52 protein-coding genes and 3 pseudogenes are annotated in these 56,521 nt (G+C 73.2%); 29 read left to right on the plus strand and 26 right to left on the minus strand.

Features of this window, described 5'->3' with window-relative positions; translation table 11 throughout:
* Nucleotides 1-37: 37 nt before the first annotated feature.
* Nucleotides 38-544 carry a transposase gene (locus AB0M03_RS12795; RefSeq protein WP_363491533.1) on the minus strand — a complete coding sequence of 169 codons (507 nt, stop codon included), beginning with the start codon at nt 542-544 and terminating at the stop codon, nt 38-40.
* A gap of 268 nt (nt 545-812) precedes the next feature.
* Nucleotides 813-1,022: a hypothetical protein gene (locus AB0M03_RS12800; RefSeq protein ID WP_363491415.1), complete on the minus strand. Its 210-nt coding sequence runs from the start codon at nt 1,020-1,022 to the stop codon at nt 813-815.
* 702 nt (nt 1,023-1,724) lie between these two features.
* Here AB0M03_RS12800 and AB0M03_RS12805 point away from each other — a divergent pair.
* Nucleotides 1,725-2,006 carry a MerR family transcriptional regulator gene (locus tag AB0M03_RS12805; protein ID WP_363491534.1) on the plus strand — a complete coding sequence of 94 codons (282 nt, stop codon included), beginning with the start codon at nt 1,725-1,727 and terminating at the stop codon, nt 2,004-2,006.
* A 450-nt stretch (nt 2,007-2,456) separates the two neighbouring features.
* Here the strand turns inward: AB0M03_RS12805 and AB0M03_RS12810 are convergent, their stop codons facing one another.
* The 3 genes from AB0M03_RS12810 to AB0M03_RS12820 all read right to left on the minus strand — a co-directional run bounded on the left by AB0M03_RS12810 (nt 2,457) and on the right by AB0M03_RS12820 (nt 7,246).
* Entirely contained in the window at nt 2,457-4,109 is a 1,653-nt protein-coding gene (locus AB0M03_RS12810; protein WP_363491416.1) for a lectin, read from the minus strand.
* Between the two features lie 137 nt (nt 4,110-4,246).
* Nucleotides 4,247-5,800 (minus strand): alpha-L-arabinofuranosidase B, encoded by a 1,554-nt coding sequence (locus AB0M03_RS12815; protein WP_363491417.1) that lies wholly within the window; start codon nt 5,798-5,800, stop codon nt 4,247-4,249.
* 96 nt (nt 5,801-5,896) lie between these two features.
* On the minus strand, nt 5,897-7,246 hold the full coding sequence (locus AB0M03_RS12820; protein ID WP_363491418.1) for a ricin-type beta-trefoil lectin domain protein: 1,350 nt from the start codon (nt 7,244-7,246) through the stop codon (nt 5,897-5,899).
* A 425-nt stretch (nt 7,247-7,671) separates the two neighbouring features.
* Here AB0M03_RS12820 and AB0M03_RS12825 point away from each other — a divergent pair, with 425 nt between their 5' ends.
* Nucleotides 7,672-9,021 (plus strand): PHB depolymerase family esterase, encoded by a 1,350-nt coding sequence (locus tag AB0M03_RS12825; RefSeq protein ID WP_363491419.1) that lies wholly within the window; start codon nt 7,672-7,674, stop codon nt 9,019-9,021.
* A gap of 105 nt (nt 9,022-9,126) precedes the next feature.
* Here the strand turns inward: AB0M03_RS12825 and AB0M03_RS12830 are convergent.
* Together AB0M03_RS12830 and AB0M03_RS12835 are read right to left on the minus strand one after the other, a co-directional pair.
* Nucleotides 9,127-9,520: pseudogene (locus tag AB0M03_RS12830) on the minus strand (endo-1,4-beta-xylanase).
* A 39-nt stretch (nt 9,521-9,559) separates the two neighbouring features.
* Entirely contained in the window at nt 9,560-9,748 is a 189-nt protein-coding gene (locus AB0M03_RS12835) for a hypothetical protein (protein ID WP_363491420.1), read from the minus strand.
* Between the two features lie 588 nt (nt 9,749-10,336).
* Here AB0M03_RS12835 and AB0M03_RS12840 point away from each other — a divergent pair.
* On the plus strand, nt 10,337-10,789 hold the full coding sequence (locus AB0M03_RS12840; protein ID WP_363491421.1) for a hypothetical protein: 453 nt from the start codon (nt 10,337-10,339) through the stop codon (nt 10,787-10,789).
* Between the two features lie 201 nt (nt 10,790-10,990).
* Here the strand turns inward: AB0M03_RS12840 and AB0M03_RS12845 are convergent, their stop codons facing one another.
* The 4 genes from AB0M03_RS12845 to AB0M03_RS12860 are packed head-to-tail and all read right to left on the minus strand — an operon-like array spanning nt 10,991 to nt 16,384.
* Nucleotides 10,991-12,235 (minus strand): MFS transporter, encoded by a 1,245-nt coding sequence (locus AB0M03_RS12845; protein ID WP_363491422.1) that lies wholly within the window; start codon nt 12,233-12,235, stop codon nt 10,991-10,993.
* Nucleotides 12,232-13,935 carry a condensation domain-containing protein gene (locus tag AB0M03_RS12850; RefSeq protein WP_363491423.1) on the minus strand — a complete coding sequence of 568 codons (1,704 nt, stop codon included), beginning with the start codon at nt 13,933-13,935 and terminating at the stop codon, nt 12,232-12,234. The genes AB0M03_RS12845 and AB0M03_RS12850 overlap by 4 nt, the downstream gene beginning before the upstream one ends.
* The gene (locus AB0M03_RS12855; protein ID WP_363491424.1) at nt 13,932-15,254 is read right to left on the minus strand and encodes a DUF6271 family protein; all 1,323 of its coding nucleotides are present in this window, start codon (nt 15,252-15,254) and stop codon (nt 13,932-13,934) included. The genes AB0M03_RS12850 and AB0M03_RS12855 overlap by 4 nt, the downstream gene beginning before the upstream one ends.
* Nucleotides 15,236-16,384: a phytanoyl-CoA dioxygenase family protein gene (locus AB0M03_RS12860; protein WP_363491425.1), complete on the minus strand. Its 1,149-nt coding sequence runs from the start codon at nt 16,382-16,384 to the stop codon at nt 15,236-15,238. Before AB0M03_RS12860 ends, AB0M03_RS12855 begins: the two co-directional genes overlap by 19 nt.
* A 271-nt stretch (nt 16,385-16,655) precedes the next feature.
* On the opposite strand from AB0M03_RS12860, the gene AB0M03_RS12865 reads away from it, so the two are divergent.
* The 3 genes from AB0M03_RS12865 to AB0M03_RS12875 are packed head-to-tail and all read left to right on the plus strand — an operon-like array spanning nt 16,656 to nt 18,411.
* On the plus strand, nt 16,656-17,513 hold the full coding sequence (locus tag AB0M03_RS12865; RefSeq protein WP_363491426.1) for a hypothetical protein: 858 nt from the start codon (nt 16,656-16,658) through the stop codon (nt 17,511-17,513).
* A gap of 47 nt (nt 17,514-17,560) precedes the next feature.
* Complete coding sequence (locus AB0M03_RS12870) at nt 17,561-17,791, plus strand: acyl carrier protein (RefSeq protein ID WP_363491427.1); 231 nt, start codon at nt 17,561-17,563, stop codon at nt 17,789-17,791.
* Entirely contained in the window at nt 17,788-18,411 is a 624-nt protein-coding gene (locus AB0M03_RS12875) for a 4'-phosphopantetheinyl transferase superfamily protein (protein ID WP_363491428.1), read from the plus strand. Before AB0M03_RS12870 ends, AB0M03_RS12875 begins: the two co-directional genes overlap by 4 nt.
* A gap of 159 nt (nt 18,412-18,570) precedes the next feature.
* Here AB0M03_RS12875 and AB0M03_RS12880 read toward each other — a convergent pair.
* A pseudogene (locus AB0M03_RS12880) lies at nt 18,571-18,992 on the minus strand (hypothetical protein); the annotation flags it as partial.
* Here AB0M03_RS12880 and AB0M03_RS12885 point away from each other — a divergent pair.
* From AB0M03_RS12885 to AB0M03_RS12900, 4 genes and pseudogenes are all read left to right on the plus strand, one after another.
* A pseudogene (locus AB0M03_RS12885) lies at nt 18,992-19,081 on the plus strand (IS5/IS1182 family transposase); the annotation flags it as partial. The pseudogenes AB0M03_RS12880 and AB0M03_RS12885 sit on opposite strands and share 1 nt — an antisense overlap.
* 136 nt (nt 19,082-19,217) lie before the next feature.
* Complete coding sequence (locus tag AB0M03_RS12890) at nt 19,218-20,579, plus strand: MFS transporter (protein WP_363491429.1); 1,362 nt, start codon at nt 19,218-19,220, stop codon at nt 20,577-20,579.
* 121 nt (nt 20,580-20,700) lie between these two features.
* Nucleotides 20,701-21,468, plus strand: a complete 768-nt coding sequence (locus tag AB0M03_RS12895; RefSeq protein WP_363491430.1) for a response regulator transcription factor — start codon at nt 20,701-20,703, stop codon at nt 21,466-21,468.
* The gene (locus tag AB0M03_RS12900) at nt 21,465-22,862 is read left to right on the plus strand and encodes a HAMP domain-containing sensor histidine kinase (protein ID WP_363491431.1); all 1,398 of its coding nucleotides are present in this window, start codon (nt 21,465-21,467) and stop codon (nt 22,860-22,862) included. Before AB0M03_RS12895 ends, AB0M03_RS12900 begins: the two co-directional genes overlap by 4 nt.
* Here the strand turns inward: AB0M03_RS12900 and AB0M03_RS12905 are convergent.
* Complete coding sequence (locus AB0M03_RS12905; RefSeq protein ID WP_363491432.1) at nt 22,853-23,842, minus strand: TAXI family TRAP transporter solute-binding subunit; 990 nt, start codon at nt 23,840-23,842, stop codon at nt 22,853-22,855. The genes AB0M03_RS12900 and AB0M03_RS12905 overlap by 10 nt on opposite strands.
* 450 nt (nt 23,843-24,292) lie before the next feature.
* Between AB0M03_RS12905 and AB0M03_RS12910 the strand changes: the two genes are divergently transcribed.
* Entirely contained in the window at nt 24,293-25,111 is an 819-nt protein-coding gene (locus AB0M03_RS12910; RefSeq protein ID WP_363491433.1) for a hypothetical protein, read from the plus strand.
* A gap of 115 nt (nt 25,112-25,226) precedes the next feature.
* On the opposite strand, the gene AB0M03_RS12915 is transcribed toward AB0M03_RS12910, so the two are convergent.
* From AB0M03_RS12915 to AB0M03_RS12945, 7 genes are all read right to left on the minus strand, one after another.
* Nucleotides 25,227-26,165, minus strand: a complete 939-nt coding sequence (locus tag AB0M03_RS12915) for an amino acid ABC transporter permease (RefSeq protein ID WP_363491434.1) — start codon at nt 26,163-26,165, stop codon at nt 25,227-25,229.
* A complete protein-coding gene (locus tag AB0M03_RS12920) occupies nt 26,162-26,827 on the minus strand; it encodes an amino acid ABC transporter permease (RefSeq protein ID WP_363491435.1) in 666 nt (221 codons plus the stop codon). Before AB0M03_RS12920 ends, AB0M03_RS12915 begins: the two co-directional genes overlap by 4 nt.
* Before the next feature lie 71 nt (nt 26,828-26,898).
* Nucleotides 26,899-27,738 carry a glutamate ABC transporter substrate-binding protein gene (locus tag AB0M03_RS12925; RefSeq protein WP_363491436.1) on the minus strand — a complete coding sequence of 280 codons (840 nt, stop codon included), beginning with the start codon at nt 27,736-27,738 and terminating at the stop codon, nt 26,899-26,901.
* A gap of 31 nt (nt 27,739-27,769) precedes the next feature.
* On the minus strand, nt 27,770-28,558 hold the full coding sequence (locus tag AB0M03_RS12930; RefSeq protein ID WP_363491437.1) for an amino acid ABC transporter ATP-binding protein: 789 nt from the start codon (nt 28,556-28,558) through the stop codon (nt 27,770-27,772).
* Between the two features lie 85 nt (nt 28,559-28,643).
* Nucleotides 28,644-28,988, minus strand: a complete 345-nt coding sequence (locus AB0M03_RS12935) for a hypothetical protein (RefSeq protein ID WP_363491438.1) — start codon at nt 28,986-28,988, stop codon at nt 28,644-28,646.
* Between the two features lie 13 nt (nt 28,989-29,001).
* Nucleotides 29,002-30,750 (minus strand): cytochrome c oxidase subunit I, encoded by a 1,749-nt coding sequence (gene ctaD / locus AB0M03_RS12940; RefSeq protein WP_363491439.1) that lies wholly within the window; start codon nt 30,748-30,750, stop codon nt 29,002-29,004.
* Nucleotides 30,751-30,907: 157 nt separating this feature from the next.
* Nucleotides 30,908-31,639 (minus strand): alpha/beta fold hydrolase, encoded by a 732-nt coding sequence (locus AB0M03_RS12945; RefSeq protein ID WP_363491440.1) that lies wholly within the window; start codon nt 31,637-31,639, stop codon nt 30,908-30,910.
* 222 nt (nt 31,640-31,861) lie between these two features.
* Here AB0M03_RS12945 and AB0M03_RS12950 point away from each other — a divergent pair, with 222 nt between their 5' ends.
* The 10 genes from AB0M03_RS12950 (at nt 31,862) to AB0M03_RS12995 (ending at nt 42,166) form a co-directional block, all read left to right on the plus strand.
* Nucleotides 31,862-32,734, plus strand: a complete 873-nt coding sequence (locus tag AB0M03_RS12950) for an S-methyl-5'-thioadenosine phosphorylase (protein WP_363491441.1) — start codon at nt 31,862-31,864, stop codon at nt 32,732-32,734.
* Nucleotides 32,735-32,957: 223 nt separating this feature from the next.
* Nucleotides 32,958-33,854, plus strand: coding sequence for a non-homologous end-joining DNA ligase (gene ligD / locus AB0M03_RS12955; protein WP_363491442.1), 897 nt, complete (start codon nt 32,958-32,960; stop codon nt 33,852-33,854).
* Between the two features lie 34 nt (nt 33,855-33,888).
* On the plus strand, nt 33,889-34,305 hold the full coding sequence (locus AB0M03_RS12960; protein ID WP_363491443.1) for a hypothetical protein: 417 nt from the start codon (nt 33,889-33,891) through the stop codon (nt 34,303-34,305).
* 329 nt (nt 34,306-34,634) lie between these two features.
* On the plus strand, nt 34,635-35,345 hold the full coding sequence (locus AB0M03_RS12965) for an SMI1/KNR4 family protein (protein WP_363491444.1): 711 nt from the start codon (nt 34,635-34,637) through the stop codon (nt 35,343-35,345).
* Complete coding sequence (locus tag AB0M03_RS12970) at nt 35,342-36,289, plus strand: ADP-ribosylglycohydrolase family protein (RefSeq protein WP_363491445.1); 948 nt, start codon at nt 35,342-35,344, stop codon at nt 36,287-36,289. The genes AB0M03_RS12965 and AB0M03_RS12970 overlap by 4 nt, the downstream gene beginning before the upstream one ends.
* Nucleotides 36,290-36,398: 109 nt before the next feature.
* A complete protein-coding gene (locus tag AB0M03_RS12975) occupies nt 36,399-37,139 on the plus strand; it encodes a response regulator transcription factor (RefSeq protein ID WP_363491446.1) in 741 nt (246 codons plus the stop codon).
* Between the two features lie 6 nt (nt 37,140-37,145).
* On the plus strand, nt 37,146-38,300 hold the full coding sequence (locus tag AB0M03_RS12980; protein ID WP_363491447.1) for a HAMP domain-containing sensor histidine kinase: 1,155 nt from the start codon (nt 37,146-37,148) through the stop codon (nt 38,298-38,300).
* A gap of 169 nt (nt 38,301-38,469) precedes the next feature.
* A complete protein-coding gene (locus tag AB0M03_RS12985; protein ID WP_363491448.1) occupies nt 38,470-39,522 on the plus strand; it encodes a lytic polysaccharide monooxygenase in 1,053 nt (350 codons plus the stop codon).
* Nucleotides 39,523-39,686: 164 nt separating this feature from the next.
* The gene (locus AB0M03_RS12990) at nt 39,687-41,156 is read left to right on the plus strand and encodes a phosphatase PAP2 family protein (RefSeq protein ID WP_363491449.1); all 1,470 of its coding nucleotides are present in this window, start codon (nt 39,687-39,689) and stop codon (nt 41,154-41,156) included.
* A gap of 221 nt (nt 41,157-41,377) precedes the next feature.
* On the plus strand, nt 41,378-42,166 hold the full coding sequence (locus AB0M03_RS12995; RefSeq protein WP_363491450.1) for a DNA-formamidopyrimidine glycosylase family protein: 789 nt from the start codon (nt 41,378-41,380) through the stop codon (nt 42,164-42,166).
* Between the two features lie 13 nt (nt 42,167-42,179).
* On the opposite strand, the gene AB0M03_RS13000 is transcribed toward AB0M03_RS12995, so the two are convergent.
* Together AB0M03_RS13000 and AB0M03_RS13005 are read right to left on the minus strand one after the other, a co-directional pair.
* Nucleotides 42,180-43,175 carry an RNA ligase family protein gene (locus AB0M03_RS13000; RefSeq protein ID WP_363491451.1) on the minus strand — a complete coding sequence of 332 codons (996 nt, stop codon included), beginning with the start codon at nt 43,173-43,175 and terminating at the stop codon, nt 42,180-42,182.
* A 107-nt stretch (nt 43,176-43,282) separates the two neighbouring features.
* Complete coding sequence (locus AB0M03_RS13005) at nt 43,283-43,912, minus strand: uridine kinase (protein ID WP_363491452.1); 630 nt, start codon at nt 43,910-43,912, stop codon at nt 43,283-43,285.
* A gap of 90 nt (nt 43,913-44,002) precedes the next feature.
* On the opposite strand from AB0M03_RS13005, the gene AB0M03_RS13010 reads away from it, so the two are divergent.
* The 5 genes from AB0M03_RS13010 to AB0M03_RS13030 all read left to right on the plus strand — a co-directional run bounded on the left by AB0M03_RS13010 (nt 44,003) and on the right by AB0M03_RS13030 (nt 48,162).
* The gene (locus tag AB0M03_RS13010) at nt 44,003-44,506 is read left to right on the plus strand and encodes an HD domain-containing protein (RefSeq protein ID WP_363491453.1); all 504 of its coding nucleotides are present in this window, start codon (nt 44,003-44,005) and stop codon (nt 44,504-44,506) included.
* 159 nt (nt 44,507-44,665) lie between these two features.
* Nucleotides 44,666-44,836: a hypothetical protein gene (locus tag AB0M03_RS13015; protein WP_363491454.1), complete on the plus strand. Its 171-nt coding sequence runs from the start codon at nt 44,666-44,668 to the stop codon at nt 44,834-44,836.
* Nucleotides 44,833-45,141: a dsRBD fold-containing protein gene (locus AB0M03_RS13020; protein ID WP_363491455.1), complete on the plus strand. Its 309-nt coding sequence runs from the start codon at nt 44,833-44,835 to the stop codon at nt 45,139-45,141. The genes AB0M03_RS13015 and AB0M03_RS13020 overlap by 4 nt, the downstream gene beginning before the upstream one ends.
* Before the next feature lie 179 nt (nt 45,142-45,320).
* Nucleotides 45,321-47,012: a serine/threonine-protein kinase gene (locus tag AB0M03_RS13025; protein WP_363491456.1), complete on the plus strand. Its 1,692-nt coding sequence runs from the start codon at nt 45,321-45,323 to the stop codon at nt 47,010-47,012.
* A gap of 10 nt (nt 47,013-47,022) precedes the next feature.
* Nucleotides 47,023-48,162, plus strand: a complete 1,140-nt coding sequence (locus tag AB0M03_RS13030) for a hypothetical protein (protein WP_363491457.1) — start codon at nt 47,023-47,025, stop codon at nt 48,160-48,162.
* Between the two features lie 183 nt (nt 48,163-48,345).
* Here AB0M03_RS13030 and dacB read toward each other — a convergent pair whose 3' ends face one another.
* From dacB to AB0M03_RS13045, 3 genes are all read right to left on the minus strand, one after another.
* Entirely contained in the window at nt 48,346-49,974 is a 1,629-nt protein-coding gene (dacB, locus tag AB0M03_RS13035; protein ID WP_363491458.1) for a D-alanyl-D-alanine carboxypeptidase/D-alanyl-D-alanine-endopeptidase, read from the minus strand.
* Nucleotides 49,975-50,195: 221 nt separating this feature from the next.
* Nucleotides 50,196-50,495, minus strand: coding sequence for a hypothetical protein (locus tag AB0M03_RS13040; RefSeq protein WP_363491459.1), 300 nt, complete (start codon nt 50,493-50,495; stop codon nt 50,196-50,198).
* 250 nt (nt 50,496-50,745) lie between these two features.
* Nucleotides 50,746-51,021 (minus strand): hypothetical protein, encoded by a 276-nt coding sequence (locus tag AB0M03_RS13045; protein WP_363491460.1) that lies wholly within the window; start codon nt 51,019-51,021, stop codon nt 50,746-50,748.
* Between the two features lie 181 nt (nt 51,022-51,202).
* Between AB0M03_RS13045 and AB0M03_RS13050 the strand changes: the two genes are divergently transcribed.
* The 3 genes from AB0M03_RS13050 to AB0M03_RS13060 are packed head-to-tail and all read left to right on the plus strand — an operon-like array spanning nt 51,203 to nt 55,096.
* Entirely contained in the window at nt 51,203-53,551 is a 2,349-nt protein-coding gene (locus tag AB0M03_RS13050) for an FHA domain-containing protein (RefSeq protein WP_363491461.1), read from the plus strand.
* Between the two features lie 7 nt (nt 53,552-53,558).
* Nucleotides 53,559-54,089, plus strand: a complete 531-nt coding sequence (locus tag AB0M03_RS13055; RefSeq protein WP_363491462.1) for a hypothetical protein — start codon at nt 53,559-53,561, stop codon at nt 54,087-54,089.
* The gene (locus AB0M03_RS13060) at nt 54,086-55,096 is read left to right on the plus strand and encodes a serine/threonine-protein kinase (RefSeq protein ID WP_363491463.1); all 1,011 of its coding nucleotides are present in this window, start codon (nt 54,086-54,088) and stop codon (nt 55,094-55,096) included. The genes AB0M03_RS13055 and AB0M03_RS13060 overlap by 4 nt, the downstream gene beginning before the upstream one ends.
* Nucleotides 55,097-55,132: 36 nt before the next feature.
* On the opposite strand, the gene AB0M03_RS13065 is transcribed toward AB0M03_RS13060, so the two are convergent.
* Nucleotides 55,133-56,422, minus strand: coding sequence for a streptophobe family protein (locus AB0M03_RS13065; protein WP_363491464.1), 1,290 nt, complete (start codon nt 56,420-56,422; stop codon nt 55,133-55,135).
* Nucleotides 56,423-56,521: the final 99 nt, after the last annotated feature.

The raw sequence follows: 56,521 nt of genomic DNA on the forward strand, positions 1-56,521 counted from the left end.
AAACCCCCGACGAGACCATCACGACAGCCCTTACCGCCTAGCCTGAAACCGGATCACCGAGTGGCCGTCGATACACCACTCCGGCGGACGTGACCCTGTTGAGCGTGGCAGCGACCGCCTCGATATCCCGCCAGAACTGGCGTTCCACTTCCCGCCGAAGCGTCGGCGCGCCCGGGGACTTCATCGGCGACCGCCCGGTCAACGCCGCCATCCACCCTGCTGGCCTGCCCATCAACACCTCCGAGGACGAGGTGTTGCAACGACCGGTTGAATCCACCGCTGCCCGACGCAGGATCTCCTTCTCCACCTGCCACTCGCGCTCGGCCCTGCGCAGGCGGGCGAGCTCGGCCCGCTCGTCGGCGCTCAGCGCCTGCCCGGTCGACGCCGGCTCGGCATCGGCGGCCCTCACCCAGTTCCGCAGGGTCCCGTGGCTGACCCCGATCTCCTTCGCGACGGCCGCGAACGTGCGCTGGCCCTCCGCGGCCCGGTACAGCGCGACGGCATCACGACGGAACTCGTCCGAGTACTTCGACGGACGTCCCACCTGGACTTCCCTTCCTCGATCGACAAGATCCAGTGTCAGGGTGTCCACGTCGCGGGGCAGAGCTCATGCCGACCGTCTGCACCGTCCCAGCCAGGAGGATGTCCGCTCGACCACCCACCGGCGGGGCAGCACCCGGAACCCTTGAACATCCGCCGTCCCCCCGGACCATCGCTGGCTGATCCGACCCGTGTGCCTGCCACCTTTGCCCAGCCGGGCCGGGACGGCCACGGCCGACAGGGACGAGTGACCTTCAACGTCCTGGCAGGGGTTACGTGCGACCGCGATTGATCGGGCGCGTGTTGTCGAGGGCGTCGCGCAGGGCGTACAGGTCGGTGATGGTGGCGTGTTCGGCGAAGCGGGCCGGCAGCCGACGGATGGTGTGGTCGTTGTTGTCGCGGACGGCCTCGGTGATCGCTTCGATCAGGGCCGTCTGCCCGTCCGAGGCCGTCTCCGGCGCTGCGGTCGCCAGGTCTTCCACTTCGCCCTCCTGCGCGGTGCTGCTTGTTCGCCGGCCGCGCTGGCGGCTCGGGGGTGCGGTCGTCGTGCGGTGGGAGATTACCTCTCGCGCGGCCGACTCAAAATCTATGCGCGCCGGAGTAGACATTCCTTGCGGGCGGGTCTAACGTTTTCCCGTAGACAGCAGTCGGCTGTACCGGCCAGACACGAACCGGCCGGGGTTGTTGCACAGAAGTTCGGTCCGGTGGTGGAGTTCCGAAGCCAGGCACGTGCAGGACGGCGACGGGACTGACTGCCGGACCGGGCGGCCCGCAGGTATCAGGGGCCGCCGAGCTGTTCGGTAGTACGCAGTTCAGCAGGTGCAGTACCAGCAGTACGAAAATGACATGCCAGGACAGAGGACGAACGGAGGGCGCAAGCGCCATCAGGATCGCCCGGCCACATGAACACGTGCCCGGGCGGACACCGCAGACCCCAACCCAAGGACGGTGGTTTCCGGTCACGCATAAGCGATCCCCGCACACCCCCTCTCCCGGGGCAGTGCGGAACCCAAGGACCGGCCCAGGCCGGTAGATGGTGTTGTTTCCCCTTCGGGGCCCCGGAGCCGATACGGCGCCGGGGCCCCTCGACGCGTTCCCCCGAGAACCAGACAGGTGCAGTGACTACGACGACCAGCCCCGACACACCCGACAAACTCGACGACGACGACTACCCCGCCTACACCATGGGCCGCGCCGCCGAGATGACCGGCACCACCCCCGGCTTCCTACGAGCCCTCGGCGAACACCGCCTGATCACGCCGCTACGCTCCGACGGCGGCCATCGCCGCTACTCCCGCTACCAACTGCGCATCGCCATGCGGGCCCGCGACCTCGTCGACCAGGGCACCCCCATCGAAGCCGCCTGCCGCATCATCATTCTCGAAGACCAACTCGAGGAAGCCCTGCGCGTCAACGAACAACTGCGCCGCTCCCAGCACGGCCAGGAACCGCCCGCGGACACCTGACCGGCCACTGCCGCCCTGCTGCGGCCCCGCTGGCGTCCCGCGGCGGCCCCGGTCCATCTCGTGCACGCATGGGCGCTCCCTGCACGGCGGCCCCGCCGCGGATGCGTATCCGGCTGCGAAATTCCCCATGGGGGCCGGTCGCGAAGTTCGGATCCGGCCGGGCCGGATCCGAACATGTGCCCTTCGGCCAGCGTGTTCCCGGGCCGGTGGTGCCGGGGGATGTCCGTGGTGTCGAATCGGCTGGTGGGAGAGGGCCCGGCCCGATGCGCCTTCGTGGGGGCGCACGCCTCCCGGAGGCCGCGCCGTGCCACAGGAGCGCATGGCCGGTGACTGCGGCGATGCGTTCGAAGTCCCGGTCCAGGTGCAGGAGGGGCAGTCCCCGCGGCTTGGCCTGCTGCGGCGGGACTGCCCTCTTCCGATCGGACGCCCCTGCGCGGGCAGGGCGGCGGGTCACGGGAGCGTGGTCCACCTCTGGTTGTTCTGGCCGTTGCAGGTCCACAGGATGACCGGGGTCCCGTTGACGGTTCCTGCGTGGTCGGCGTCCAGGCACAGCCCGGCGTGGACGTTGCGGATCGACCCGTCGGCTTGCGCGGTCCACTTCTGGTTGTTCTGGCCGTTGCAGGGCCAGATGACGACCCGCGTGCCGCCGGTGGTGCCCTGGTTGTAGGCGTCCAGACACCTGTCGCCGTAGACGCGGATCTCGCCTCCGGCCCACGTGGTCCACAGCTGGTTGGCGGCGGTGTGGCAGTCCCAGATCAGCGTCGCCGTCCCGGCCGTCGTGGAGGCGCGCTCCACGTCCAGGCAGCGGCCGGACCCGGTACCGCGCAGGCGTGCGGTGGTGGAGGCCAGCGGGCTGCCGCCGGTCATCTTGAACACGGCGACACCGTGCGCCGGGACGCTCGCCGAGATCTGGCCGGACGTGCTCGACGTGTCGCCGGTCCACAGGTCGGTGAGAGTGAATGACCCTCCGGTGAGGCCGACCTGTGCGGACGTGGCGGTGACGGTCGCGGTGCCGTTACCTCGGTTGAACAGGCCCACGGCGACCGAGCCGTCGGACAGGGGCTTGGCGAACACTTCGGTGTCGCCGTCGTCGCGCACCCGGCGCCCGCCCGCGCCGAGCGCGTCCTGGTTCACCGCCAGCAGACGGGGGTTGCGCAGAATCGCGCTCACGTCGCCGGACATGGTCCGGATGTCGTTGCCCGCGATGAGGGGTGCCGAGAGCAGCGACCACAGGGCGAAGTGGGAACGGGACTCGGTCAGGGACAGGCCGGGGCGGCCGACCACGAGCATGTCGGGGTCGTTCCAATGGCCGGGGCCCGACTGGGCGGCCAGCGGCGCGTCGATGTCGAGGACGTTGCCCACGCCCATCGGGTAGCTGTTGGTGTTGCCGTTCTGCCAGATGTCGAGCAGGTCCTCGGTCGTCCGCCACAGGTCGGCGACCTCACCCCAGTTGTACGAGGAGCCGGTGATGGCGTGCAGGCTGTTGGGGTTGATGCTGTAGACGATTGGGCGGCCGGTGGCGCGGAGGGCGTCGCGCATGAGGGTGAACTGTGCGACCTGCTGGTCCAGCGTGCCGCTGGAGGAGCACCAGTCGTACTTGAGGTAGTCCACACCCCACGACGCGAACGTGGTGGCGTCCTGGGCTTCGTGGCCCTTGCTGCCGGTGGAGCCCGAGTAGGTACCCACGGCCTGGGCGCACGTGCGCTCGTTGGGCGCCTGGTAGAGGCCGAACTTCAGGCCCTTGCTGTGGATGTAGTCCCCGAGCGCCTTCATTCCGCCGGGGAACTTGGTCGGGTTGGCCCGGAGGTTGCCCGCGCCGTCACGCTGCGGATCGAACCAGCAGTCGTCGACGACGACGTACCGGTAGCCGGCGTCCTTCATGCCCGAGGACACCATCGCGTCGGCGGCCTGGCGGACCTTCGACTCGTCGACACCGCACCCGAAGCTGTTCCAGCTGTTCCAGCCCAGCGGCGGGGTGGGCGCAGGGCTGCCCGGCGCGGCCTCGGCGGTCGTGGCGGTGGATGCGGTGACGCAGGCGGTGAGCATCAGTGCGGCGGCTGCGAGGAGACGCAGCCGCCGCCCGTGGAACCGTGGGGGGACCATGAAGGGTTCCTTCCTGGGAGGCGGATTCGACGTGGCAGGGAGCCGGGCCGATGCCCTCGGCCAGCTCCCTGCACCGGCCCGGCCACGGGTGGGAGCCTGCGGCCGGGCCGGCGAGCTTGCTGAGACGGCGGTGCGGGTCAGCCCAGCGGCTGGGCGGCCAGCCAGCTGGTGTCGGCGGCCCAGCTGGTGCCGCTGTCCCAACTGTTCGAGCCGCCGTTGCTGGCGATGTAGGCCGTGTAGTTGTAGTGGCGGAGGTACTTGGTCGGGAAGTTGACGGACTGGAAGGAGGTGCCGACCCCGCTGTTGCCCCTGGTCGGGCAGAAGGTGGCGTCCTGGGCGAAGGGGCCGGCGCCGTTGTCGAAGTCCAGGTAGAGCTCGTAGTTGAAGTGGCGCAGGAACCGGCCGGGGTTGTTGGCGGACTCGAAGGAGAGGCAGGAGGTGTTGGCCAGGCCGGCGCGGACGATCCAGGTGGCGTCGGCCTTGTCGGTGGTCGGGCTGGAGGAGTTGGTGTTGGAGATGACGACCTTGTTGTCGGCGTCGTTGTGGCGGAGGTAGTGCGAGGTGCAGCAGGGCGCGGTGGTGGCCTGCAGGGAGATCCGGGAGCCGGGGGTCAGCGTGCCGGTGCCGGTCGAGCCGCTGTTGTAGCCGGCGGCGTTGATGTTGGCCTGGACGGCGTTCTCGGTGGCGTCCGAGGGGTAACCCTGGGTCATGACCCCTTCGTAGAAGGTGCCTTGGGCCCACTTGCTGTTGTCACCGCCGATGCCGAGGATGATCGCGCCCTCCTTGTGCATCGGGTTGTAACCCGTGGCATTGGGCCGTACCCCGTTGTAGAAGGTGGACAGGCCGCCCGACCGGGCGTCGCCGCCGCGCAGGGCCCACTGGTTCGGGCCGCCCTTGAGCATGGCGGTCAGGAACCGGCTGTTGACGCTGGGGTCATTGGCGTTGAAGCCGCGGTTGACGCCGGAGAACAGGCCGTTCTCCAGGTCGGCCATGACCCAGGGGCCGTTGCCGCTGCCCCAGCCCCAGCTCTTGTTGTTGCCGAAGTAGAGGGCCTCCATGTGGCCGTTGCCGGTGTCCAGGTTGTTGGTCTCGGCGTTGCCGTAGTCGAAGCAGCAGCCGCCGTTGAAGTGCGTGCCGTCGAAGATCGCGTACATGCCCTCCGGCTGGTCGCCGGTGGCGATGCCGTTGGTGTTGTTGTTCCGGTAGCCGGTCCCGGGAGCCACGTAGACGCCGTACGCCTTGTGCCCGCCGACGGTGACCGGCGCCTCGAAGGCGTTGGCGAGGTTGTCCGGCCCGCCGGCCGCCCCGCCGCCAGGGGCCTGGGTGAGGTGGTTGCCCTTGCCGGACTGGTCGTAGAGGACGGTGATGACGCAGCTGGTGCCGGCGCAGAAGGAGTCCTGCGCGGCGGCGTCGGCGTATCCGCCGGCGCTCAGCAGGCCGATGTCCCTGGTCGCGTTGTCGGAGGCGCGCCTGACCTGGTACAGCGGGCCGTTGTACGCCCCGTAGAGGGCGCGCGTGGTGCTGTGCGCGGCGACGCAGGGGGTGCCGCCGGCGAGGTAGATGTCGCACGGGCCCTGGGTGGCCGCCTGCGAGGTCCCGGCCGTGGCGGTGAGCAGGCCGACGGCGAGCACGGCGGTCGCACCCGCCGCGAGGAGAGCCCGCCGGACCCTGCGGATCGACGCTTTGATCATGAAGAACTCCTTCACAGGCTGGGGCGTGGGGTGAGCGTTCACGAACCTCCCGGCGTCCCGCCGGTAGCGCGACGGTGGGGGCGCCTGGAGCGCTGGTCAGCTGTGCAGACTCCACTGCTGGTTGCCCGCGCCCGAGCAGCCCCACAGCTGGATCTTCGTCCCGTTCGCCGTGCCCGTGCCGGTGGCGTCCACGCACAGGCCCGACTGCACTCCGGTGATGGTGCCGTTGGAGTTGATGTTCCACTGCTGGTTGGTCTGCCCGTTGCAGTCCCAGATCGCCACGGCGGTGCCGTTGCTGGTCCCCTTGCCGGAGGCGTCCAGGCACTTGTTGCCGTAGACCATGAGCTGCTTGCTCGCCGTGTAGGTCCACCGCTGGTTGGTGCCGCCGTGGCAGTCCCACAGCTGGGCCTGGGTGCCGTTGGTCGTGGCTGAGCCGGGGACGTCGATGCAACGGCCCGACGCCTGGCCCACGATCTCCTGACCGGTGCCGGGGGTGGGGGTGCCGGAGCCGAACTGGCTGAAGAACTTCCACACCTCGCCGGACGTCCAGGTGCGCCAGCCGTCGCAGGTGCACCCGTCGATCGGACCGGGGTCGTGGCCCGCTCCGTCGAACGCGGCCCAGACGACCGGGTACCCGGACTTGCACCCGGAGTAGGTGGTGACGACGTGGGTCAGGCTGCCGGACGCCGGCTCGGGCGGGTTCTGTGGGGTGCAGCCGTTGTTCCTGACGAACTGGTCACGAAGTGCCCGTCCCGAGGAGATGGGCAGGACGTTGTCCCGGAGGCCGTGGAGCCCCATGTACGCGATCGGCTGCGTGCCGCCGCTGCATCCGCTGAGGTTCGCTCCGGCGTAGACCGCGACCGCTCGGAAGACCGTCGGCCGGGCGCAGGCGAGCGCGTAGCTCATCGCGCCGCCGTAGCTGAAACCGGCGGCGAAGAGCCGCGTCGGGTCGACGCACAGGCCGGCTTCGAGCTGCCTGGTCAGGTCGTCGACGAAGGTGACGTCCTGGCCGTTGGAGTTGGCCCAGCCGTTGTCGAAGCCCTGCGGTGCGACGAAGACGGTGCCGTTGTTGTCGGCGTCCGCCAGTCGCCTGAGTCCGTAGTAGGACCAGTTGTACCCGTCGGTGCCGCCGGAGTCGACGTCATTGGCGGTGCCGCCCCGCCAGTGGAATCCGAAGACCAGCCGGTAGGGGCGGTTCTGGTCGTAGTTGGCGGGGACCCGCAGGATGTAGCTGCGGTTCTGGCCGCCGCTGGTGATCGTGTGGGCGCCGCTCGCCAGCGACGGCGCCTTGCCGCAGCCGCCGCTGGCCGCGGCGGCGGTGACCGGGGCGGTGGCCGTGACCGGGGCGGCGGTCGCGCTGAGGCCGGTGCCCAGCGCCATGCTGATCGCAGCCACGGCGACGACCACCGGGGCCAGCACACGGGTGCATAAGGAACTGCGTTTCATGGGCTCTTCCTTCGCTGCGGGTGGACAGGAGTTCAGGGCGCCGGCCGGCGGATCTCCGCAGGCCGGTTGAAACGGTTCGTTCGAGCGGGGCGGGCCAGAGGAATGCGCGCGGGTGGGGCGTCACGAGGGGAAGGGGTGGGCGCCGGACTCTCGATCATGCCATGTTAGCGCTAACAATTTTCCTCTGAAGCAAGCGGCTCCAGCTTGCCCTGGTGAAATCTGTATCAGGCGTCGCGTGTTGTCAAGACACTGCGCAGTGGTCGCGAAGCCGCGGGGCGGCCCGTTGTCGGCTTCGCCGGTTCGTTCCACGGTGCTTTCACCGCACGGTTGTTGACGGCGGCGACCGGCTGGCGCGAGTATCGTTGGCGTTTCATCCGTGGTGGCGCCGGACCTTCTCACGCTCATGCAATCGACGGAGAGGTCCCATGTCCCGATCCCGCTCGTTCTTGTCCAGGCTGACCGGCATCATCGCCGTGATCGGCCTCGCGGTCGGCCTGAGCCTGCATACGGCCCCACGGGCCGCCGCCGCCTCGCTGACGCAGATCACGAACTTCGGCACCAACCCGACCGGCCTGGCCATGCACCTGTACGTGCCGAACAGCGTCAGGGCCAACCCGCCGATCCTGCTGGCCCTGCACGGGTGTCAGGGCTCGGGGCCCTACCTGTACTCGAGTCAGGACTTCGCGTCGCTGGCCGACCGGTACGGGTTCCTCGTCATCTACCCCTCGACGAACCCCGGCGGAAGCTGCTGGGACGTCTCCTCCAGCCAGGCGTTGACCCGCAACGGCGGCAGTGACCCGGTCGGGCTCATGTCGATGATCACCTACGCGGAGCAGCACTACGGCGGCAACCCCAACGCCGTGTACGTGACCGGGCAGTCGTCGGGCGCGATGATGACGAACGTGATGCTCGCCGACTACCCCGACGTGTTCAAGGCGGGCGCGGCGTTCATGGGAGTGCCCTACCACTGCTTCTACACCGGCTCCGTACGCGGCTGGAACTCGGCCTGCGCCCAGGGCCAGGTCAACATGACCCCGCAGCAGTGGGGCGGCCTGGTGCGTACCACGGGGTATCCCGGCTACAGCGGGCCGCGTCCGCGCGTGCAGCTGTGGCACGGGACGGCCGACACCATCCTGAGCCACAACAACCTCGGTGAAGAGATCGAGCAGTGGACCGATGTCCTCGGCGTGAGCCGGACCCCGTCGTCCACGGACACCCCGGTGTCCGGCTGGACCCGTACGCGGTACAACAACGGCGCCGGCAGCACCCAGGTCGAGGCGTACAGCCTCGCCGGGACCGGGCACGAACTGCCGGTCAAGGGCTCCACGATGGCGGCCACCGCGATCCACTTCATGGGCCTGGACGCGGTCTCCTCCGGCGGCGGTACGACCGGCGCGCTGCGTGCGGTGGACGCGGGCAAGTGCCTGACCGATGCCAACACGGCGCTGGGCACGCAGCAGCAGATCTTCGCCTGCAACGGCGGTGCGAACCAGACCTGGACCCGGACGCCGTCGAACCAGCTGACCGTGACCGTGGGCGGCAGCACGCTGTGTCTGGACGCAAGCGCCAAGGGGACCACCAACGGCACCAAGGTCATCGTCTGGTCCTGCAACGGTCAGCCCAACCAGCAGTGGCAGGTCAACCCGAACGGCACCATCACCGGCGTGCAGTCGGGGCTGTGCCTGGACGTGGCCGGGCTGGGGACCTCTGACGGCACCCCTGTCCAGCTGTGGAGCTGCAGCGGCGGCACGAACCAGCAGTGGGCGATGGGCTGACACGTCGGCCGGTCCGCAGGGGCGCCCCGCAAGGGTGGCGCTCCTGCGGCCGGCTGTGTGCTGGAGGCTGCTGAAGTTCCGTCAAGGAGTTCGGCGAAGCGGGAGTTACTTCTTCCCGCCGCCGCGATGCGTGGTGTTCGCGGCCGGGGCGAGATCCTGCTGAAGGCGCAGTAGGCGGGCTTCGGCCTCATGTTCACGTCGTAGAGCAGGCCGTAGCCCGTGCCGCTGGAGGATCTCGCGCAACTGCGCGTCGTCGATGGTCACGTTGTCGACCCCGGTGGTCAGCCAGGCCGGGAGTTGGTTGTGCCACATCAGGGTGTGCCCGCGGACCGACTGCTTGCTGCCGGGCGAACTGCACGAGCTGATCTGCCGGCTGCCAGTCGTGGACGCCACGAGTGGGCTCCACCGCCTCCCATTTCATGGCGTTCTCCGGCGTCACGACCGAGAACTGGTCGGCGGCGATGCCGGTGTAGTTCTGGTCGGAGCCCAGGTGGGCCAGGCCGACGGCCGTTCCGGTGCCAGGTCCTGATGTTCGCCGTCACAGCGCGCCCGCCACCTGTGACCCGACGCCGGACAGCAGCCGCCCGACCACGAATCCGTCCGGCCGCGACGGGTCCCGCCATGCGGGAACGGCCCGCTCCCCGGGCCCGGCCGGCTGCGCACGGCGTTCGACACCGTCCCAGGCCTGCCCGGCGGTCTTGCCGGTACCGCCCTGGCCCCTGTTCATCTCGCCCACGGTCTTCTCCCATCGTTTCGACGCCGTGGTGGGCGTCGGATCGGGACGCGGGCAGCAGCGGGGTGACCCCGCAGCTGACAACCCCTCAGCGGTTCGACGGGCCGGAACAGTAGGAAGTCCACCGCGCCGATCAACCCCCGCAGGCCACCGATTTTGCGGCCGCCCACACCGCCGGACAGAGGCAGGGAACCGGCGGCGTACACCACCAACGACGCGAATCAACCCCCGCACGACCAGCGCCGATTCCCACCCGGCCGGGCACCGGCGGTGGTCGTTCGTCGCACTATTGCGGACCACCCACGCTGCTCTCGGCCGGCGCCGTAGGCTCCCGTTCGTGCCCTCCCTCGCCGCGGACCCCCGCCACAGCCGCCTGGTCGCCGTCCTGCCCCGCTGCTCATCCGCTCCCGCCCGCCGCAGGCCGGCGGCTACGGTGGCTCATGGGAGATTCGTCTGACCCGGCCCGCGGCCGCCGGCTGGCGCGAGGAGGCGGTCGGGCGCGCCGGGCTGAGCGAGCGGATCGAGCGCCTTCGGTTCGAGTGGGCACCCGAGTACGGCACGCCGGAGCCGTCGGACCGTCTGGTGTTCACCGCCGAGCCCGACGACGAGGTGTTCGTCGACGTGTTCCGCCAGGTGGCGCGGGGCAGTCTGGACAGCGAGACGATCGCCGACATCACTGCCATGGGCGAGGAGGGCACCGCCCGTGACGACCTGGAGTTCTACCTCGGCTGCCCCGGGAAGCGGGAGTGGTGGCGGCTCGTGCACACCCCGGAGGGCGGGCTCCTCGGCTTCGCCATCCCCTCCCGCACCCCGTACGGGCCGAACGTCGGCCACCTCGGTGTCATCCCCGAGATGCGCGGCCGACGCCACATCGACGACATCCTCACCCACATCACCCGCTTCCACGCCGGTGAGGGCGCCCAGCGGATCACCGCCACGACGGCCGCCGCCAACGCCCCGATGGCGAACGCCTTCCTCCGCGGCGGCTACCGGGTGAGCGAGATCCGGGTGATCCTGGCCGCTCCCACCGCCTGACCCACGCGCCCGGCCTTCACCGGCCGGAGGTCCAGGTGCGGAGCACGGCGACGCCGTCCAGCCGGGCCGCCGATGCCGGCGCGGCCATCGACCGCGCACTTCACGCGCGCACTTCACGAGCCGCAGGACGACAGCCGGGCCAGGCCGGTCACGGGCCGCAGGGGTCAGGCGGTGCCGAGGAGGTGGCGAAGGGTCCTCACGTCACGGTTCGTCCGGGGTCCGGCCCAGGCCGCGGACGGCGGGGACGCAGAGCATCGCGGCGATCAGCAGCACCCCCATCACCGAGGAGAACAGCAGCACCCGGTCGGCCCCGACGGCCTCGGCCGCCGGGCCGGCCAGGGCCCGGCCGAGCGGGATGACCATGATGGACCCGGCGACGTCGTAGGCGGAGACCCGGCTGAGCACGGCCAGCGGGATGTGCGACTGCACGCTGGTCGCCCACATCACCCCCCAGAAGGCGAACCCGCACCCGGCCAGCACCCCGGTGAACGCCGCGAGCGGGAAGGACCACCCGAGCGCCGGGGCCAGCGGGTTGAGGGCGAAGCAGAACATCGCACAGGCCCCCGCGACGAGCGGACGCCGGGGCCGCACCCGCATGCCGAGCAGCCCGCCGATGATCGTGCCGGCCCCGTCGGCGGAGGCGATCCAGCCGTAGCCGCTGGTGCCGTGCTGCTCGGTGAGCAGCGCCGCGCCCAGCGGCAGCGCCGGGCCGAAGACGAACAGCCCGTACACCGCCCAGACGGCGATGACCCCCCACAGCCAGGCGCGCGAGCGGAACTCCTGCCATCCGGTGGCCAGCCGGCGCAGCATCGGCTCGTCGGCGTCCTTGCGGGCGGTGGAGAGACTGCGCAGCGGCGCGAGGCCCAGCGCGCTGACGGCGAAGGCGGCCGCGATGACGGTGAATGAACCCGCCACGTCCCCGTAGGCGACGAGCAGGCCAGCCAGCCCGGGGCCGAGCAGGGTGGCGATCGCCTCGGAGATCCGCAGCAGCGCGTTGGCCCGCTGGATGTCCTCGGCGACCTGCGGGACGATGCTCGCCAGCCCCGGCTGGAACATGGCGGTTGCGGCGCCGCTGAGCGCCATCAGCGCCATGATCTGCCACAGCCGTACGTCGCTGAAGGCCAGCAGCGCGGCGAGCACGAGCATGGCCAGCATCCGCACCACGTCGGCGCCGACCATCATCACCTGCGGGGTGAACCGGTCGGCCAGCACCCCGCCGAACAGCACCAGCAGGACGATCGGTGCCATCCAGGCGGCAAGGGCGTACCCGACCCCGCCGGCCCCGTGCCCCGTCCCGAGCACGGCGGTGGTCAGCGAGACCATCAGCATGCCGTCGGCCAGCAGCGAGGCGCTGCGGGCGGTGAACAGCAGGCGGAAGCGGCCCGAGCGCCACGGGCTGGGCAGGGTGTCCGGCTGCTGCCGGACGGTCATGTCGTCGATCGTCATGTCACATCCGCCGGTGTCCGGCCGGTCCCTTCGGTGAGTGTCTGCTGTCGGTGCCATGCGTCCGCGCGGCCGGGATCCGCGGGCGGGTCCTGGACGATCACGTACCGGCGCGGTGCGAGGACGCCCGGGCGGCCGGGGATGGCGGCCATCAGCGCGGTGTGGGCCCGGTGCGGCGTCAGCGGGGTGCCGCCGGAGGCGATGAACGCGGTGAGGCCCTCGGGGTCGTCGACGGTGACGTGCACGGGCAGGCCGCCTAGCGCCGTGCCGAGGGCGTCCGCCACGGCGGGCGGGGAGACCCAGCAGCCGTCGATCTGCCGCCAGCCGGCACCGCGCTCGGCCGGCCGGACGCCGGTCACGGCGGTGAGTCCGGCGAGCGGTACGTCCGCGTCGGCGACGGCTTCCAGCAGGCGGACCAGTCCGGTGAGGAAGCCCTCCGCCTCGTCCCGGTCGAACAGCGCCGGGTCGGCCCACATGCCGATGTGGAGCAGCGGCTCGGTCCGGAAGGTGAAGGCCAGCAGCTTGGTCGGCAGCGCTTGGACGGGGCCCCAGCTGAGCTCCGGGTCCGGGTCCGGGACACCGGGCGGGGCCTTCGGCCCGAGGGTGGCCGGCAGGGCGCTCACGTCGTTGAAGACCACGTCACGGGCGAAGTGACTGCCGCGCTCGACGGTGGCCCGGTCGATCATCTCCCACAGCCGCAGCGCGTCGAACTGGCTGTGCCGGTAGGCGTTGAGCGCCGCCCCCCAGGCCTTGCGCAGCAGCGCGTCGAAGGACGGGACGCGGAGGTCCAGGGCGAGCAGTGCGTCCTGGGACAGGGTGTTCACCGAGCGGGTCAGCCGGGGCTGGAAGCGGTTGGAGGTCGGCACGGCGGCCACGCAGGTGGTCTGGCCGGCCCGGTGGCCGACCAGCGTGCACCAGGCGGTGATCAGCACCGTGGAGGGCAGGCCGCCGGTGCGGTCCGCCGCCCGGGCCAGCGCCAGCGCGCCCCGCCGCGAACGGAGGGTGAGCTGCGGCGCCAGGCCGTCGGCGGCCTCCGCACGTGGCTCGGCGAACATCGCCTGCGGCGCGGTGCGGATGATCCGCTCCCAGTACGCAAGGGACGCCTCGGACCTGCGCCGCCCCGCCGGGGTGGCCTCCTCGGCGGCGAGGCCGAGCGGGGTGAGGGCGGTCGGCGCGGGGAGCTCCCCGCCGGACAGCAGGGTGAGCCACTCCTCGCGGAGGATGCCGAGGGCACCGCCGTCCGTCGCGGCGTGGCTGGCCGCCAGCGCGAGGTGGGTAGGGGCACCGCCGACGGTGAGCAGGGACAGCCGCAGCGGGAAGTCCCGGTCCAGGCGGAAGTCGTGGTCGCGGGCCCGGCGGGCGACCGACTCGGCGTACTGCGCCGGGTCCGGGCCGGGCTCGTCGTGGTCGAGGACGGCGACCGGGAACTCGCCTTCCGCGGCGACCACTTGCTCGCGCGGAACGGTCCCCGGAAAGGTGGTGCGCAGCGCCTCGTGCCGCTCCACCAGCCGGCGCAGGGCGTCGAGCGCCTGCTCCCGGGTGGTTCCCGCCGGTACCGGCCAGACGTCGTGGATGCTGACGTTCGCCGCGCCGTCCCGCAGGATGCAGCGGATCATGTTGGCCTGGCCCATCGTCACGGGACCTCGGCGCGCCACGCCGCCCGCGTAGCGGACGGTGAGGGTACGGGTGTCGGTCTGCGTCACGGGGTCTCGCTCCGGGGGATCGGTACGGGTCGGTCGGCGGCGGTGCGGATCAGCGGGTGCCAGGCGTCGATGAGCAGGGCGAAGTCCGCCATGTCCTGCCTGGCCTCGTCGAGGAGCCGCTCCCGGGCACCGGCGAGGACGTCGGCGACCGTGGCGTAGCGGCCGCCCAGCGTGCGGTAGCAGCGGTCGAGGACGTCGAGCCGTCCGGCGTTCTCCGCCCGGTCCAGCCGGGTGCTCTCCCGGACCAGGCCGGCCACGGCGGGCGCGCGGACCCGCCCCTCGGCGTCGAGCAGCCGCTCGCCGGTCTCCGCGAGGCGCGCGTACACGGCGTTGAGGTGGTGACTCGCCAGGAAGTACTTCGCGAGCCGCAGGTGGTAGGCGAGGAATCCGGCGTCGGTGCGGCGCTCGCCGGTATGGTAGTTGACGATGTGCCGGTTGTGCAGCACGCCGGGCAGTTTGGCGTCGTGGACCAGGTGGAGCAGGAAGTAGTCGCTGCCGATGGTGTCGGTGGCGGGCGGCAGCGGCACCCGGCCGTAGACCCCGCGGTCGAAGGCGACGTTGCACATGTCCACCCGGGTCGGGCTGACGGCGGTGAGCGTGGTGCGGTCGGCGGTGAACGGGGTGGTCCCGGCGCCGCGGAAGGCCTCCTCGATCAGGTGGTTGCGCCAGAGCGGCGGGCAGCCGGCGGGGATCGACAGGCCGACCAGCTCGCGGTAAACCTCCGGGTCGAGCCGGCGGATCTCCTCGACGTCCACCGACATCTCGCCGATGAAGGAGCCGCCGACCACGGCCACCGGGCGGTCCGCGCACGCCGGGTCCAGCCTGCTGCGGGACACCAGCCCCGCCACGTCCGCCGCCCGCCGCCCCAGCGCGGCGAGCTCGTGGTGGACGGGGTGCACCGGCCGGCCGGCCAGCTGCTGGTACCGGCTGTCCGAGTCCCGGCGGTGCACCGACGCGCAGCCCAGCGCCTCCGCGATCAGGAAGGCGCGGTTGGTGCAGGCACCGTACGAGACGCCGGCCGGCAGCATCAGGTCGAGCACGCGCTCCGGCGCGGCGACGCCGGAGCGCGTGATCACCTCGCGCAGGAAGGTCCGCTGGTCGGCCTCGTCGAGGTGGTGGACGACGACACCGGGTGCCGGGTCCAGGGCGGCGACCGTCCGCCGGTGCGCGGCGCGTGACGCCGGGTCGGACGAGTCCAGGATCAGCAGGTGCACCTCGACGCCGAACCGGTCGGCGCCGTACGCGGCCTCCGTGGCGACCGCCGCGACGGTCTCGTCGCACGGCCGGTTGGTCGGGAGCGTCAGGCAGACACGGCGCACGACGGCTCCCCGTCCCCGCTCCGCCGGCCGCCGGCTGTGCCCTCGCCGTCCGCCGCGCCCTGACCGCCGAACGCGCCTTCGCCGTCCGTCGTGCCCTTGCCTGCGTCGTGCCAGGAAGTGAGCCCCAGGAGCCGGCTGCCCAGCTCGGTGAGGGTGGCCGTCGGGTAGCGCTTGGACTCGTGCAGCACCGGGTCGCCGACCAGGGTGCGGTTCCAGCGCGGGGTGCGCAGGTGCCGCCAGGAGTCGACTCGGGAGCGCCGCAGTCGCTGGTGCTCCTCCAGGGCGGGCATCATCGACAGGTACTGGACCGCCCGTACCCCCTCCCCGGAGGTGTTGCGCGCCACGCCGTGGGCGAGCAGGCCGTTCCAGATCAGCAGGTCACCGGGGTGCAGCTCGGGCCGGACCACCGGGAACTCCGCCCGGTCGACGGCCGGTCGCACCGGGTCCCGGCCGGCCGGCTGGGCGAGCTTCCACTCCTCGAACCGGCGGAACAGCTCGGGGCAGCACTGGAAGCCGCCCGTCTCGGGCCTGGTGTCGTTGAGCGCGATGATGCCCTGAACGCGCTGCGGCGGGACGCCGAGCGTGGTGTCGATGTCCCAGTGCAGCTCGATGTCGAAGCCCCGGTCGGTGGGGTCGATCAGCGCCCGGTCGCGGTTGCCGACGTTCGGCGGGTTGAGGTTGAGCCGGTCCAGGGTGACCCACAGCTCCTCGCAGTCCCAGACGTCGACGAAGGCGTCGTACACCCGCTGGGCCTGGCGGCTGTCCCAGAGCAGCTGGTGGTGGTACGCCTCGACGAAGCCGTAGATGTGCAGCTGTTGGTCCAGCTCGGAGCGGAACGGCCGGTCCTCGTACCAGCTGTCCGGCCGGTCGGGGTCGAGGCCCTGGAACTCCCAGGTGAAGTCCAGCAGCCGGCGCGCGTCCTCGGCCGGGATCGCCTCGCGGACGACGACGTAGCCGTACGTCTGCCAGTGTGCGAAGTCCTCCTCGGACAGCACCCGCAGCGGGCGTGACTTCTTCAGCTCGCGCAGGGTGGTCGGTGCAAGGTAGGACTCGCCGTCCGCGCTGAAGTACGGACGGTCCGAGGCCGCCCGGTGCAGGTACGGACGGCGGGTAGGCACGGGTGTCGTCATACGGGCTTCCTCCGGCGGGGACTCTCGACGGCTCCCGGGCCGTCGCGATCAGCAGGATTGGTCCAGACCAGTTGGATTGTCAAGTGCCATGTCGACATGCGGATATGGGTCAGATTGGTCTGGACAATAATTGAGCGGCTGACCTAATGTCCGAACGGGTGTCCGTTCCTGACGGACCATCGGCCGCGGCCGTCGCACCGCGCGGCCGCGTCCCGTCCACCGGGCCGCCGATCGCCACCGCATGTCCGCTCCCGGAGAGGGAACCGCTTCCATGAGCACAGCCAGCACCACCGCCATGCCGGAGACCGGCCTGAAATCCCCGGGCCCGGGGCTGGTCACCCTCGACCCGGCCCTCACCGCCCTGCTGCGCGGCCTGGACGACCTGCTCACCGGCCTGGCAGCAAGGCTCGCCGCACCGGAGGTGGTCGGTCCGCCGCTGCTGCCCGCCGAAGGCCTGGCCCGGTTGGACTACTTCCGCAACTTCCCGCACCTCGGCGTCTCCGCCGGACGGTTCACCTCCGAGAGCCTCGACGGCCTGGCCGCCGGCGAACCCGCCACGGACCTGCCGCTGCGGCCCACCGGGTACCTGCTGCCGTCCGCCACCTGCTACGGCCTGCTGCTCTCCCTGGAGGGCGAGGACGTCGGCGAGACCGGACTGCGGCTCTCCGCGGCCGGCCGGTGCTTCCGCAACGAGAACCACTACGACGGCCTGCGGCGGCTGTGGGGCTTCCACATGCGCGAGGTGCTGTACCTCGGCAGCAAGGAGGGCGCGGCCCAACACCTCGATCAGGGCGCCGACTTCGTTCAGGAACTGGCCGACCGCCTCGGACTGACGCTGACCCGCGCCGCCGCCGACGACCCGTTCTACGACAAGGGCGGCTCCCGGGCCCGGCTGATGGCCCTGGACCCGGTCAAGCACGAGTTCAGCGCCCCGGACGGCACCGCCATCGCCTCCGTCAACCGGCACCGCAACTTCTTCGGCGAGCGGCTGGACATCCGCGCCGGCGACCAGGGGCCCGCGTACAGCGCCTGCGTCGCGTTCGGCGTCGAACGCTGGGTCCACGCGATGATCCTCGCCCACGGCACGGCCGAGCGCGCCCTCGATCGGCTGCGCGCCGCCCGGGGCTGAGCCCCTCCCGCACGAAATCCCGGAACAGCAAGGAGTGGTACGACCCGATGGAACGCATCGCCGCGTGGCTGCACGAGAAGAACCCCGGACTCGACGGCCCGATCGCCCCCGACGAGGACCTCATCGAGGCCCGGCTCATCGACTCCATGGACTTCCTCGAGTTCATCGACCTCCTGGAGGACATCTCAGGCGACAGCATCGATCTTCAGGAAGTCACCATCGACGACTTCCGCACACTCGACCGCGTCCGGCAGCGCTTCCTCAGCGCCACCGGGTGACAGCGCTGGCCGTGGTGGCGACCACGGCGGAGGTTCTCGCCCATCCGGCGGCCGACACCGCACTGCTGGCGCCGTGGGAGCGGCAGCGGCTCGCGCGCATCCGGGTACCGGCCCGCCGGGACGACTGGCTGGCGGCGCGGATGCTGGTACGGCTGTGCGCAGCCCGCTGCACCGGACGGCTCGCGCAGGACCTGACTCTCGCTCAGGGCTGCCCCGACTGCGGCGGGCACGGGCACGGTCGTCCGTACCTGCCCGAGCATCCGGCGGTGGGCGTCAGCCTGAGCCACGCCGATGGGCTGGTCGCGGCGGCGGCCGGCCCCGGCGCGGTCGGCATCGACGTGGAATCCGCGACGCGCCGGCCCGGCCCGCTGTCCGTCATGCGGCGGCTGCTGCCCGAAGCCGAACTGTGGGCGGCCGCAGCCGCCCGACCGGACCCCGGGCCCGCGCTGCTCGGACTGTGGGTGCGTACGGAAGCCTGCCTGAAGGCCGGACAGGGCGAGTGTGTCCGGCGGGAATGGACCGACCGGCGGCGCTCGGCCGTGGTGGCGGTGGCCGGCACCTGCAGCTCATGGACTGTCCGGGACATGGATTACCTTGTCGGGCATGAACTCGATACATGAAGAGGCGGCGCAGGTGTGGGCGGTCATGGAGGCGCGGACGCCGACCGGGCCCGGCGGCCTGAACCCTCCCGCGACGGAGGAACGGATCCAGGCGGCGGAACGGAGCCACTGATTCCCAATCGGGTTCGTCAAGGATCTGGGTAGCGGACGGTGACGGGGTCATGCCGCTGCGAGACCGCGTCGGGGCGGCTCAATGGTGAAGGTGTGCTGGTCCCGTATGAGGGCCAGAGCACGTCGAGGCGGCGACGAGCGAGGGCCAGGACGGCCTGCTTGTGGGACTTGCCCTCGCTCCTCCTGCGGAACCGGGCCTCGATCGCCGTGTCGGTGCGGGCGATCTCCTCGTCCAGGGCCGTCACCACCCTGGCCAGGGTGTGCACCATGGTCGCGGCGGTCCTCTCTCCGGGGATCGCGGTGTGCTGGGCGTGTGCCGCCTCCAGCGCGGTGGCGGCCACCGCTTTGGCGTTTCGGACTTTGCGGTTCGCCAGCCAGGCGGCGAGGCGGGCCTCGCCGATTCTGCGGAGGCCGGCGGGTGTCCGGTAGCCGGCCAGCAGGACGAGGGCGGCCTTGGAGGTGCTGTAGTCGCTCCGAAGCCATGACCCACGTCGCGATGATCGATCTCATGACCCGGCGCCTCACCGGTGAAGCCACCCCGACCTGGCGCGGAACCTGAGCTCCGAAACCGGGGAGGAAACGCTCAGTTAGCGGGATGTTAGATCTGCGGGCCCGCCCTTGCCGGGCCACCGCCGACGGCAGCACGCTCGGGGCACCCACCCCCGCCCCCCACGGGCCCTTCCCGCGGAGCCGCCATGTCCCCGTCCCGTACCGCGCCCCCGTCGCCGCAGAGCGGCGGCCGTGCCGCGCGGCGCCTCGCCCTGATCGGCGGATCGCTCGGCAACCTCGTCGAGTGGTACGACTGGTTCGTCTACGCCAGCTTCGCGATCTACTTCGCCGACTCCTTCTTCCCCGGCGGGAACCCCACCACCAAGCTGATGAACACCGCCGGGATCTTCGCCGTCGGGTTCCTGATGCGGCCGGTCGGCGGCTGGGTGCTGGGCCGCGCCGCCGACCGGCACGGCCGCAAGAGTGCGCTCACCCTGACCGTCACCATGATGTCGGCCGCCGCCCTGCTGATCGCCGTCGCCCCGACCTACCAGCGGGCGGGATACCTCGGCGCGGGCGTCCTGCTGCTGGCCAGACTGCTGCAGGGCATGAGCATCGGGGGCGAGTACGCCGCCAGCGCGACCTTCCTCACCGAGGCGTCCGCCCGCAACCAGCGCGGCCTCGGCTCGTCCCTCCAGTACGTGTCGATGACCTGCGGTCAGCTGCTCGGTCTCGGCATCCTGATCGGCCTGCAGCACACCCTGACGACCGCCGAACTCAAGAGCTGGGGCTGGCGGATCCCGTTCGTGGTCGGCGCGCTCTTCGCCCTGGTGGTGTTCTGGCTGCGCCGCCGCCTCCAGGAGACCGAGGCGTTCACCGCGGAGGCCGGCGCCGGCCGGGGCGCCGACACCCGGGGCACCGTGCGCGCCCTGTGGGCCCACCGCCGGCAGGCCGTGATGGTGATGGCCCTCACCCTCGGCGGCACCGTCGCCTACTACACCTACACCACCTACCTGACGAAGTACCTGATCGGCAGCGCGGGCATGGCGAAGAACACCGCCACCCTGGTCAGCTTCACCGCGCTCGCCGTCTTCGCCGCCCTGCAGCCGCTGGCCGGCCTGCTCTCCGACCGGATCGGGCGCCGGCCGCTGCTCATCACCTTCGCGGTCGGCTGCACCCTCGGCACCTACCCGATCATGACCGCCCTCGGCTCGGCATCCTCGTACTGGCCGGCGCTCGGACTGTCCCTGCTCGCCCTGGTCGTCGTCACCGGCTACACCTCGATCAACGCCGCCGTGAAGGCGGAACTCTTCCCGACCCGGATCCGCGCCCTCGGCGTCGCCCTGCCGTACGCCGTCGCCAACGCCCTCTTCGGCGGCACCGCGGAGTACGTGGCGCTCTGGTTCAAGAACGCCGGCCACGAGAAAGCGTTCTTCTGGTACGTCTCGGCCTGCGCCCTGGTCTCCCTGATCGCCTATGTCCTGATGCCCGACACCCGCGGCGTCGCGCTCACCCCCGGAGAGGAGCGGACCACCCCCGGCCGCACTGCGGCCCCGGCCGTCCGCTGACGGCCGCAGGTCGCGAAGACCACCGAAAGCCCCCGCCCGCCGGGGACTTCCGGTGGTCGCCGCCGCAGGTCAGGATGGTCGGCGCGGCCACCCGCGGCCGCCACGCCAGGGGGAGAGGCCGATGCACGCACTGCTGGTCGAGGACGACGACCGGATGGCCCGCGCCCTGGGCACCGCCCTCGCCCAGCGAGGCCACACCACCCGTCGGGTCGGCCGCGCACTGGACGCCCTGCGCCTCGTCCACGAGGCCGAGTTCGTCCTGCTCGACCTGGGCCTGCCCGACCTGGACGGCCTCGACCTGCTGCGCCGGCTGCGGACCGTCTGCGACGCGCCGCTGATCGTCGTCACCGCCCGCTGCGAGGAACGCGACATCGTGCAGGGCCTGCGCGCCGGCGCCGACGACTACGTCGTCAAACCGTTCCGGATGGCCGAACTGATGGCCCGGATCGACACCGTCCGCCGGCGCACCGACCGGCCCGGAACCCCGGCCGAGGCCGCCGGTCCGCGGATCGCCGTCGGCGACGTCGTCGTCGACCTCGCCGCCCGCACCGTCACCGTCGCCGGCCGGCCGGTTCACCTGACCCGCCGCGAGTTCGACGTCCTCGCCCACCTCGCCGCCCGCCGCACCCAGGTCCACTCCCGGGAGGAGATCCTCGACCGGATCTGGGGCGACGCCTTCCTCGCCGTCTCCCGCTCGCTGGACGTGCACGTCGCCGGCATCCGCGCCAAGACCGGCCGCTCCCACCTGGTCCGCACCGTCCGCGGCTTCGGCTACCAACTCGGCACCGAAGGCCGACCCGCGGCCCACCCCGCCGACACCGCAGCCGACGGGCCCGACCCCGCAGGCCGGGAAGGCGGCCCCGGGGGCTCGCAGGACACCCTCGCGTGAGGCGCCGACTGCTCGCCGTCCTGACCGCGCTGATGGCCTCCGCCACCCTGCTGCTCGCCCTCCCGCTCGCCGACGCCTACGCCCGCGGCCGCACCGAACACCTGCTGCTGCAACGCCGTGCGGACGCCGTCCGGTTCGCCGAACTCGCCGACCGCGTCCGTACCGATGCCGATCGCGCCGAACTCACCGCCGAAACCGGCCGCTACGCCGAGCTCTACCGGGCGGGCGTGGAGGTGGTCGACGCGGCCGGCCGCACCGTCGGCCGATCCGGACCGACCTCCGACGGAGCGGCCGCCACCGAGGCCCGCGACCGCTCTCTCACCGGCCGTTCCACCGACCGGCTACCCACCGTCCGGCCCTGGGGCCCGGGCACCGTCGTCCTCGCCGAACCCGTCGGCCACGACGAGCGGGTCAGCGGGGCCGTGCTGCTCACCGTCCCCACCGACGCGGCCCGCCGGGACGTGCTGCTGCGCTGGGTGCTCATCGCCGCCGGCGCCCTCGCCGCCTTCGTGGCGGCCGCGCTGGTCGCCGCCGGCACCGCCCGCTGGCTGCTGCGCCCGGTCGGTGACCTCGACCGCGCCGTGGAACAGCTCGCCGCCGGCAGCCTGCGGGCCCGCGCCGCCCTCGACGCCGGACCGCCCGAGCTACGCCGTCTGCGCCGCAACTTCAACACCATGGCGGAGGCCGTCGCCGACGCGCTGACCCGGCAGCGGGCTTTCGTCGCCGACGCCTCCCACCAACTGCGCAATCCGCTGGCCACCCTGGTGCTGCAACTGGAGAACGTGGAGCCGCACTTGCCGTCCGGCCCCGGCCGGGAGGAGCACACCCGGGCCCTGGACGAGGCCGAGCGACTCGGCGAACTGCTGGACGGTCTGCTCGCGCTGGCCCGGGTCGAGGCCGCGAGCGCGCACCCGGTGGAACAGGACCTGTCGGCGGCGGTCACCGCGCGGGTGGCCGCGTGGCAACCGGTGTTCGCCGCCGCAGGCCTCGTCCTCACCGCGGACACTGCACCCGGCCTGCGGGTCCGCGCGGTGCCGGACGCGGCCGGCCGCATCCTCGACGCCGTGCTCGACAACGCCGCCAAGTTCGTGCCGAGCGGCGGCCGGGTCGCCGTCCTCGCGGCTCGGGGCACCGGGGAGGAGACCGGAGCGGACAGCGTGACGGTCGAGGTCACCGACACCGGGCCGGGCGTCCCGGCCGACCAACTGCCGCTGCTGGTCCGGCGCTTCACCCGCGCGCCCGAGCACCAGAACCTGCCCGGCAGCGGACTCGGCCTGGCCATCGCCGATGAGATCGCCCGGATGAGCGGCGGCGGGCTGCGGGTGCGGCCGGCCGTCCCGCACGGCCTGACCGTGGACTTCCGGCTTCCGGCCGCCCGGCGGGCTCAGCCGTAGACCGACCGGTAGTAGGCGCTTGCGCCCGGGTGCAGTGGCACCGCGCCGGTGGAGACGGCGAATCGGGGCTCCAGCCGCGCCCCGGCGGTCACCTCGCGCAGCAGGTCCCGCCAGGAGTCGAAGACCGTGCGAAGCACCGCGCGCACCGCGTCCGCCGACACATCGGTACGGGCCAGGAGGTAGTTGCCGACGCCGACGGTGCCGACCGGTGCCCGCAGCCCGTAGACCCCGGCCGGGAACGCGGCCGCGGTGTAGACGGGCCCGTGGCGGGCGCGCAGCACCTCCGCCGGGCCGTCCAGCGCGAGCACGCGCAGCGGCAGCTCCCGGGCGAGTTCCGCGACGGCCGGGGTCGGCACCCCGCCGGACCAGAACAGCGCGTCCACCCGGCCCGCGCGCAGCGCGGCCACGGACTCGCCGAGCGCCAGGGGGACTTCGGTCACCCGCCCGGCACCCCCGGTCAGCGCCGCGGTCTCCAGCAGCCGCCGCGCGACGACCTGCACGCCGGAACCGTCCGCGCCGACCGCCACGCGCCGTCCGGCGAGGTCGGCGAGCGTGTGCACCGGCCCGTCCGCAGGGGTGAGCAGATGGGTGTAGTTCACGTACACGCGGGCCAGCGCGGACACCGGCAGCGGGCGGGTGAAGGAGTTCCGGCCGCGGACGGCGTCCTCCGCGGTGTCCGCCATGGCCAGCGCCAGTTCGACCGAACCGTCGTCCAGCCGGCGCAGGTTGTCCACGCTCGCGGCGGTCGCCCGCGGCACCACCGCCGGCCGTTGCCCGACCGTCGCTGCGGCCAGTGCCCGCCCGAACGCGTTGTAGGGCCCGCCCTCCGGCCCCGTCGCCAACCGCAGCCGCCCCACCGGCTCCCGGGCCGCCCCGCACCCGGCCGCACCCCAGCCGAGCAGCGCCCCCACCACCGTCCGCCGCCCGGGGCCCGGCCGTGGCGGAGTGACGGGGGAGCTGGGGATCACCGGGCCGACCATGCCGGGAAGGGTAGACCGCCGGCCCCGGTCCGGGAACCGTACGGGCGGTGACCGTTCGACGGCACCGTCGACACGACCGCGAGCTCTCGCCGCGCCCGTGAGTCCTGTAAGGGGCATGCGGCCCGTTCGAGTGCGGCAGGCACGCCCACTGGGCCCCGATGATCAGGGACAGACCCGCGTCGAAGACGTCGGTGCCGGTCAGGCCGGCGCGGCGGCCCTCGTTCATGACGCGGGCCACGGTCGGGTGGGCAGCGCGAACTCCGCCGGGCCGGGTGCCGCTGGAGCGGACGCCGGGCGGAGGGCCCCGAGGACCTGCCGACCCCGACGGCATCGGGCGGACCCGGCCGGCTCCGGCACGCCGAACGCCTGCTCGGCCGTCGTCGTCACCCGCATCGGGAACTGCGCCACCGCGATGGCCGGCGGCGGCCGTCCGGGCACTACGCTGCACGCGTGATCGATCATTCGAACGTGCGTCTCGCCGACCTTCTCGACCGTCGTGCGGACGGGTACGAACCCGCGCCGGAGGCGGTGCTCGCCGCACTGTTCGAGGGCGGGGTGTTCGTTCCCGTCACCGGTACCGGATCGGTGATGTTCCTCCCCGACGACGAGCAGCCGCCCACGCTGCTCGGGTTCACCGATGCGGCGCTCGGCGCGGAACTGCTGCCGGCGGCTGCCGGGACGGTGCACTGCGACGCGGCACGGCTGAGGGACATCCTGGAGAAGACCGGCGTCACCGTGCTCGGGGTCCGCTCCGGAAACGGGCAGGCGATCTTCCCCGAGCAGGTGCTGCGGGACTGGGCGGCCTACGGGCCCGGGGCGGAGATGAAACTCGACCGGTCCACCGACCCGGTGGCGGTCGCCCTGCGCGACGCACTGGTGCGGCGGATCCGCGAGTTCCCCGCCGTCCGCTCGGTGTGGGTGGCGCAGGTCCGGTGGCGGGCCGGCGGCGAGGAACACCTGATGCTGCACGTCGCCGTGGACGAGGACCTGCCCTCGGCCTCCGCCGACCGCCTGATGCAGACCCTGCTCGGCGAGGAGGTGAAGCCCGGCCGCAGGCACCCGAAGGTCGGAATGCTCGCCCTGAACACCACCACCCACGCCGACACCATCGCCCGACTGGACCGCCAGGGCCTGGACACGGTGCGCCACGACGTCGAGTCGGGCCGGGTCCAGGTGATCTCCCGCGAGTACGACGACCCGCCGGTGGCCCCGGCGAACGGCGCCGCGCCCCCGCCGCGGGCCAAGCGCCGCTGGTTCGGCCGCTCCTGACGGGACGCCGCCCGGGCGCTCTCCTCCGGATCTCGCCGGGGCGCCCGACACCGCGCGCCGATCCGAGCCGATCCGAGCGATCCGAGCCGATCCGACAAGATCCGAAAGAGAGCGTTCAGCCGCCCTTGCCGGAGGTGCCGCCCCCTCCGCCGAGGTCGTCGTGGCCCACGTGCTCGCCCGGTGTGGACAGCTCCTCGACGGCGGAGGCGCCGACCACCGCGCCGGTGGACCTCTTGCCGCGCCGCAGCCGGCGCTCCAGCCAGGTCGCGAAGGAGGTGAGGGCGAAGTTCAGCACGACGAAGATGGCCGCGACGACGGTGAAGCAGGCGATGGTGTTGGCCCCGTAGTTCGCGCTCATCGGGCGGACGGACGCCAGCAGTTCGGAGAAGCCGAGCAGTGCGCCGCCCAGCGCGGTGTCCTTCACGATGACGACCATCTGGCTGACGATCGCCGGCAGCATCGCGGTGACCGACTGCGGCAGCAGCACGTAGCGCATCACCTGGTTCTTGCGCATGCCGATCGCCTCGGCCGCGTCGGTCTGGCCCCGCGGGAGGGAGAGGATGCCGGCCCGTACGATCTCCGCGAGCACGGCGCCGTTGTACAGGACCAGGCCGGTGACCACCGCGTACAGCGGCCGGCTGTCGGGGCTGACGTCGGTGAACTCGGAGTACGCGGCATTGGCGAACAGCATCAGGATCAGCACCGGGATGGCGCGGAAGAACTCCACGACGGTGCCGGCCGTGCCCCGCACCCACAGGTGGTCGGAGAGCCGGGCGATGCCGAACAGCGCCCCGAACGGCAGCGCGATGACCATGGCGAGCGAGGCGGCGATGAGGGTGTTCTCGAGCCCCGGCAGGAGGTACGTCTCCCAGGCGCGGGAGTCCGTGAAGAATGGCCGCCACTTGACCCATTCGAGCTGGTTCTTGTCGATGAGGCTCTGGACCACCCACCAGGCCAAGCCGGCGACGGCGATCAGGAACGCCACCGTGAACAGCAGGTTGCGCCGTTTGGCGCGCGGCCCCGGAGTGTCGTAGAGGACGGACGGCGGGGTCATCGCTTCACCGAGACCTTCTTGGCCACCCTTCCGAGGAGGAGCCCGGTCGGCAGCGTGAGGCAGATGAAGCCGAACGCGAAGACCGCGGAGATGAGGAGGAGCTGGGCCTCGTTCTCGATCATCTCCCGCATCAGCAGGGCCGCCTCGGCGACACCGATCGTGGCGGCCACGGTGGTGTTCTTGGTCAGCGCGATCAGCACGTTCGCCAGCGGGCCCACCACGGACCGGAACGCCTGCGGAAGGACGACGAGCCTCAGCACCTGGGGGAAGCTCAGGCCGATGGCGCGCGCCGCCTCCGTCTGGCCCACGGGCACCGTGTTGATGCCGGACCGCAGCGCCTCGCAGACGAACGCCGAGGTGTAGACGATCAGCCCGAGCACGGCGAGCCGGAAGTTGATGGTGGTGAAGTTCTCGGCGCCGAGCGTGATGCCCAGGGTCTGGAACAGGCCCAGCGAGGTGAAGACGATGATCACGGTGAGGGGGATGTTCCGGACCACGTTGACGTAGGCCGTCCCGAAGCCGCGCATCAGGGGCACGGGGCTGACGCGCATGGCCGCCAGGACGGTGCCCCAGATCAGCGCGCCGACGGCGGAGTAGAAGGTGAGCTGCACCGTCACCCAGAAAGCGCCGAGCACGTTGTAGCCCTCAAGAAAGTCGAACACGGTCTCCCCGCCTTCCGCGAGTGACGGGCGAGGCGCGCCACCCCGGGGCGGCGCGCCTCGGACGGCGCGTCTCAGGTGACGATGACGCCGATCTTCGGTGCGGGCTCGTTCTGGTAGCCGGACGGGCCGAGGTTCTTCTTGACGGCCGCCTCCCAGGCGCCGTCCGCGACCATCTTCTCCAGGGCGGCGTTGATCTTCGCCTTGAGCTCGCTGTCCTTCTGGACGCCGATGCCGTAGTTCTCGTTGCTCATCTTGAAGCCGCCGAGCTTGAACTTGCCCTTGAACTCCGGCTGCGAGGCGTAGCCGGCGAGGATCACGTCGTCGGTGGTCAGCGCATCGACGGCCCCGTTCTCCAGGCCGGTCAGGCACTCCGAGTAGCCGCCGTACTCCTGCAGCTGCGCATTCGGGGCGATCTTGGTCTTGACGTTCTGCGCCGAGGTGGAGCCGGTGACGGAGCAGAGCTTCTTGTTGTTCAGGTCCTCGGGCTTCTTGATGGAGTCGTCGTCGGCCCGGATCAGCACGTCCTGGTGCGCCAGGAGGTACGGGCCGGCGAAGTCGACCTTCTCCGCACGGGCGGGCGTCATCGAGTACGAGGCGGCGATGAAGTCGACGTCGCCGCGCTGGAGCAGCGTCTCGCGGTCGGCGCTCTTCGCCTCCTTCCACTCGATGTTGCCGGGGTCGTAGCCGAGCTCCTTGGCGACGTACGTGGCCACGTCGACGTCGAGGCCCGTGTACGTGCCGTCCGGGGTCTTCAGACCGATGCCGGGCTGGTCGAACTTGATGCCGACGGTGACCTTCTGGTCGCCGCTGGCGCCGCTGGTGGCGCCGCCGCCGTCCGATCCGCAGCCGGCGGCCGTCAGGGACAGCCCGAGCGCAACCGCGGCCGCGAGGGTGACCTTGCGAAGTTCCATGGTGATCATTCCTTGTGCTCGCTGGTCCCCGTCAGTGGTGCAGGATCTTCGAGAGGAAGTCCTTGGCCCGCTCGCTGCGCGGGTTGCTGAAGAACTGATCGGGTGTCGTCTCCTCCACGATCCGGCCATCTGCCATGAAGACCACACGGTTGGCGGCCGATCGGGCGAATCCCATCTCGTGGGTGACGACGACCATGGTCATTCCCTCGCGCGCCAACTGCTGCATCACCTCCAGCACCTCGTTGATCATCTCGGGGTCGAGCGCGGAGGTCGGCTCGTCGAACAGCATGATCTTCGGGTCCATGGCCAGCGCCCTGGCGATCGCCACGCGCTGCTGCTGGCCGCCGGAGAGCTGCGCCGGGTACTTGTCCGCCTGCGAGGCGACGCCCACCCGCTCCAGCAGCCGGCGCGCCCGTTCCTCGGCGGCCTTCTTGTCCTTCTTGCGGACCTTGATCTGGCCGAGCGTGACGTTGTCGAGCACGGTCCTGTGCGCGAAGAGGTTGAACGACTGGAAGACCATGCCGACGTCCGCCCGCAGGGCCGCCAGCTCGCGGCCCTCGGCCGGCAGCGGCCTGCCGTCGATGGAGATCTCGCCGGAGTCGATGGTCTCCAGGCGGTTGATGGCGCGGCACAGCGTCGACTTCCCGCCTCCGGACGGCCCGATGACGACCACGACCTCACCACGGGCGATGGTGAGGTCGATGTCCTGGAGCACGTGGAGGTCGCCGAAGTGCTTGTTGACGTTGCGCAGCACGACCAGATCGCCCGCGGCCGGGGTGGGGGTTTCCTTCGTCACGGCTGCTCCACTCGTCGGCTTCATGGTCCGCCGCCCGCACCGCAGCCGCACGTCGACCCGCGGACGGAAACGTCAGGGGCGAGGTGCCGCCCCTGACGCGTCCCCCGGCCTACGGCCAGGCGCGGGCCAGCACCGCGACGGCGGCCGCTCCCACGGCCCCGGCGCCCAGGAACAGGGCGACGAGGCGGCTCTTCAGGTGGCGGTAGCGCTCCTCGTACTCGCTCCGCAGCTCCCGGCAGCGCTGCGCGATACGGGTGACGGCCAGGCGGGAGACCTGCAGGCGCTCCCGGGCGTAGGCCTCTTCGACCTCCTCGCGCTCGCCTGTCGTGAGCCACGGGAACTGGTCGGCGAAGGCGGCGGCGTCCCGCTGCGCCGTGGCGAGCTCGGCCTGCCACAGCAGGTAGCCCTCCAGCTGCTGCAGGCTGCCGGCGGCGTCGGTGGTGTGGTCGTCCATTCCGGGACCCCGGTCAGACGTTGCCGCCGGGGCCGGACCGGCGTCGCGGATTGTCGTACTCGGCGGGGGTCACACCGGCGAGGTGCTTGGCGGGCTCGCCGTGGTTGTCGAGGTAGTCGCGGGCGGCGATGTCGGGGTGGTGCAGCTCGAAGGCCGGGGATTCCGAGCGGATGCGCGGCAGGGTGAGGAAGTTGTGCCGCGGCGGCGGGCAGGAGGTCGCCCACTCCAGCGAGCGGCCGTAGCCCCAGGGGTCGTCGACGTCGACGTCCTCGCCGTACATGGCGGTCTTCCAGACGTTGTAGAGGAACGGCAGGATCGACAGGCCGAGCAGGAAGGCGCCGACGGTGGAGACGCTGTTCAGCGTGGTGAAGCCGTCGGAGGCCAGGTAGTCGGCGTAGCGGCGGGGCATACCCTCCGCACCGAGCCAGTGCTGGACCAGGAAGGTGGTGTGGAAACCGACGAACAGCGTCCAGAAGCAGATCTTGCCGAGCCGCTCGTCGAGCATCTTGCCGGTCATCTTCGGCCACCAGAAGTGGAAGCCGCCGAACATCGCGAACACCACCGTGCCGAACACCACGTAGTGGAAGTGGGCGACGACGAAGTACGAGTCGGAGACGTGGAAGTCGATCGGCGGCGCAGCCAGCAGGACACCCGTCAGACCGCCGAAGAGGAAGGTGACCAGGAAGCCGACCACCCAGAGCATCGGCGTCTCGAAGCTCAGCGAGCCCTTCCACATGGTGCCGACCCAGTTGAAGAACTTCACGCCGGTCGGGACGGCGATCAGGAAGGTCATGAAGGAGAAGAACGGCAGCAGCACCTGCCCGGTGACGAACATGTGGTGCGCCCACACCGTCACCGACAGGCCGGCGATGGCGATGGTCGCGGCGACCAGGCCCGAGTAGCCGAACATCGGCTTGCGGCTGAAGACCGGCACGATCTCCGACACGATGCCGAAGAACGGCAGCGCGATGATGTAGACCTCGGGGTGGCCGAAGAACCAGAACAGGTGCTGGTAGAGAATGGCCCCGCCGTTGGCCGCGTCGAAGACGTGCGCCCCGTACTTGCGGTCGGCCTCCAGTGCGAGGAAGGTCGCGGCGAGCACCGGGAAGACCAGGAGCACCAGCACCGCGGTCAGCAGCACGTTCCAGACGAAGATCGACATCCGGAACATCGTCATGCCGGGGGCGCGCATGCAGATGATGGTGGTGATGAAGTTGACCGAGCCGAGGATGGTGCCGAAGCCGGAGAAGGTCAGCCCCATGATCCACATGTCCCCGCCGATGTTCGGGGAGTGCACCTCGTCCGACAGCGGCGGGTAGGAGAACCAGCCGAAGTCGGGTGCGCCCTGCGGGGTGAACAGGCTGGCGACGACGATCAGGGAGCCGAACAGGTAGAGCCAGTAGGCGAACATGTTCAGCCGCGGGAAGGCGACGTCGGGGGCGCCGATCTGCAGCGGCATGATCCAGTTGGCGAAGCCCGCGAACAGCGGGGTCGCGAACATCAGCAGCATCGCGCCGCCGTGCAGGGTGAACAGCTGGTTGAACTGCTCGTTCGAGATGATCTGGTTGCCGGGGCGGGCCAGTTCGGCGCGCATGACCAGGGCCATCACACCCGCGACCAGGAAGAACGCGAACGACGTACCGAGGTAGAGCGTCCCGATCTTCTTGTGGTCCGTGGTGGTGAGCCACTGGACCAGGACCTTGCCTCGTGTCGTTTCCCGCGGTTGTGCACCGGCCTGTGCCGTTTCCGTCCCAGCAGCCATCGGTTCCGTACTCTCCTCGCCTGGTTCCCCCGGTCGCCATCATCATGGTGTAACCGGGCGAACGCACACGGTGGCGGCGAGCAGGTGCGCGTCGGCATCACCCGTTTGCCGGTACGAGATGCGGGCGCGGCGGCGCGTCGAGCCGGGGTCGCGCGGATCAGCGGTGGGCGAGTGCCAGCTGCAGGCCGCCGGCGGCCGAGGCCGGGAGGTCGAGCGCCGACGCGACGTCCGGCGGCAGGGTGCGCAGGCCCAGCAGGCCGGCGGTGAGCTCGGCGGTGGCCCGGTGCCAGTCGTTCGCACGGCGCAGCAGCGCGTGGCCGCTGCCGGTGACCCGGTAGCCGGCGGCCTGCGCACCGGCGGCGCGGGCGCGGGAGGCGAAGCGCTGGGTGGCGTCGGGCGCGGTCACCCGGTCGAGGTCGCCGTGCAGCATCAGCAGGCGGCGGCCGGCCAGGTGCTCGCAGGGCTCGTCGTCGGGGCACCAGGGCGCGAGGGCGACCACGCCGGTCACGCACGGGTGCCCGCCGGCCCGCAGCGCGGCCCGGCCGCCCATGGAGTGGCCGATCAGGACGGTCGGCACCGGGCCGAGCTCCTCGGCGAGGTCCTGCAGGGCGGCGACGGTGTCCTGCGCGGCGTCGGCCCGGTCGCCGTTCCAGCCGCGGCAGCGGTAGCGGACGACGCCGACCGCGACGCCGGCACCGGCGGTGGCCTTCTCCACCGCCCGCGCGAACGGCCGCATCCGCAGGCCCGGCAGGTTGACCGGACCGGGACGGTGCAGGCCCGCCTCCTGGCCGCCGTGCAGCACCAGCACCGCGGCGCCGGGCGCCTCGGGCCGCTCGCGCCACACCAGCGCCCGGTGGCCGGGGGCTCCCGGCACCGCCTGTCCGTCCATCGCCGTCACTCCTGTCAGCAGAGGCTGTCACTGTACGCGGCGGGGTGGGCGGACCGTAAGGACGGGTGGGCGCGGGCAGCCGCCGCCCGGCCGGGCGCCCGCCGTGCTGACGCGGCGTCGGCCGGGCGGCCCACCGTCCGGCGCCGGGCTCGTAGGGTTGGGGCGCCGGCCCGTTCCGCGGGCCGGGCACGGGGACCGACCGTCACCACCGAAGGAGAGGCCATGTCTGACGCCCCCTCGACCCTGCCCGCCGCCTGCGCCCCCGGCCGGGCCGAGATCGGCGTGATCGGCGGGTCCGGGCTGTACGCGCTGCTCGACGACGTGACCGAGGTCGCCGTCCAGACGCCGTACGGGCCGCCCAGCGACTCGGTCTTCCTCGGCGAGGTGGCCGGCCGCACCGTCGCCTTCCTGCCGCGGCACGGCCGCGGGCACAGCCTGCCGCCGCACCGTATCAACTACCGGGCGAACCTGTGGGCCCTGCACTCCCTCGGCGTGCGGCAGGTGCTCGGCCCGTGCGCGGTCGGCGGCCTGCGCGCCGAGTACGGCCCGGGCACGCTGCTGGTGCCGGACCAGTTCGTGGACCGCACCGCGGGCCGGGCGCAGACCTTCTACGACGGCCTGCCGCTGCCCGACGGCTCCGTGCCCGAGGTGGTGCACGTCTCCATGGCGGACCCGTACTGCCCGGACGGCCGCCGGGTCGCACTGGCGGCGGCCGGCGCCAGCGCCTGGGAGGCGGTCGACGGCGGCACCCTGGTGGTCATCGAGGGCCCGCGCTTCTCCACCCGCGCCGAGTCCCGCTGGTTCACCGCGAACGGCTGGTCGGTGGTCGGCATGACCGGGCACCCGGAGGCCGTCCTCGCCCGCGAACTCGGCGTCTGCTACACCTCGCTGGCCCTGGTCACCGACCTCGACGCAGGAGTGGAGACCGGCGAGGGCGTCACCCACGCCGAGGTGCTGGAGGTCTTCGCCCGCAACGTCGACCGGCTGCGGACCGTGCTCTTCAAGGCACTCGCCGACCTCCCGGCGGCCCGCGACTGCGTCTGCTCGCACGCCCTCGACGGCCTCGACACCGGCCTCGCCGGCGTCCCCGGCTGAGGCATCGCAAGCACGCCGCGCGGGCCCCGCGCGGCGAACCGTTCCGCTGCCCGCGGCGCGTCTTGGGGTGCCTGTGCACGGGGGTCGCGGTGCTCCGGGGGTCCGGCCTGCCCGACGCGGCCGGGCCCCCGGTCCCGCGGCAGACGCCACCGGGCCGGACGTGAAGGCACCTTTCCAGGTGACCTGCGGCATGGCCCGACCCTTTCATGGGGATTTACCCGGTATGCCGGAGCGACAGGTCACCGAAGTCGAGGGCCGCCGCCTGGTCCTCTCCCACCTCGACAAGGTGCTGTGGCCGGCCACCGGCTGGACCAAGGGCGAGGCCCTGTACTACTACGCCCAGGTCGCGCCGCACCTGCTGCCGCACATCCGCCGCCGGCCGGTCTCCCTGCTGCGCTTCCCCTCCGGCGTCGGCGAGGAGGGCTTCTTCGCCAAGAACCCGCCCCCGGGCCTGCCCGACTGGGTCCGCACCATGGTCGTCGACAGCCACGAAGGCCCCAAGGAGCGCGTCACCGTCGACGACCTCCCCACCCTGATGGCCCTCGCCAACGGCTACGCCCTCGAACTCCACGTCCCCCAGTGGAGCGCCGACACCGGCCCCGCCGCCCACGACCGGCTGGTCATCGACCTCGACCCGGGACCGGGCGCCGACATCACCCTCTGCTGCCAGGTCGCCCGGCTGATCCGCGAACGGCTCGCCGCCGACGGCCTCACCGCCCACGCCAAGACCTCCGGCAGCAAGGGCCTGCACCTGTACGCCGCCCTCCGCCCGAGCGACGCCTCCGCCGTCGTCGGTTACGCCCGCAGCCTCGCCGAGGGCCTCGCCGCCGAACACCCCCGGCACGTGGTCAGCAGGATGACCAAGGCGCTGCGCCGCGGCAAGGTCTTCGTCGACTGGTCCCAGAACACCACCACCAAGACCACCGCCGCCCCCTACACCCTGCGTGCCACCGCCGTCCCCGGCGTCTCCACCCCGCTCACCTGGGACGAGATCGAGCACTGCACATCCCCGGACGACCTCGCCTTCACCCCCGACGACGTCCTCGCCCGCATCGCGGACCACGGCGACCTGCTGGCCCCCCTCCTCACCGAGCCGGCGGAACTGCCCGTAGGGAGTTGACCGGCCGTCAACCTCGCTTCTCGAAAGTGCATTCGTGTCGCAGTGCCGCGCCGCCGCCCACCCCGCGGCCGTCGCCCGACTGGTCTCCGGTGTGGTGGTGGCCGTCTGCCTGCTGATCCAGGCCGTCGTCCGGTACGGGCAGTTCGGCGAGGCCGCACGGGCCGCACAGGCGACCAGGGACCGGCTCGGCAACAGCGCGCTGGTCGTGGCCGGGCGTCCGGGATCACCGCCGAGCGGCTCGCCGAGATCGTCCGCCGGGGCGGCGCCCGGGTCGCGGCGGTGGCGCTGGTGGGCGACTGAGGCACGCGCCGAGCAGGGTGTGCGGCATCAGCCGTTCCCCAGGCGGCGGGCCTCGGCGACCGCCTCGCGTCGGACGGCCGTCTTCCGGCTGCCCGTCCAGGGGCCCCACCAGTCGGGGGCGAGCGGCAGCAGGGCTCGGGCGGTGGGCTGATCGGGGTGGAGGCCGATGCGGCGGAGGGCGTCGGCCCGCACCCTCACGGTGACGAAGCCGCGCGACCGCCCGCCCTGGGCGGGGTCGCGGCCACAGGCCAGGTCGCAGCGGATCTGCTCCCCGGCGAACGGACACCAGTCGATGCCGCGGTCACGCAGTCAAACGGCGAGGGCGAACCCCGGGCGCGGCATGCCGGACACGTTCTCGACGGTGAGGACCGTCACCCACTCCTCGTCCATGAGCCCAGACTGCCAGGCCGGCTGACGTGTTGTCGCACGGGTTTCCGGGTGTATGCCGGGCGGTCGGACACGGCCGGTAGGGTCCGGGGTATGACACAGGGGTTCGATCTCGTCGAAGGTGTCGCTGCCGGTCTCGAGGACCGTGCCGCGGCCTGGTGGTTCGTGCAGGACTTCGCGGAGCACTGGGTCGCTCCGCTCGGGGAGGACGACGGCTGGGCGGAGACCGACCTGGCCGCGGCCGAGGACCGGCTCGGGGTCCGGCTGCCGGCGGCGCTCCGCGAGGCGTACGGGCTGTTCGGGCGGCGCCCCGACCTCACCGCCAACCATGACGTGCTCCTCGGGCCGGCCGACCTCCGCATCGACGAGGACGGCAAGGTGCTGGTGTTCCGCGCCGAGAACCAGGGAGCCGCAGCCTGGGGCGTCCTGCTCGACGACCTGCACCGGCCCGACCCGGCGGTGCTGATCGAGACCGGCGGCACCTGGCGGCCCTGGCTGGACCGGCTCTCCGTGGCCCTGGTCGAGCTGGTCCTCTCCGAGTCCCTGCACGCCCCCGAGGACCGCAGCGACCACCTCGAGCCGCTCGGGGACGAGACCCTCCACCTGGTCGAGGAGCAGTACGTCCAACTCCCCTTCCCCGACTACCCGGTCGGCAGCGAGCAGCCCGGCAGCCGCTGGTTCGCCGGCGACGACGTGCTGCTCCGCGTGGACGGTGACGCCTTCCTGTACGCCCGCGCCCTCACACCCGACGCGCTCGCCGACCTGCGCAAGGCCTTCCCCGGCGACTGGCTGGACGGGGAGTGAGACGCAGCAGCCGGGCCGCGGGCACCGTGATCGGCTCGGCCGTCGGAGACGCCCTGGGCGCACCCTTCGAGTTCGGGCCGGCCGGGGCGTTCTCGGTACGCTTCCCGGCCCCCGGCGCCGGCGGCGAGATGTGCGGCGGGGGCGGCTGGGAGGCGGGCGAGGCCACCGACGACACCCAGATGGCGGTCCTCGTCGCCGAATCCCTGCTGGAGCGCGGCGGGTTGGACCTGCCGGACATCTTCGCCCGCTTCCGGCACTGGGCGGCCTCCGAGCCCAAGGACATCGGCCTGCAGACCGAGGACGTCCTGACCTCCGGCCTCCCCTGGGACCTCGCCGCGGCGATCCACTTCCAGACCAACCTCCGTGCGGCGGGCAATGGTTCACTGATGCGGGCCGCAGGCTCCGCCGTCCGGTTCGCCCGTGCCGGACAGCAGGGCACGATGGACGCCGCCCGCCGGATCGCCGCCCTCACCCACGGCGACCGGGCCGCCTGGGAGGGCACCGCCGTCCTGCACGACCTCGTCCGGGCGGCCCTGGACGGCGGGGACCCGCTGGCGGCCGTCCCGGACGCCCTCACCGCGGTCGACCCGGAGAACCGCGGCCGGTACGCCGTCGTCCTCGCCCCCGAATGGCACCCCGACGAGGCAACCGAGTCCAACGGCGCCGTCTGGCCCTGCCTCGGCTCCGCGGTCTGGGCGCTGCGCACCACCCACGGCTTCGAGGAGGCGCTGCGGGCCGCCGTCGACCTCGGCGGCGACACCGACACCGTGGCCGCCGTGACCGGTGCACTGGCCGGTGCGGTGTACGGCCTGGAGGCGATCCCCGAACGCTGGACGGCGCCCCTGCACGTCCCGCTCCCCGGCTCCGGCGGCCGGGTGCTCCGCCTCCCCGACCTCCTCGACCTCGCCGCCCGCCTGGACGCCGCACACCCGGCGGACGCCTGACACCCGCGGCCGACGCACGGCCGTGACGCAGCCGCCGGGCACCTTACGGAAGTCGTACGGCCGGCCGGGGCGCCCGTGCCGGGGTGTCGGAGTTCCTATCCTCGGAGGTGTGAACCTGCCCGACGGCGTGAGCCGCCACCCGCACACCGGCCGCATTCTGGTGGTCGACGACGACCCGACCGTCGCGGAGGTGGTCACCGGCTACCTCCGGCGGGCCGGCTACCAGGTCGACCGGGCCGCCGACGGGCACCAGGCACTGGCCGCCGCCGCGACCGGACCCGACCTGGTGGTGCTCGACCTGATGCTGCCCGGGATCGACGGCCTGGAGGTCTGCCGGCGGCTGCGGGCGACCGAGCACGGCGCCCGGCTGCCGGTGGTGATGCTGACCGCCAAGGGCGACGAGGCCGACCGCATCCTGGGCCTGGAGCTCGGCGCGGACGACTACGTCACCAAGCCGTTCAGCCCGCGGGAGCTGGTGCTGCGCGTCCGGTCGGTGCTGCGCCGCGCCGGGTCGGCCGCCCCGGTGTCCGGCACGCCGGCGCCCGGTGTTCTCGTGAGCGGAGACCTCGAACTGGACCCGCAGGCCCGCCGGGCGCGCCGGTCCGGCACCGAACTCGCGCTCACTCTGAGGGAGTTCGACCTGCTGGCGTTCTTCCTCCGGCACCCCGGCCAGGCGTTCGGGCGGGAGGAGCTGATGCAGCGGGTGTGGGGCTGGGAGTTCGGCGACCTGTCCACGGTCACCGTCCACGTCCGCCGGCTGCGCGAGAAGATCGAGGACGACCCGGCCGCGCCGCGCCTGATCAGCACCGTCTGGGGCGTCGGCTACCGCTTCGACCCGGTGGGGAGCTGATCCGTCATGAGGGACCTGCTGTTGATCGCCGCCTTCGCCGCGCTCGGTGCGGGCGCGGCCGGCCTGCTCGGCTGGCCCGCCGTCCGGCTGCTGCGCCGCCGGTCGGTCGCCCTCTCGCTGCTGTGCGTGGCCGTGGTGACGGTGCTGGCGATGACCGCGGGCACCGTGTCGGTGGCGCAGGCGATGTTCCTGTCCGAGCACGACCTCGGTGTGGTGGTCACGGTGACCCTGATGGCGGCCGTGGTCTCGCTGGTGACCGCGGCGCTGCTGGGCCGCCAGGTGGTGGCCGGCAGCCGGGCGCTGGCCGCGGCCGCCCGTACGGTCGGCAGCGACACCGGATTCGCCGCACCGGCCCAGCCGCTCGGCAGCGAACTGGCGCAGTTGAGCGAGGAGTTGGCGGCGACCAGCGCCAGGCTCGCGGAGTCCCGGCGGCGCGAGCAGGCGCTGGAACACTCCCGCCGGGAGCTGATCGCCTGGATCTCGCACGACCTGCGCACCCCGCTGGCGGGCCTGCGGGCGATGGCCGAGGCGCTCGAGGACGGCGTTGCGGACGACCCGACCCGCTACCTGACGCGGATGCGCACCGAGGTCGACCGGCTGACCGGCATGGTGGACGACCTGTTCGAGCTGTCCCGCATCCAGGCGGGCGCGCTGGCGCTCTCGCCGTCCCGGGTGTCGGTGTACGACCTGGTGGGCGACGCCGTCGCCGGCGCCTCCCCGCTGGCCCGCGAGCGGGGAGTGCGGCTGGAGGGCGGCCCGGTGGCGGCGGAGCCCGTCGAGGTGGACGGCCGGGAGATCACCCGGGTGCTCGGCAACCTGCTGGTCAACGCGATCCGCTGCACCCCCGCCGACGGGGTGGTGGCGGTCGCCGCCCGTCGGGAGGAGGACGAGGTGCTGGTGTCGGTGACGGACGGCTGCGGCGGCATCCCGGAGGCCGACCTGCCGCGGGTCTTCGAGACCGGCTGGCGCGGCGGTGCGGCCCGGACGCCGCGCACCGCGGTCGGCGGGGCGGGGCCGCACCACGGGGACTCCGGCGCGGGGCTCGGCCTGGCGATCGTCCGCGGCATCGTCGAGGCGCACGCCGGCCGGGCGACCGTCCGGAACGTCTCCGGGGGCTGCTGCTTCGAGATCGCCCTGCCGGCGGCTGCGGCCCGGGTCTGAGCGGCCCTGCCCGTGCGCGGACCGTCCGGTCCGGGGATTTGTCATAGCCGTGACCGAATCCGTTTACAGCTGTCGCGGTCCGCGCTACGTTCCGAGTGGGAGCGCTCCCATCCCTTCGCCGGGGGCCTGCCCCGCGGGCCCCGCCCACCTGTCGAAAGGGACACCGCACATGGCAGACATCCGCCGACGGTTACACGTGCTCAGCCTGCTCACCCTCCTCGCCGCGCTGCCCGCGCTGGTGCTGGTGGTGCTCGGCGGCCCCCGGGCCGAGGCACACGGGGCGCCGATGACGCCCGGCAGCCGCACCTTCCTCTGCTACCAGGACGCCATCACGTCCACCGGCGAGATCAAGCCCAGGAACGCGGCCTGCGCGGCCGCGGCCGGGATCGGCGGCACCACGCCCTTCTACAACTGGTACTCGGTGCTCCGCTCGGACGGCGCCGGGCGCACCCGCGACTTCGTGCCGGACGGGCAGCTGTGCAGCGGCGGCAACACCAACTTCACCGGCTTCGACCCGGCCCGCACCGACTGGCCGCTGACCCACCTCACCAGCGGCGCCGCGTTCACCTTCACCTACAACGCCTGGGCGGCCCACCCGGGCACCTTCCACCAGTACGTCACCAAGGACGGCTTCGACCCCGCCAAGCCGCTGACCTGGGACGCCCTGGAGAGCACGCCCTTCCAGTCGGCCACCAACCCGGCGCTCACCGGTACGGTCGGCACCATCGAGGGCAAGTACACCTGGAACGGCACGCTGCCCGCGGGCAAGTCCGGACGGCACATCATCTACACCGTCTGGCAGCGCTCGGACAGCGCCGAGACGTTCTATTCCTGCTCCGACGTCGTCTTCGACGGCGGCACCGGCCAGGTGACCGGTGTCGGCGACGGCAGCGGCCCCACCGACCCGCCGCCGGCCGGCGCGGCCTGCTCGGCGACGTACCGGACGGTCGGCAGCTGGTCCGGCGGCTACCAGGGCGAAGTGACGGTGAAGAACACCGGCACCACGCCGATCCTCGGCTGGATGGTCCACTTCACCCTGCCGAACGGCCAGAGCCTGGCCAGCGTCTGGAACGGCACCAGTACCGGCACCGGCACCGCGGCGACCGTCGACAACGCGAGCTGGAACGGCTCCCTGGCGGTCGGCGCCTCGACCGGCTTCGGCTTCGTCGCCAACGGCGGCGCCCCCGACCCCGCGGTGGCGTACTCCTGCATGGTGATGTGACCCCGTCCCGGCACGGCTGATCCGCCCGGCCCGGTCACACCTCACGTCGGGTCAGGCGGCAGGTGTGCCGCCGCGGCCCCCGCACGCCCGCGGCGGGACCGCCCGGTGTGCAATCCGGTTCAGTGTGCAGGCGCGGCCGGGGCAGCAGACCCTAGGCTGACCCCATGAGGGCGCTGCACCGTCTCGACCGCCGACTCTTCGCCCGCGTCGCCGTGAGCAGGCTGCGCGGGGCGCACCCCGTGCTGCCGCGGCTCAGCGCCGCGGCCAACCACGGCGTGCTCTGGTTCGGCGTGGCGGCCGCGCTCGCGGCCACCGGCAACCGGACCGCGCGGCGGGCCGCACTGCGCGGCACCGGCTCGCTGGCGCTGGCCTCGCTGCTGGCCAACGTCCCGGCGAAGTACGCCACCCGGCGGCCGCGGCCGCTGCTGGACGACGTCCCGCTGGTGCGGCGGCTCGCCGTGCAGCCGGTGACCACCTCCTTCCCGTCCGGGCACTCCGCCTCCGCGGCCGCGTTCACCGTGGGCCTGGCGCTGGAGTCGCCGGCGCTCGCGGTCTGCGCGGCGCCGGTGGCGTTCGGCGTGATGGCCTCCCGGGTGTACGTCGGCGTGCACTACCCGGGCGACGTGCTGGCCGGGGCCGCCCTCGGCGCCGGCGCGGCCCTGCTCACCACCCGCTGGTGGCCGCGCGCGGCCGAGCAGCCCGCCCGGGCGGCCCGGCCGCTGGTCGGCGCGCCCGCCCTGCCGCGCGGCAACGGCCTGGTCGTGGTCGTCAACGCCGACTCCGGCCCGGACGGCCCCGAGGCCGCCGTCGCCGAACTGCGCCGACTGCTCCCGGAGGCGGAGATCGTCGAGCGGAGCCCCGAGGGCGACCTCCCCGCCCTGGTCGAGCAGGCCGCCGACCGAGCCGCGGACATCGGCGGAGCACTCGGCATCTGCGGCGGCGACGGCTCGGTCAACCTCGCGGCCGCCGTCGCGCACCGCCGTGGCCTGCCGCTCGCCGTCTTCCCCGGCGGCACCCTCAACCACTTCGCCGTGGACGTCGGCGTCGCCGGGGCCGCCGACACCGCCGACGCGGTGGAGGCCGGCAACGCCGTCTCCGTCGACCTCGGACGGGCCTGCGGCCCCGACGGCCCCGACCGGCACTTCCTCAACACCTTCAGCATCGGCGTCTACCCCGACCTCGTCCGCACCCGCGAACGGTACGAGAAGCGGCTCGGCAAGTGGCCGGCGCTGGCCGTCGCGCTGGTCCAGGTGCTCTCCGCGGCCGAGCCCGTCCGGGTGTCCGTCGCCGGGGTCCCGCGCAACCTGTGGCTGCTCTTCGCGGGCAACAGCGCGTACGACCCGTCCGGCTTCGCCCCGACCCGGCGGGCCCGGCTCGACGACGGCCTGCTCGACGTCCGGGCGGTCGACGGCAGCCACCCGTTCGCCCGCACCCGGCTGGTGGCGGCCTTCCTGCTCGGCACCCTCGGACGCTCCCCGGTCTACCGCGAGGCCCGGCTGCACGCCCTCGACCTCACCGACCTGCGCGGCGTCGACCACGCCGCCGTCGACGGCGAGGTCGTCGACGCCCCGGAACACCTGCTGCTGGAGAAGGTCCCGCGCGGCCTGACCGTCTACCGCCCCGCCGAACCCTGACCGGACGAACCGCCGGACACGGGGCCGGAGTGCCGGTGACGCTGTACGGCTGCCGGGGTGTCTTCGAGCCCCGGCCACGGGCCACCCAGGGGCGCGGGCAACTGCGCGGGACGGGAGTGACGGCGTCGTACCTTCCGATTCGCGCAGTTCCCCGCGCCCCTTGTGGGGTGCCCCCTGCCGTTGCACCCCCGGCGCCCCGGGAGGGGCGGCATGATGGGGGAGTGCCCGAGGGCGACACCGTCTACCGCACGGCCGCGCAGCTCCGGGAGGCCCTGGCGGGCCACCGGCTGACCGCGGCCGACCTGCGCGTGCCCGCCCACGCCACCGCCGACCTGACGGACCGCCTGGTGCTGGAGGTCGTGCCGCGCGGCAAGCACCTGCTGACCCGGTTCGACGGCGGCCTCACCCTCCACACCCACCTGCGGATGGACGGCCGCTGGGCGGTCTTCCGGGCCGGCGAGAAGTGGCACGGCGGGCCCGCGCACCAGATCCGCGCCGTCCTCGGCACCGCCGAACGCACCGCCGTCGGCTACCGCCTTCCGGTCGTCGAACTCCTGCGCACCGCCGACGAGGACCGGGCCGTCGGCCACCTCGGCCCCGACCTGCTCGGCCCGGACTGGGACGCCGCCGAGGCGATGCGCCGCCTCACCGCCGAGCCCGGACGCCCCGTCGGCGAGGCCCTGCTCGACCAGCGCAACCTGGCCGGCATCGGCAACGTGTACGCCAACGAGCTCTGCTTCATGGCCGCCGTCACGCCGTGGACGCCGGTCGGCGAGGTCGCCGTGCTCGACCGGATGGTCGCCAAGGCGCAGCAGCTGCTGGAGGCCAACAAACTGCGCGTGGAGCGGATCACCACCCGCGAGGACCGCGCCGACCGCCGCACCTGGGTGTACGGGCGGGCCCGCCGCCCCTGCGCCCGCTGCGGGACGCCCGTGCGGACGGCCCAGTACGCCCAGGACCGCCCCGCCTTCTGGTGCCCCCGCTGCCAGCACGGGCCGAGCCCGGCCTGACCGGACGCGGCCGTCAGCGGCCGGTGCGGCCGCGGGTGTCGAAGCGGGCCAGCTCCAGGGCGGCGTCGTGCAGGACGGCGGCCAGCCCGGCCGTGTCGCTGCCGGGGAGGCCGCCGAGGCTGTCGGCGAGGTCCTCGACGACGTCCCGCGCGATCTCCGCGGCGATCTCCTCGGGGCCGGCCGCCGGCCCGAGCTTGCCGACGGCGGAGGCCGCCCGGGCGGGGGCGAGCAGGGCGGCCGCCTGTTCGACGAGCCAGCCGGGCACGCCGGCGGCCCCCTCGAACGGGACGGCGTACGGGCGGGCGCCGGCGTACCGGGCGTCCTCGGCGAACCCGGCCTGCTTGACCTTCAGTACGGGCCGGCCGACCGCCGTCGGCAGGTCCTCGGCGGGCTTCAGCACGTACCCCTCGGCGAGGTTGCCCTCCAGCGGCGGCAGGCCGAACAGGGCGGGCACCCGGCTGGGGAACACGGCCGGCAGCTCCTGGAGCCGCACCAGCGGCCCCTCCGCCAGCAGCGGTGCACAGGGCAGCCCGGCGGACGCGGCCGCGCGGCGCAGCGCCGCGTCGCCGACCCAGAGCGGTTCGCCGCCGGCCTCCAGCACCGCGTCGAAGGCCAGCCAGTGCAGGCCGGGCGCGTACCAGACGCCGGTCTGCACGGCCGGGACGCCGTCCTCGGTCGGGACCTGCGGGTGCGGGTAGCGGCCGCCGAAGAGTTCCCCGTAGAGCACCACGCGGCCGGGTGCGCCGTACGCGTCGCGCAGGGCGTCGGCGGCACGGTGGGCGGCCACCGCCAGGGCGGGCCAGATCCGGGACAGGCCGAAGAACCGGTCGAGGGCGTCGCCGTCCAGCACCTCGCGGCGCTTCGCCGCCCGTACGGCGCCGTCCTCGCAGACCAGGGCCAGGTGTGCGCCGTGCACCTTCTCGGTGGCCGTCCAGCGGCGGACGGCGGAGCCGCTCAGCGCGGCCCGCTCGGGGATCTTCGGGTACAGGGGGAAGCCGTCGACGGACATCCGCCGAGCATCCCGCCCGGCCGCCCCCACGGCAAAGGGATTACCGGCCGGGACTGCACGGGCGCCCCTGGACCGACTGCCTTCCTACCGACTGCCCGAGTGCCTTCCTAGGGCTCCACCAGGGCCGGGTGGCGGGGGTCGTCGACCTTGACCGAGAGGTCGGCGAGGTCGCGGGGGCGGGTCTCCTCCTCGTAGCGGGCGAAGGCGGGCAGGGTCCAGCGTTCGTCCTCGGGGGTGTGCCGGGCGAGGGCGGCGGGGCCCATGGCCAGGTGCACCGTCAGTTCGAAGGGCAGCCAGCGGCCGAGCAGCAGTGCACCGTCCACCAGCAGCACTCCGCCGGGCGGCAGCTCGGTGTACGGTGCCCGGGTGGCCCGGTCGGCGGCCGCGTCCCAGAGCGAGGGCAGCACCCGTCCGCTCCCGCCCGGGTCCAGCGGCGCGAGGACCTCGCGCAGCAGCGCACCGTCGTCGAGCCACAGGTCGTGGAAGGCGTCGGCGTCGTGCCGGCCGTACTCCAGCCGCAGCGAGGCGGGCCGCAGGAAGTCGGCGGCGGACACCCGGAGGACCGGGCGGCCGCGCAGCCGCAGCGGTTCGACGAGCGCGTCCGCGAGGGCGCCGGGCCGGGTGGCGGCCGCGCCGTCGAGGGCGACCCGTACCCACGGGGCGTCCCGCGCCGCGTCCTCGATCCGGTCGGCGACCAGGCCGGCCAGCCGCTCCCGGGAGATCGGTGTCACCCTCACCCTGCTGCTCCTTCCTCCCGCCGGGCCGACTATATTGCGCCGGAACTGACGGACCATCACGCGAACACCGCACCCACCGGGGAGAACGCCGTGCCCGAGCTGACCCTTGCCGACGTCGACGCCCTCGCCGCCGAGGCCCATGCCGGGCAGGTGGACAAGATCGGTGCACCGTACGTCGAGCACGTGCGCGCCGTCGCCGCCGGGCTGGCGCCGTTCGGCACCGGCCTGCAGATGGCGGCGCTGCTGCACGACGTCCTGGAGGACACCCCGCTGACCGCCGACGACCTGCTGCGTGCCGGGGTGCCGTTCGGCGTGGTGGCGACCGTGCGGCGGGTCACCCGGGTCTCCGGGGTCGCCTACGGTGCGATGCTGGAGCAGATCGCCACCGACCACTCCGCGACCCTGGTGAAGATCGCCGACAATGCGCACAACTCGGTGGCCGAGCGCGCAGCCCGGCTCGACGAGGCGGACCGCCGCAGGCTCGCCGACCGCTACCGGGCCGCCCGCCGGGTGCTGTGGCCGGCCGCCGCCCCGGCCGACGTCCGGACCATCGTCGGGATCGTCAACCCCGCCCTGCTGGACGAGCTCGGCTGACCCGCCGGGCCCGCCCCGCCGCAGGCCGGGCGAGGTGTGGCCCCCGGGCCCCGGCAGGAGCACGCTGGAGTCAGGAACGCGGCCGGCCCGCCCGCCGCGGCGGCTCCGCCGCCCTGCGCCGCGGGCCCGCGCCGACCGCCCGAGCACAGGGAGCCGGCCATGTCCGACATGTACCAGCGGATGAACGACAAGACCGAGCGGGACGAGGAGGACGTGCGCTCGCGCGACCCCGAGGAGGGCATCACCTCGTACCAGACCGCGCACGCGCAGGACGAGTCGATGGCCGAGGGCGACCGCATGGACGAGCCCGCCGAGGAAGCGAACCGGTGAGCGCCGCCTTCGCGGCCGACGGGCCGCACACCACCGAGTGGCAGGTGAAGCTGCTGGTGACCGAGGACGGCGACGTCACCCGGGCGCACGCCGTCCTCGAGTCCGGCGGTACCGTCCTGGACGGCGGCGGTGCGATGGTGGCCGACGCGGAGGCCCGCCGCAGCGCCCACGACCCGGCGGTCGCCGCGATCGGCGACGAGCTGGCCGTCGGCCGCGCCCTGATGGACCTCGGCCACCGCCTGGTGCACGCCGGTTCGGTCGCCGCCGAGGCCGCCGAGTCCGCCCGCCGCCGCGACACGGAGTGACCGTGCACGGACGACCCGCGGCCCACCTGGGAGTAGTAGCCGCAGGCGACAAGTAGTGTGCGAAACAGCCGAATCGTGACCTTCCACCACCCACGGACCGGAACCTGCCGGCCCGTGGGTGCGTCACTGTCGGTGGCCGTACACCCGGTACGGTGTCCGACAGCATGGTGGCAGGAACGGTGGACGAGAACAGAGGCAAGGGCGGCCCCGAGGGCCAGGCCCCCCAGGACGCTGCGGTACCGCAGGACGCGCGCTGGGAGCTGCCCGGCTACACCCACGAGCGCGAGCTCGGCGCGGGAGCGGCCGGGCGAGTCGTGCTGGCCAGCCACGATGCGACCGGCACGCCCGTCGCGGTCAAGTACCTCAACGGCGAGCACGCCGACCACGAGAACTTCCGTACCGAGGCCGCGCTGCTGGCCGGCCTCGACTCCCCGCACGTGACCCGGCTGTACGAGTACGTGGAGGGCCCGCGCGGCGCCGCCATCGTCATGGAGCTGGTCGACGGCATCTCGCTGCGCGACCTGCTGCAGGCCGAGGGCGCCACCGAACCCGAGGCCGCGCTCACCGTGCTCAAGGGCTCGCTGCTCGGCCTCGCCGACGCGCACCGGGCCGGCGTGGTGCACCGCGACTACAAGCCCGGCAACGTCATCGTCACCACCGAGGGCGTCTCCAAGCTGGTCGACTTCGGCATCGCCGTGCAGAGCGGCGCCAAGGGCGACATCGCCGGCACCCCCGCCTACATGGCCCCCGAGCAGTGGGCAGGCGAGGCGGCCTCCCCGGCCGGCGACGTGTACGCCGCGACCGCCACCTTCTTCGAGTGCCTCACCGGTGCCAAGCCGTACGCCGGCACCACGCTGATGGAGCTGGCCGTCCAGCACACCGAGGCCGACATCCCCGACGAGCAGGCGCCCGAGGCGCTGCGTCCGCTGATCAGGGCCGGCCTCGCCAAGACGCCGGAGGAGCGGCCGGACGGCGCCGCCGACCTGGTCGCCCAGCTGGAGACGGTCGCCGCCGGCGCGTACGGGCCCGAGTGGGAGGAGCGCGGCCGCGGCCAGCTGGCCGGCCTGGTCGCCCTGCTCCCGCTGCTGCTGCCGCACGCGGGCGGACACGCCGCCGGCAACACCTCGGTCGCCACCACCACGCTCGCGCAGGCCCCGAGCGCGGTCGACCCGGTGCGGCGGTTCGGCACGCGGGCCAAGGTGCTCAGCGCCGCGACCGGCCTCGTCCTGCTCGGCGGCACCCTCGCGGGCGTCGCCGCCGCGGGCTCCTCCGACTCGAGCACGACCACCGAGGTCGCCGCCCCGAAGGCCACCACGACCTTCGGTTCGGACGGCCCCGTGGCGCCCTCGCCGAGCGCCTCGCCCTCGGAGTCGGCCTCGCCCTCGCCGTCCGCCTCGGAGTCGGCGTCCCCGTCGGCGAGCCCGTCGCCCTCCGCGTCGCCGTTCGCCTCGCCGAGCACCTCGCCGACCAAGAAGCCCACCGTGGCACCGCCGACCACCCCGCCGAGCACGCCGCCGACGACGCCCACCACCAGCGCCCCGCCGCCGCCGGTCCTGCGGGTCATGCGGCTGAGCGTCAACACCGCCTGCGGCAGCCGGTCCTACGAGGTGGTCGCCACCGTCACGGCCTCGACGGACGGCGCGGCGAGCGGCACGGTGACCCTCTCCTGGTACGCCAACGGAAGCCGCACGCCGTACTCCACCGTCCCGCTCACCATTCCGAAGGGGACGAAGACCTTCACCACCACCGTGTCGGCCCCGACCAGGTCGGGCACCTGGACCGCGAAGGTGAGTTCGAGTCCGGCGGCCGAATCGGGCCAGGGCAGCGCATCCGGTCCCGTCAACACGAGCTACTGCGTCATCCTGACCTGAGGAACGAGACATGAGCACCCCGCAGCAGCCGGACGAGGACGCCACCGTCCGATTCGGCTCCAAGCCGCCGCAGGCGGACGAGACCGTCCGCCTCAACGCGCCCAAGCCCGACCCGGAGGCGACCTTCCGCCTCGGCCCGGCCGCGGCTCCCAACCCCGACGCCACGGTCCGCCTCAACGCCCCGAACCCCGACCTCGAGGGCACGGTGCGCCTCGGTGCGCCGAATCCGGATCTCGAGGGCACGGTCCGCCTCAACGCCCCGAACCCCGACCTCGAGGGCACGGTGCGGCTGCCCTCGGGGCCGCAGGCCGGCCCCGAGGGCACCGTCCGGCTGGGGCAGGCCGGGCCGAACCCGGAGGCGACCGTCCGGCTGGACACCGCGAAGCGGGCGCCGCAGCCGTACGTCCAGCCGCCGCAGCCCCAGCCGCAGGCCCAGGGCTTCGAGAGCGCCACCTTCCTCGACCCGCAGGCCTGGCCGACCCCGCCGGTCGGCACCGCCTTCCCTGCACAGACCCCTGCGATGGGGACGCCTGCGCCCGCGGTGACCCCTGCGATGGGGACGCCCGTTCCGGCGGTCACCCCGGCGATGGGCACGCCCGTTCCGGCGGTGACCCCCGCGATGGGCACGCCCGTTCCGGTTGCCCCGCCGGCCCAGCAGGACGGGCTGCAGCGGTTCGGGCCCGGTGTGCCGCCCCAGGCCGCCGCGGTGTGGCACGGCGCGACCAACGTGCCGCCGGCCCCCGAGCAGCCCAAGAAGCGGCGCCGCCGCTGGCTGCTGCTGCCGCTGATCCTGCTGCTCGCCGTGCTGGCCTGGCTGGCCTGGGACCGGTACGGCCGCCCGGTCTCGGTGACCGGCGTGACCGTGCGCACCGACAACGCCCAGGGCCCGTCCTGCGACGGGACCGCCGTGATCACCGGCACCGTGCAGACCGAGGGCGGTGCGGGCACCGTCCGCTACCGCTGGAAGCGCAGCGACGGCACGGACTCGGGCGTCCTCACCCAGCCGGTGTCCAACGGCCGCCGCAGCACGGACGTGGTGCTGCGCTGGACGTTCCAGGGCCGCGGCAGCATGCAGGCGACGGCCACCCTGGAGATCGTCGGGCCCGGCAGCGGCTCGGCCTCGGTGGCCTTCCCCTACAACTGCCCCTGAGGCGACTGTTCCTGATCCGATCGACCCGATCCGCCCCCGGCGGCCTCCGACAGGTCCGTACGACCTGCCGGAGGCCGCCGTCGGCGTCCCGGCCGCAGGAGTACGGCGGCGTGTCCCGGACGGGGTCGGGGCCCGCCGTGGCGATCACGGCGGGCCCCGACCCGGTTGCTGCAGGCGGTGCGGTCAGCAGCGGCCGATGGTCTCGCAGTCCTCCCAGCGGGTGCCGGTACCGGCGTGGGTGCCGGTCGCCTCGTCGCCGCCGCGGGCGGGGGCGTTCAGCGACTTGAGCTTCGGGGTGACGGGCGTGGCGGCCGGCGCGCTCGGGCTCGGGGCGGCCGCGGGGCCGGTGGCGAGCCGGACGGCGATCGCGTCGATCACCGGGCGCGGGCTGGTGCCCGCGAAGTTGCTGATCATCACCGAGAAGATCAGCTTGCGGCCGTCGGGCGCGGTGGCGTAGCCCATCAGGTTGTCGACGCCGCTCATCGAGCCGCTCTTGGCGTGCACGTTGTTCTCGGCCTTGGTGCCGCGCATGCGGGCGGCCAGGGTGCCGCCGACCATGCGGTCCGGGTTGCCGGCGACGGGCAGCGCGTTGTACCAGGCGTTGAACCAGGGCTTGTCCTGGGCGGCCTTGAGCAGGCCGGCCATCTTGCCCGGGGTGATCAGGTCGTAGCGGGAGAGGCCGGAGCCGTCGACCTGGCGGCCGCCCGGGGTCTCCAGGCCGTTGGCCTTGAGGAAGCCCTTGACCTGGTTGATGCCGGTGGCCCAGTCGCCCCTGCCGCCCTTGACCTTGCCGAGTTCCTTGGTCAGGTGCTCGGCGATGCCGTTGTTGCTGATCTTCAGCATCGGGACGACCAGCTCGGCGAGGGTCTTGGAGTCGTGCGAGGCGAGCGGCTGCGAGGTCTCCGAACCGGTGGCCGTCTGGACGCCGCGCTGCACCTTCACGCCGTGCCGGGCGAGCGCGCCGGCGAAGACCTTGGCGGCGTAGGTGGCCGGGTCCTCGACGGTCACCCAGTAGGTGGCGGGCGCGGCGCCGGCGGCGATGCTGCCGGAGAGCAGCACCTCGTTGGCGCCGCGTCGGCGGTCGACGTCGGCGGTGGAGGCGCTGCCGGCCGCGCCGGTGGTGATGCTGCCGGTGAACTTCATCGGGGCCTCGGCCGGCACCAGGGCGACCTTGGCCTTCTCGCCGGCCGCGCCCGGGGTGACGACGACCTGGACGGTGTCCATCTGGTACTCGGCGTCGTTGGCGACGGTCAGGCCGGATATCTGCGGGCTGTACGAGTAGGACTCGTCGTCCCATGCCCAGCCGGGGCCGAGCGGGGTGTTGTCGTAGCGGCTGCCGTCGGCGAGCACCCGGCCGGTGACGGTGGTGATGCCGGAGGCGGCGACCTTGGCGGCCAGGTCGTCGAGGTCCTGGACGAGCAGGCTGGGGTCGCCGCCGCCGCGCAGCACCAGGTCGCCGGCGAGCTTGCTGCCGGACGCGGTGCCGGTGGTGCGGACCTCGGTGGTGAAGCGGTGGTCGGCGCCGAGCAGGTCGAGGGCGGCCGCCGAGGTGACGGTCTTCATGGTGGACGCCGGGGTGAGCAGGGCGCCGGGCTGGCGTGCGTAGAGGACCTGGCCGGTGGCGGCGTCGAGGACCTGGACGCCGGCCTGCGCGTTGGCGAGGCGGGCGTCGGCCAGCAGCGCGTCGAGGTCGGCCGTCAGCGTCGGGTCGACCGGGGCCGGGTTGTCGGCCTGGGCCGAGCCGGCCAGCAGGGTGGCGGCGAGGGCGGCGGCTGCAAGCGGCAGGGCGCGGCGGTGCAGGCGTGCGGGCACAGATGCTCCAGGAATCGGGTGCGGCGGGGCGCGCGCGTCGCCCACGCCCCCCATTGGTCTGTACATTATCACCTGACTGACCGTCAGATGATCTTCCTCGGGGTGGTGGACCCCTGCCCCTGTACACGCCTCGGGCGCCCCGGAGGTATCACGGTTCTGCGGGAATTCCGGTTGCACGCCGCGCCGGTTCCCGTGCGGTGGAATCCGGCCGGCCCGCGGGCTCAGCCCACCGAGAAGGCGGTGACCCCGCTGTCCGTCCCGACCGGCACCCGCCCGCCGCCGACCACCGGCGACCCGCCCCGCCCGAGGTCCACCCGCCGGTCCTCGTGCAGCGAGCCGTCCTGGCCCACCGTCAGCCGGGCCAGCCCCTGCCGGCAGGGCACGTACACCGCGGCGCCGCCGTACGCCGGGCAGACCGTCGCCTGCGCGACCTGCCCGCCGATGCCGCCGAGCCGCCGCGCGTCCATCACGTACGCCTCGCCGCGCTTGCCCGCGGCCGGCACGTGGTTGCCGACCCGCACCGGTGCGAGCGGGCCCGGGTCCAGGTCGGAGGCGTTGTCGTCCGCCCAGGTCGAGGGGGCGAAGAAGTCGAGCCGCTGCAGCTCGGGGGGAGAGGGCCACGACGGAGTCCGAGCCGTCGTAGGAGCCGCCCACCGACTCGCCGTTGCCCACCGCGACCAGCACCCGGTCGCCGAGCACCAGCGGCTGCGCGTACACCGCGCCGTCGAGCTTCGCCGTCCAGGCGCCCCGCAGCGGGCCGACCGCCGCCGGTCAGCTCGGGGCGATCGCACCGCCGCCGGCCTTCACCGCCTCCACCATCCGCTGATGGAGCTCGCGCGCCGTCGCCTCGTCCCCGGCGGGCACCGGGCTGCCCTCCACGGTGAACCAGTCCAGCGCCCCGCTGTACTGCACCGTCAGCCGGGCCTCGCCCTCGATCCACGTCGTGTGGACCGTCAGATCGCCCTTGATGACGCCCAACTCGACCGTTCGCACCCCACCGGTGCCGGCGAGAATGCCCTGCGTGGTCCAGGTCGCCCAGGTGTTCACGGAGCCTCCCCGATGTGCGGCCGACAGTACGAACTCGTCATGCCCCAAGACATACCGGGTGACACTCCGGTTTCCGGTCGAATCACCCCGCCGTGGGCATGTCGGGGCCGCTCAGCAGGGCCCTGGGCAGGGCCCCGGCGGCATCGGGCGTGCCGTGCGGGGCGCGGCTACCATCGGCGGTATGGGAGAGCGACCCGCCGCGCTCACCGCGCCGCAGCTGGTACTCGAGACCGACGGCGACTCGCAGGTCATCAGCCCGAGTCGCACGTACCACGTCGGCCGCGACCCGACGAGCGAGATCGTCCTCAGCGACCCGCGGGTCTCCTGGCACCACGCGGTGCTGCACGCCGACGGCGACCACTGGTCGCTCGACGACACCGGTTCCACCAACGGCACCTTCACCGACGGCCACAGGGTGCAGCACCTGGACGTCGGCCCCGGCAGCGTGCTCCGCTTCGGCAGCGCCGCCGACGGGCCCTGCTGCACCCTCCACGAGCTGCCCCGGAAGCCGGCCGTCGACCGGCAACCGTCCGCGCTGACCGCCATCACCGGCTCGCTGCGCCCCCCGACCACCGTCCGCCCGCTGCCGGCGAAGGTGGTGCGGATCGGCCGCGCCCCCGACAACGACCTGGTCGTCGGCGACCTGTCGGTCTCCCGCCGGCACGCCGAACTGCGCGCCCGGCCCGACGGCCGCTTCGAGATCGCCGACGTCGGCAGCCACAACGGCACCTACCTCAACGGCCAGCCGGTGCTCAACGCCCTGGTCGGCGAGGGCGACCTGATCGGCATCGGCCACTCGGTGTTCTGCCTGGTCGGCGACGAGCTGCAGCAGTTCGTCGACACCGGCGACGTCGACCTCGACGTGGACGGCCTCACCGTCACCGTCGCCGGCGGCCGCCGGCTGCTCGACTCGGTGACCTTCCCGGTCGGCCAGAAGACGCTGCTCGCCGTGGCCGGCCCGAGCGGCGCCGGCAAGTCCACCCTGCTCAACGCCCTCACCGGGCTGCGGCCCGCCGACGAGGGCGCCGTCCGCTACGACGGCCGCGACCTGTACCGCGACTACGCCGAGCTGCGCCGCCGGATCGGCCTCGTCCCGCAGGACGACATCCTGCACACCCAGCTGCCGGTCCGCCGCGCCCTGCGGTACGCCGCCGAACTGCGCTTCCCCGGCGACACCGCCGCCGCCGAGCGCGAGGCCCGGGTCGAGGAGGTCATCCACGAACTCGGCCTGGAGAAGCGCGCCGACCAGGTGATCTCCAGCCTCTCCGGCGGCCAGCGCAAGCGGGTCAGCGTCGCCCTGGAGCTGCTCACCAAGCCCTCGCTGCTCTTCCTGGACGAGCCGACCTCCGGCCTCGACCCCGGCATGGACCGCTCGGTCATGCAGATGCTGCGCAACCTGGCCGACGACGGGCGCACCGTCATCGTCGTCACCCACAGCGTGCTCAGCCTCGACCTGTGCGACCGGCTGCTGCTGCTCGCCCCCGGCGGCCGGATCGCCTTCTACGGCCCGCCCGGCGAGACGCTGGACTTCTTCGGCTTCGAACAGTGGCCGGACGCCTTCGACGCCTTCGAGAACGACACCGACCGCGACTGGGCCGGCCAGTACCGGTCCTCGCCCGCCTACCGCCGCTACATCGCCGGCGCGATGGACCACCCCGGGCCGGCCGCCCTCCCGGCGCCCGCTGCCGAGGCGCCCGCGCCGCCGCCCCCGCCGCCGCAGAGCTGGGGCAAGCAGGTCTCCACACTGGTCCGCCGGTACGCCACCGCGCTGACCGCCGACCGCACCTTCCTGGCCGTCATGATCGCGCTGCCGTTCGTCATGGGCGCGATGGCCCGGGCGCTGGCCGGCAGCAAGCTGGACGAGAACAGCGTCTTCAACGGGCTGCTGATCCTCTGCGTCGGCGCGGTCCTCACCGGCGCCGCCAACTCCGTCCGCGAGCTGGTCAAGGAACGCGTCATCTACCAGCGTGAACGCGCCGTCGGCCTGTCCAGATCGGCGTACCTCTGGTCGAAGATCATCGTGTTGGGCACGATCACCGTCGTCCAGGCGGTGGTGCTCACCATGGTCGCCCTGCTGGGCGTCGACCTGCGCCCCCGGGGCGGCAGCGGCGTCCTCATGCCGTCGCTGGCGGAGATCACCCTGTCCGTCGCCCTGCTCGCCTTCACCGCCATGATGCTCGGCCTGCTCATCTCCGCCCTGGTGAAGAAGGAGGAGGTGACCATGCCGCTGCTGGTGCTCGTCGCGATCGTGCAGGTGGTGTTCTGCGGCGCGCTGATCCAGCTGAACAACACGCTCGGCCTCGCCCAGCTGTCCTGGCTCGTCCCCTCCCGATGGGCGTTCGCCGCGATGGCCGCCACCCTCGACCTGCGCGCCGTCGTGCCCCAGCCGATCACCTCCGACCCCCTGTTCCGCCACGAGACCTCCGCCTGGCTGATCGACATGGGCATGATGGTGGTGCTGAGCATCGTCCTCGGCCTGCTGGTCTCCCGCCTGCTGCGCCGTCACGAACCCGCCGTGATGCGGAGGTGACCGCCGGATGACAGCCCCGTACGAGTTCCAGCCGACCCATGTGGCCCCCGCCGACGGGCTGCAGACCTGGGCGAGCCCGGACCCGTCCCGGCCCTCGGTGCGGCTCGACCCGCTGCTGCCCGTCCGGGTCGCCGACAGCAGCGGCAACTGGTCCCGGATCGTCTGCTCCAACGGCTGGTCGGCCTGGGTCGACGGCCGCCTGCTGGTCACCGTGCCGCACCCGCCGCCCGGCACCGACCACGGCCTAGCCACCGTCGAGGACCCGCGGCCGCTGCTCGCCGCCCTGGAGAAGGCCCTCGCCTCCTACCGCCGCCTGGTCGGCGAGTACGCGAACGGCCTGATCGACCTGGAGACCTTCCGCGAGCGCACCCGCAACCTGCGGCTCGGCGCCGTCCTCGACGGTCCGTCCGCCTGGCTGCTCGACCTCGACCAGGGCCGCTGGTTCTACAGCGACGGCACCCGGCTCCAGACGTACGCCACCGTCGAGCCGCCGTCCGCCGAGGCGTCCGCGGCCGGCACCCGGGGTGAGGCCGGATGACCACCGCCGCACCGACCGACCTGACCGGCCACCAGCTCGCCGCCTACCGGCTGGAGCAGCTGATCGGGCGCGGCGGCATGGCCGTGGTCTACCGCGCCGAGGACCTGCGCCTCGGCCGCACCGTCGCGGTCAAGCTGCTCGCCCCCGACCTCGTCCGCAACGACGTCTTCCGGGAGCGCTTCGTCCGCGAGTCCAAGGCCGCCGCGGCCATCGACCACCCGCACATCGTGCCCGTCTACGATGCCGGCGAGGCCGACGGCCTGCTCTACATCGCGATGCGGTACGTCAGCGGCCGCGACCTGCGCGCCCTGCTCGACCGGGAGGGCCCGCTCTCGCTGCGGCAGACCGTGCGGATCACCACCCAGGTCGCCTCCGCGCTGGACGCCGCACATAGCCACGACCTCGTCCACCGCGACGTCAAGCCGGGCAACATCCTGGTCGCCGAGGGCACCGACTCCGAGCACCCCGAGCACGTCTACCTCACCGACTTCGGCCTCACCAAGAAGTCCCTCTCGCTCTCCGGCCTGACCACCGTCGGCCAGTTCGTCGGCACCCTGGACTACGTCGCCCCCGAACAGATCAACGGCAAGCCGGTGGACGGGCGCTGCGACGTCTACAGCCTCGCCTGCGTGGTCTACGAGATGCTCTCCGGCACCCCGCCCTACCAGCGCGACGACGACCTCGCCCAGCTCTGGGCCCACCTCAACGACCCGCCGCCGCACCTCAGCGAACAGCGCCCCAACCTGCCGCCCGCCCTGGACGACGTGCTGATCCGGGCACTCGCCAAGACCCCGGACGAACGCTACGACAGCTGCCTGGCCTTCGTGGGCGCCCTGCACGGCGTCGAGCACGTCGCGGCGATCCCCGTGCCGACCCCGACCGAGCTCGTCCCCCAGATCCCCGAGTCGGCCGTACCGAAGACGTCGGCCGTACCGAAGACCCCGCCCCCACCCCCGCCCGAGCCCCCGCCCTGGGCCCTCCCCGTCTACGGCACCGGCAGGGACTGACAGCAGGGACCGGCCAGGGCAGCACCGAGGGGTGCCCTACGCCTGTGGGTGGTTGTTGCGGCGTACGCGGGCCGCCGTCCAGCCGCCGATCAGGCCGACGACCGCGCCCCAGACCGCGCCGACGGCGACCAGCACCAGCAGGTCCGGCTCCAGGACCGCTGCGCCGCTGCCGCCGAAGCCCAGCAGCGTCAGGCCGTAGGCGGCGGAGATCCGGGTCAGCACGCCGATCAGCAGCATCGCCACGGCCAGTGCCAGCGCCAGGTGCAGGGCGTGCTGCCAGGCTTTGACCGTGGGCGGTGCGTGCATCGCCATGCCGAGGCCGGTCAGCAGCAGTGCCACCACGGCGAGGGCGACCAGCAGCCACGCCCGGGAGTCCTGTTCGGTGAGGGTGGCGAGGTCCAGCCGGACGTTCTGGTCGTCCCGCAGCACCCCGGCCAGCGGCTGCGGCATCGGCAGGCCGAGGGTGCCCGCGACATGGCCGTGCCAGGCCCCGCCCATGCCGACGCCGAGCGCCAGCCAGGCCAGGTTCGGCAGGCCGAGGAAGACCACCGCCAGCGTCTGCTTGGCGTGTCCGCCGACCGCGGCCTCCACCAGCCCGACCGGCAGCGCCAGCGCCACGTACACCAGCAGCAGCGTCAGGGTGGCGTGTGCGGCCGGGCGGACGGCGGTGTGGAAGCGCAGCAGCGGCAGCGGCAGCGGGGTGCGCCGGGAGACGGCCAGTGCCAGCAGCAGGACGACCGCCAGCCACAGCAGGCCGAAGCCGACCGCCCGGCCGGTGTCCACCGCGAAGCCGACCGTCGGGGAGGCTCCGATGAGGTCGCCCAGTTCGTCGACCAGCGGTTCGCCGGTGGACACGGTGAAGCTCTTCTCGGCCGGCAGCGAGAGCAGCAGCACCGCCGCCGTCCACAGCACCGCGACCCGGCCCACCCGGGCCAGCAGCTCGCGGCCGGTGACGGTGGCGTGCAGCCGCATCGGCCGCAGGAACAGCCAGGCCAGCAGCAGCGCCCCGGTCAGCCCGACCGACAGCGGCACCGCCTCGATCCCGCCCTTGGCGCCGGCCACGAACGCCGCCCCGCCCTCCACCCGGGCGGACGCACCGAAGGCCATCAGCACGGTGGCGGCGACCACCGCCCCGTAGCCGCCGGACGGCAGCTCGTTCGCTCCCGCGAAGTACAGGCCGACGGCCGCCATCGCCACCATGCCCGCCATCGCGGCCGCCACCGCAGCCAGGGCCTCGCCCCAGTGCCGCAGCTCGGTCGCGGGGCCGCCGGTCCCGGCCCCTGTTCCGCTGCTCGTACGGGCACCGGGCCCGCTGCTCGTCCGCACACTCAGCTCCTGCCGGGTCGGCTCCGGTGGACTCCTTCCAGATTCCGCCCGCGGCCGGGGAACGGCGAGCTGTCGCGCGGGCGGGCCCGGGCGCGCGGA

This window comes from Kitasatospora sp. NPDC051914 (assembly GCF_040680995.1).
Lineage (GTDB): Bacteria > Actinomycetota > Actinomycetes > Streptomycetales > Streptomycetaceae > Kitasatospora.

Bases quoted from the DNA above. Each gene is read 5' to 3' on its own strand.
- AB0M03_RS12805 (WP_363491534.1), top strand. From the start codon at position 1,725: ATGGGCCGCGCCGCCGAGATGACCGGCACCACCCCCGGCTTCCTACGA.
- AB0M03_RS12810 (WP_363491416.1), bottom strand. From the start codon at position 4,109: ATGGTCCCCCCACGGTTCCACGGGCGGCGGCTGCGTCTCCTCGCAGCC.
- AB0M03_RS12815 (WP_363491417.1), bottom strand. From the start codon at position 5,800: ATGATCAAAGCGTCGATCCGCAGGGTCCGGCGGGCTCTCCTCGCGGCG.
- AB0M03_RS12820 (WP_363491418.1), bottom strand. From the start codon at position 7,246: ATGAAACGCAGTTCCTTATGCACCCGTGTGCTGGCCCCGGTGGTCGTC.
- AB0M03_RS12825 (WP_363491419.1), top strand. From the start codon at position 7,672: ATGTCCCGATCCCGCTCGTTCTTGTCCAGGCTGACCGGCATCATCGCC.
- AB0M03_RS12835 (WP_363491420.1), bottom strand. From the start codon at position 9,748: ATGAACAGGGGCCAGGGCGGTACCGGCAAGACCGCCGGGCAGGCCTGG.
- AB0M03_RS12845 (WP_363491422.1), bottom strand. From the start codon at position 12,235: ATGACGATCGACGACATGACCGTCCGGCAGCAGCCGGACACCCTGCCC.
- AB0M03_RS12860 (WP_363491425.1), bottom strand. From the start codon at position 16,384: ATGACGACACCCGTGCCTACCCGCCGTCCGTACCTGCACCGGGCGGCC.
- AB0M03_RS12865 (WP_363491426.1), top strand. From the start codon at position 16,656: ATGAGCACAGCCAGCACCACCGCCATGCCGGAGACCGGCCTGAAATCC.
- AB0M03_RS12870 (WP_363491427.1), top strand. From the start codon at position 17,561: ATGGAACGCATCGCCGCGTGGCTGCACGAGAAGAACCCCGGACTCGAC.
- AB0M03_RS12890 (WP_363491429.1), top strand. From the start codon at position 19,218: ATGTCCCCGTCCCGTACCGCGCCCCCGTCGCCGCAGAGCGGCGGCCGT.
- AB0M03_RS12895 (WP_363491430.1), top strand. From the start codon at position 20,701: ATGCACGCACTGCTGGTCGAGGACGACGACCGGATGGCCCGCGCCCTG.
- AB0M03_RS12905 (WP_363491432.1), bottom strand. From the start codon at position 23,842: ATGGTCGGCCCGGTGATCCCCAGCTCCCCCGTCACTCCGCCACGGCCG.
- AB0M03_RS12915 (WP_363491434.1), bottom strand. From the start codon at position 26,165: ATGACCCCGCCGTCCGTCCTCTACGACACTCCGGGGCCGCGCGCCAAA.
- AB0M03_RS12925 (WP_363491436.1), bottom strand. From the start codon at position 27,738: ATGGAACTTCGCAAGGTCACCCTCGCGGCCGCGGTTGCGCTCGGGCTG.
- AB0M03_RS12930 (WP_363491437.1), bottom strand. From the start codon at position 28,558: ATGAAGCCGACGAGTGGAGCAGCCGTGACGAAGGAAACCCCCACCCCG.
- AB0M03_RS12935 (WP_363491438.1), bottom strand. From the start codon at position 28,988: ATGGACGACCACACCACCGACGCCGCCGGCAGCCTGCAGCAGCTGGAG.
- ctaD (WP_363491439.1), bottom strand. From the start codon at position 30,750: ATGGCTGCTGGGACGGAAACGGCACAGGCCGGTGCACAACCGCGGGAA.
- AB0M03_RS12945 (WP_363491440.1), bottom strand. From the start codon at position 31,639: ATGGACGGACAGGCGGTGCCGGGAGCCCCCGGCCACCGGGCGCTGGTG.
- AB0M03_RS12950 (WP_363491441.1), top strand. From the start codon at position 31,862: ATGTCTGACGCCCCCTCGACCCTGCCCGCCGCCTGCGCCCCCGGCCGG.
- ligD (WP_363491442.1), top strand. From the start codon at position 32,958: ATGCCGGAGCGACAGGTCACCGAAGTCGAGGGCCGCCGCCTGGTCCTC.
- AB0M03_RS12965 (WP_363491444.1), top strand. From the start codon at position 34,635: ATGACACAGGGGTTCGATCTCGTCGAAGGTGTCGCTGCCGGTCTCGAG.
- AB0M03_RS12980 (WP_363491447.1), top strand. From the start codon at position 37,146: ATGAGGGACCTGCTGTTGATCGCCGCCTTCGCCGCGCTCGGTGCGGGC.
- AB0M03_RS12985 (WP_363491448.1), top strand. From the start codon at position 38,470: ATGGCAGACATCCGCCGACGGTTACACGTGCTCAGCCTGCTCACCCTC.
- AB0M03_RS12990 (WP_363491449.1), top strand. From the start codon at position 39,687: ATGAGGGCGCTGCACCGTCTCGACCGCCGACTCTTCGCCCGCGTCGCC.
- AB0M03_RS13000 (WP_363491451.1), bottom strand. From the start codon at position 43,175: ATGTCCGTCGACGGCTTCCCCCTGTACCCGAAGATCCCCGAGCGGGCC.
- AB0M03_RS13015 (WP_363491454.1), top strand. From the start codon at position 44,666: ATGTCCGACATGTACCAGCGGATGAACGACAAGACCGAGCGGGACGAG.
- AB0M03_RS13030 (WP_363491457.1), top strand. From the start codon at position 47,023: ATGAGCACCCCGCAGCAGCCGGACGAGGACGCCACCGTCCGATTCGGC.
- AB0M03_RS13050 (WP_363491461.1), top strand. From the start codon at position 51,203: ATGGGAGAGCGACCCGCCGCGCTCACCGCGCCGCAGCTGGTACTCGAG.
- AB0M03_RS13055 (WP_363491462.1), top strand. From the start codon at position 53,559: ATGACAGCCCCGTACGAGTTCCAGCCGACCCATGTGGCCCCCGCCGAC.
- AB0M03_RS13060 (WP_363491463.1), top strand. From the start codon at position 54,086: ATGACCACCGCCGCACCGACCGACCTGACCGGCCACCAGCTCGCCGCC.